The organism is Bradyrhizobium sp. 45 (assembly GCF_023073155.1).
Classification (GTDB): Bacteria; Pseudomonadota; Alphaproteobacteria; order Rhizobiales; family Xanthobacteraceae; genus Bradyrhizobium; species Bradyrhizobium canariense_D.
In genome coordinates, this window is the sequence record NZ_JADPIX010000012.1 from 1 (window position 1) to 57,671 (window position 57,671).

At 64.1% G+C, this 57,671-nt stretch carries 49 protein-coding genes and 2 pseudogenes (1 of these 51 running past the window's edge); 24 read left to right on the top strand and 27 right to left on the bottom strand.

Features of this window, described 5'->3' with window-relative positions:
* From IVB42_RS01965 to IVB42_RS01975, 3 genes are all read right to left on the bottom strand, one after another.
* Positions 1-1,164 (bottom strand): cbb3-type cytochrome c oxidase subunit I (locus IVB42_RS01965; protein ID WP_247469653.1); only part of this gene is annotated, 1,164 nt, incomplete at its 3' end.
* A 211-nt stretch (positions 1,165-1,375) separates the two neighbouring features.
* Positions 1,376-1,801 carry a CBS domain-containing protein gene (locus IVB42_RS01970; RefSeq protein WP_085362242.1) on the bottom strand — a complete coding sequence of 142 codons (426 nt, stop codon included), beginning with the start codon at positions 1,799-1,801 and terminating at the stop codon, positions 1,376-1,378.
* Positions 1,802-1,839: 38 nt separating this feature from the next.
* On the bottom strand, positions 1,840-2,673 hold the full coding sequence (locus IVB42_RS01975) for a universal stress protein (RefSeq protein WP_247394561.1): 834 nt from the start codon (positions 2,671-2,673) through the stop codon (positions 1,840-1,842).
* 205 nt (positions 2,674-2,878) lie between these two features.
* On the opposite strand from IVB42_RS01975, the gene fixL reads away from it, so the two are divergent.
* The 4 genes from fixL (at position 2,879) to IVB42_RS01995 (ending at position 6,302) form a co-directional block, all read left to right on the top strand.
* Positions 2,879-4,396: a sensor protein FixL gene (gene fixL / locus IVB42_RS01980; RefSeq protein ID WP_085362240.1), complete on the top strand. Its 1,518-nt coding sequence runs from the start codon at positions 2,879-2,881 to the stop codon at positions 4,394-4,396.
* Between the two features lie 3 nt (positions 4,397-4,399).
* Positions 4,400-5,017, top strand: a complete 618-nt coding sequence (gene fixJ / locus IVB42_RS01985; RefSeq protein ID WP_018457137.1) for a response regulator FixJ — start codon at positions 4,400-4,402, stop codon at positions 5,015-5,017.
* 59 nt (positions 5,018-5,076) lie between these two features.
* Positions 5,077-5,496 carry a response regulator gene (locus IVB42_RS01990; RefSeq protein ID WP_247394564.1) on the top strand — a complete coding sequence of 140 codons (420 nt, stop codon included), beginning with the start codon at positions 5,077-5,079 and terminating at the stop codon, positions 5,494-5,496.
* A gap of 107 nt (positions 5,497-5,603) precedes the next feature.
* Positions 5,604-6,302 carry a helix-turn-helix domain-containing protein gene (locus tag IVB42_RS01995; protein ID WP_026233309.1) on the top strand — a complete coding sequence of 233 codons (699 nt, stop codon included), beginning with the start codon at positions 5,604-5,606 and terminating at the stop codon, positions 6,300-6,302.
* A 38-nt stretch (positions 6,303-6,340) separates the two neighbouring features.
* Here IVB42_RS01995 and IVB42_RS02000 read toward each other — a convergent pair whose 3' ends face one another.
* Genes IVB42_RS02000 through IVB42_RS02015 form a run of 4 tightly spaced genes read right to left on the bottom strand, consistent with a single transcriptional unit; the run spans position 6,341 to position 12,246 of the window.
* Complete coding sequence (locus IVB42_RS02000; protein ID WP_166517750.1) at positions 6,341-7,654, bottom strand: MFS transporter; 1,314 nt, start codon at positions 7,652-7,654, stop codon at positions 6,341-6,343.
* Positions 7,655-7,677: 23 nt separating this feature from the next.
* On the bottom strand, positions 7,678-8,199 hold the full coding sequence (locus IVB42_RS02005) for a PRC-barrel domain-containing protein (protein WP_026233310.1): 522 nt from the start codon (positions 8,197-8,199) through the stop codon (positions 7,678-7,680).
* Positions 8,200-8,221: 22 nt separating this feature from the next.
* The gene (locus IVB42_RS02010; protein ID WP_247394579.1) at positions 8,222-10,426 is read right to left on the bottom strand and encodes an amylo-alpha-1,6-glucosidase; all 2,205 of its coding nucleotides are present in this window, start codon (positions 10,424-10,426) and stop codon (positions 8,222-8,224) included.
* A 56-nt stretch (positions 10,427-10,482) separates the two neighbouring features.
* The gene (locus tag IVB42_RS02015) at positions 10,483-12,246 is read right to left on the bottom strand and encodes an ABC transporter ATP-binding protein (RefSeq protein ID WP_026233312.1); all 1,764 of its coding nucleotides are present in this window, start codon (positions 12,244-12,246) and stop codon (positions 10,483-10,485) included.
* On the opposite strand from IVB42_RS02015, the gene IVB42_RS02020 reads away from it, so the two are divergent.
* Together IVB42_RS02020 and IVB42_RS02025 are read left to right on the top strand one after the other, a co-directional pair.
* A complete protein-coding gene (locus IVB42_RS02020) occupies positions 12,169-12,414 on the top strand; it encodes a hypothetical protein (RefSeq protein WP_018457144.1) in 246 nt (81 codons plus the stop codon). The genes IVB42_RS02015 and IVB42_RS02020 overlap by 78 nt on opposite strands.
* 110 nt (positions 12,415-12,524) lie before the next feature.
* Positions 12,525-13,595 carry a glycosyltransferase family 4 protein gene (locus tag IVB42_RS02025; protein ID WP_018457145.1) on the top strand — a complete coding sequence of 357 codons (1,071 nt, stop codon included), beginning with the start codon at positions 12,525-12,527 and terminating at the stop codon, positions 13,593-13,595.
* Positions 13,596-13,728: 133 nt separating this feature from the next.
* On the opposite strand, the gene IVB42_RS02030 is transcribed toward IVB42_RS02025, so the two are convergent.
* The 5 genes and pseudogenes from IVB42_RS02030 to IVB42_RS02050 all read right to left on the bottom strand — a co-directional run bounded on the left by IVB42_RS02030 (position 13,729) and on the right by IVB42_RS02050 (position 19,895).
* Positions 13,729-15,660 (bottom strand): alkyl sulfatase dimerization domain-containing protein, encoded by a 1,932-nt coding sequence (locus IVB42_RS02030; protein ID WP_247394681.1) that lies wholly within the window; start codon positions 15,658-15,660, stop codon positions 13,729-13,731.
* 124 nt (positions 15,661-15,784) lie between these two features.
* Positions 15,785-17,065, bottom strand: a complete 1,281-nt coding sequence (locus tag IVB42_RS42160) for a TRAP transporter large permease subunit (RefSeq protein ID WP_240543406.1) — start codon at positions 17,063-17,065, stop codon at positions 15,785-15,787.
* Between the two features lie 219 nt (positions 17,066-17,284).
* Positions 17,285-17,845, bottom strand: a pseudogene (locus tag IVB42_RS42165) (TRAP transporter small permease); the annotation flags it as partial.
* Between the two features lie 67 nt (positions 17,846-17,912).
* Positions 17,913-18,914: a DctP family TRAP transporter solute-binding subunit gene (locus tag IVB42_RS02045; RefSeq protein WP_018457148.1), complete on the bottom strand. Its 1,002-nt coding sequence runs from the start codon at positions 18,912-18,914 to the stop codon at positions 17,913-17,915.
* A gap of 210 nt (positions 18,915-19,124) precedes the next feature.
* Positions 19,125-19,895 carry a methyltransferase domain-containing protein gene (locus IVB42_RS02050; protein ID WP_247469654.1) on the bottom strand — a complete coding sequence of 257 codons (771 nt, stop codon included), beginning with the start codon at positions 19,893-19,895 and terminating at the stop codon, positions 19,125-19,127.
* A 163-nt stretch (positions 19,896-20,058) separates the two neighbouring features.
* On the opposite strand from IVB42_RS02050, the gene IVB42_RS02055 reads away from it, so the two are divergent.
* Positions 20,059-20,802 carry an SDR family oxidoreductase gene (locus IVB42_RS02055; protein WP_085352088.1) on the top strand — a complete coding sequence of 248 codons (744 nt, stop codon included), beginning with the start codon at positions 20,059-20,061 and terminating at the stop codon, positions 20,800-20,802.
* Between the two features lie 110 nt (positions 20,803-20,912).
* Here the strand turns inward: IVB42_RS02055 and IVB42_RS02060 are convergent, their stop codons facing one another.
* Together IVB42_RS02060 and IVB42_RS02065 are read right to left on the bottom strand one after the other, a co-directional pair.
* Positions 20,913-21,266, bottom strand: a complete 354-nt coding sequence (locus IVB42_RS02060) for a UBP-type zinc finger domain-containing protein (RefSeq protein ID WP_081747934.1) — start codon at positions 21,264-21,266, stop codon at positions 20,913-20,915.
* 237 nt (positions 21,267-21,503) lie between these two features.
* Positions 21,504-22,565, bottom strand: coding sequence for an isocitrate/isopropylmalate family dehydrogenase (locus IVB42_RS02065; RefSeq protein WP_204510560.1), 1,062 nt, complete (start codon positions 22,563-22,565; stop codon positions 21,504-21,506).
* Positions 22,566-22,734: 169 nt separating this feature from the next.
* Here IVB42_RS02065 and IVB42_RS02070 point away from each other — a divergent pair, with 169 nt between their 5' ends.
* A complete protein-coding gene (locus tag IVB42_RS02070) occupies positions 22,735-24,177 on the top strand; it encodes an MFS transporter (protein ID WP_247394581.1) in 1,443 nt (480 codons plus the stop codon).
* On the opposite strand, the gene IVB42_RS02075 is transcribed toward IVB42_RS02070, so the two are convergent.
* The gene (locus IVB42_RS02075) at positions 24,128-25,747 is read right to left on the bottom strand and encodes a B12-binding domain-containing radical SAM protein (RefSeq protein ID WP_247394583.1); all 1,620 of its coding nucleotides are present in this window, start codon (positions 25,745-25,747) and stop codon (positions 24,128-24,130) included. The genes IVB42_RS02070 and IVB42_RS02075 overlap by 50 nt on opposite strands.
* Before the next feature lie 257 nt (positions 25,748-26,004).
* On the opposite strand from IVB42_RS02075, the gene IVB42_RS02080 reads away from it, so the two are divergent.
* The 10 genes from IVB42_RS02080 (at position 26,005) to IVB42_RS02125 (ending at position 35,149) form a co-directional block, all read left to right on the top strand.
* Entirely contained in the window at positions 26,005-26,454 is a 450-nt protein-coding gene (locus tag IVB42_RS02080) for a (2Fe-2S)-binding protein (protein ID WP_007594050.1), read from the top strand.
* A gap of 11 nt (positions 26,455-26,465) precedes the next feature.
* Positions 26,466-28,652, top strand: coding sequence for a molybdopterin cofactor-binding domain-containing protein (locus IVB42_RS02085; protein ID WP_085352085.1), 2,187 nt, complete (start codon positions 26,466-26,468; stop codon positions 28,650-28,652).
* Between the two features lie 54 nt (positions 28,653-28,706).
* Positions 28,707-29,978: an NAD(P)/FAD-dependent oxidoreductase gene (locus IVB42_RS02090; protein ID WP_018457155.1), complete on the top strand. Its 1,272-nt coding sequence runs from the start codon at positions 28,707-28,709 to the stop codon at positions 29,976-29,978.
* Positions 29,971-30,423: a sulfur oxidation c-type cytochrome SoxX gene (gene soxX / locus IVB42_RS02095; protein WP_247394613.1), complete on the top strand. Its 453-nt coding sequence runs from the start codon at positions 29,971-29,973 to the stop codon at positions 30,421-30,423. Before IVB42_RS02090 ends, soxX begins: the two co-directional genes overlap by 8 nt.
* Before the next feature lie 8 nt (positions 30,424-30,431).
* Complete coding sequence (locus IVB42_RS02100; protein WP_026233314.1) at positions 30,432-30,899, top strand: SoxY-related AACIE arm protein; 468 nt, start codon at positions 30,432-30,434, stop codon at positions 30,897-30,899.
* On the top strand, positions 30,899-31,216 hold the full coding sequence (gene soxZ, locus IVB42_RS02105) for a thiosulfate oxidation carrier complex protein SoxZ (protein ID WP_018457158.1): 318 nt from the start codon (positions 30,899-30,901) through the stop codon (positions 31,214-31,216). The genes IVB42_RS02100 and soxZ overlap by 1 nt, the downstream gene beginning before the upstream one ends.
* Positions 31,213-31,992 (top strand): sulfur oxidation c-type cytochrome SoxA, encoded by a 780-nt coding sequence (gene soxA / locus IVB42_RS02110; protein ID WP_247394616.1) that lies wholly within the window; start codon positions 31,213-31,215, stop codon positions 31,990-31,992. The genes soxZ and soxA overlap by 4 nt, the downstream gene beginning before the upstream one ends.
* A 78-nt stretch (positions 31,993-32,070) precedes the next feature.
* Positions 32,071-33,393: a sugar ABC transporter substrate-binding protein gene (locus IVB42_RS02115; protein WP_204510553.1), complete on the top strand. Its 1,323-nt coding sequence runs from the start codon at positions 32,071-32,073 to the stop codon at positions 33,391-33,393.
* Complete coding sequence (locus IVB42_RS02120; protein WP_027516623.1) at positions 33,390-34,328, top strand: sugar ABC transporter permease; 939 nt, start codon at positions 33,390-33,392, stop codon at positions 34,326-34,328. Before IVB42_RS02115 ends, IVB42_RS02120 begins: the two co-directional genes overlap by 4 nt.
* Positions 34,325-35,149, top strand: a complete 825-nt coding sequence (locus IVB42_RS02125; RefSeq protein ID WP_204510551.1) for a carbohydrate ABC transporter permease — start codon at positions 34,325-34,327, stop codon at positions 35,147-35,149. Before IVB42_RS02120 ends, IVB42_RS02125 begins: the two co-directional genes overlap by 4 nt.
* Here the strand turns inward: IVB42_RS02125 and IVB42_RS02130 are convergent, their stop codons facing one another.
* The 3 genes from IVB42_RS02130 to IVB42_RS02140 all read right to left on the bottom strand — a co-directional run bounded on the left by IVB42_RS02130 (position 35,150) and on the right by IVB42_RS02140 (position 38,691).
* Positions 35,150-36,805, bottom strand: a complete 1,656-nt coding sequence (locus IVB42_RS02130) for a regulator (RefSeq protein WP_247394620.1) — start codon at positions 36,803-36,805, stop codon at positions 35,150-35,152. It abuts the gene before it with no gap.
* 10 nt (positions 36,806-36,815) lie between these two features.
* Positions 36,816-37,517, bottom strand: coding sequence for an isochorismatase family cysteine hydrolase (locus IVB42_RS02135; protein ID WP_018457164.1), 702 nt, complete (start codon positions 37,515-37,517; stop codon positions 36,816-36,818).
* A 205-nt stretch (positions 37,518-37,722) separates the two neighbouring features.
* A complete protein-coding gene (locus IVB42_RS02140) occupies positions 37,723-38,691 on the bottom strand; it encodes a hypothetical protein (RefSeq protein ID WP_026233316.1) in 969 nt (322 codons plus the stop codon).
* A gap of 176 nt (positions 38,692-38,867) precedes the next feature.
* Between IVB42_RS02140 and IVB42_RS02145 the strand changes: the two genes are divergently transcribed.
* Positions 38,868-42,344 carry an indolepyruvate ferredoxin oxidoreductase family protein gene (locus IVB42_RS02145; RefSeq protein ID WP_247363501.1) on the top strand — a complete coding sequence of 1,159 codons (3,477 nt, stop codon included), beginning with the start codon at positions 38,868-38,870 and terminating at the stop codon, positions 42,342-42,344.
* A gap of 205 nt (positions 42,345-42,549) precedes the next feature.
* Here the strand turns inward: IVB42_RS02145 and IVB42_RS02150 are convergent, their stop codons facing one another.
* The 4 genes and pseudogenes from IVB42_RS02150 to IVB42_RS42170 form a co-directional block, all read right to left on the bottom strand.
* A complete protein-coding gene (locus IVB42_RS02150) occupies positions 42,550-44,274 on the bottom strand; it encodes an FAD-dependent oxidoreductase (RefSeq protein ID WP_247394621.1) in 1,725 nt (574 codons plus the stop codon).
* 59 nt (positions 44,275-44,333) lie between these two features.
* Positions 44,334-45,353, bottom strand: coding sequence for a trypsin-like peptidase domain-containing protein (locus tag IVB42_RS02155; RefSeq protein WP_085352074.1), 1,020 nt, complete (start codon positions 45,351-45,353; stop codon positions 44,334-44,336).
* Positions 45,354-45,444: 91 nt separating this feature from the next.
* On the bottom strand, positions 45,445-45,894 hold the full coding sequence (locus tag IVB42_RS02160; protein WP_247469655.1) for a gluconate 2-dehydrogenase subunit 3 family protein: 450 nt from the start codon (positions 45,892-45,894) through the stop codon (positions 45,445-45,447).
* A 7-nt stretch (positions 45,895-45,901) separates the two neighbouring features.
* Positions 45,902-47,499 (bottom strand): annotated as a pseudogene (locus tag IVB42_RS42170) (GMC family oxidoreductase).
* A 196-nt stretch (positions 47,500-47,695) separates the two neighbouring features.
* On the opposite strand from IVB42_RS42170, the gene IVB42_RS02175 reads away from it, so the two are divergent.
* On the top strand, positions 47,696-48,484 hold the full coding sequence (locus IVB42_RS02175; protein WP_247394626.1) for a thermonuclease family protein: 789 nt from the start codon (positions 47,696-47,698) through the stop codon (positions 48,482-48,484).
* Between the two features lie 218 nt (positions 48,485-48,702).
* Here IVB42_RS02175 and cyoD read toward each other — a convergent pair whose 3' ends face one another.
* The 4 genes from cyoD to IVB42_RS02195 are packed head-to-tail and all read right to left on the bottom strand — an operon-like array spanning position 48,703 to position 52,553.
* Positions 48,703-49,092: a cytochrome o ubiquinol oxidase subunit IV gene (gene cyoD / locus IVB42_RS02180; protein ID WP_247394629.1), complete on the bottom strand. Its 390-nt coding sequence runs from the start codon at positions 49,090-49,092 to the stop codon at positions 48,703-48,705.
* Positions 49,089-49,730 (bottom strand): cytochrome (ubi)quinol oxidase subunit III, encoded by a 642-nt coding sequence (locus IVB42_RS02185; protein WP_018457173.1) that lies wholly within the window; start codon positions 49,728-49,730, stop codon positions 49,089-49,091. Before IVB42_RS02185 ends, cyoD begins: the two co-directional genes overlap by 4 nt.
* Positions 49,730-51,730: a cytochrome o ubiquinol oxidase subunit I gene (cyoB, locus tag IVB42_RS02190; RefSeq protein ID WP_247469658.1), complete on the bottom strand. Its 2,001-nt coding sequence runs from the start codon at positions 51,728-51,730 to the stop codon at positions 49,730-49,732. The genes IVB42_RS02185 and cyoB overlap by 1 nt, the downstream gene beginning before the upstream one ends.
* Positions 51,720-52,553: a cytochrome ubiquinol oxidase subunit II gene (locus IVB42_RS02195; RefSeq protein WP_247394631.1), complete on the bottom strand. Its 834-nt coding sequence runs from the start codon at positions 52,551-52,553 to the stop codon at positions 51,720-51,722. The genes cyoB and IVB42_RS02195 overlap by 11 nt, the downstream gene beginning before the upstream one ends.
* A 232-nt stretch (positions 52,554-52,785) precedes the next feature.
* On the opposite strand from IVB42_RS02195, the gene IVB42_RS02200 reads away from it, so the two are divergent.
* From IVB42_RS02200 to IVB42_RS02210, 3 genes are read left to right on the top strand one after another with little or no spacing between them, the layout of a single operon-like run.
* Positions 52,786-53,598, top strand: coding sequence for an SDR family oxidoreductase (locus tag IVB42_RS02200; protein ID WP_085352071.1), 813 nt, complete (start codon positions 52,786-52,788; stop codon positions 53,596-53,598).
* Positions 53,599-53,612: 14 nt separating this feature from the next.
* On the top strand, positions 53,613-54,167 hold the full coding sequence (locus IVB42_RS02205) for a carboxymuconolactone decarboxylase family protein (protein WP_247394633.1): 555 nt from the start codon (positions 53,613-53,615) through the stop codon (positions 54,165-54,167).
* Position 54,168: 1 nt separating this feature from the next.
* Entirely contained in the window at positions 54,169-54,969 is an 801-nt protein-coding gene (locus IVB42_RS02210) for an SDR family NAD(P)-dependent oxidoreductase (RefSeq protein ID WP_085352069.1), read from the top strand.
* Positions 54,970-55,137: 168 nt separating this feature from the next.
* Here IVB42_RS02210 and IVB42_RS02215 read toward each other — a convergent pair whose 3' ends face one another.
* On the bottom strand, positions 55,138-56,478 hold the full coding sequence (locus IVB42_RS02215) for a sorbosone dehydrogenase family protein (RefSeq protein ID WP_247296324.1): 1,341 nt from the start codon (positions 56,476-56,478) through the stop codon (positions 55,138-55,140).
* Between the two features lie 234 nt (positions 56,479-56,712).
* Between IVB42_RS02215 and IVB42_RS02220 the strand changes: the two genes are divergently transcribed.
* On the top strand, positions 56,713-57,671 hold the 5' portion of the coding sequence (locus tag IVB42_RS02220) for a urate hydroxylase PuuD (RefSeq protein ID WP_085362224.1). Its footprint extends 232 nt past the window's final position; only the first 959 of its 1,191 coding nucleotides appear in the window; the start codon lies at positions 56,713-56,715; its stop codon lies beyond the right edge, outside the window.

Below are 57,671 nucleotides of genomic sequence, written 5' to 3' on the forward strand. Positions count from 1 at the left end.
GGCGACGGAGACCACGAGCATGCGCAGCACGGGATCGGTGCGCAGCTTGTCCCAGGCGCCCGACAGCGTCATCAGGCCGTTGATCATGCCGCCCCAGGACGGCATCCACAGCATGATGGAGAAGGTCATGCCGAGCGTCTGGGTCCAGTCCGGCAGCGCCGTGTAGTGCAGATGGTGTGGGCCGGCCCAGATGTACAGGAAGATCAGCGCCCAGAAGTGGATGATCGAGAGACGGTAGGAATAGATCGGCCGCTCGGCCCGCTTCGGGATGAAGTAATACATGATGGCGAGGAAGCCGGCGGTCAGGAAGAAGCCGACCGCGTTGTGGCCGTACCACCACTGGAACATGGCATCCTGGATGCCGCCCCAGGCGATGTAGGATTTCGAGCCGAACACCGAGACCGGCAGCGCCGGGTTGTTGCCGAGATGCAAGACCGCGATCGTCACGATGAAGGCGAGATAGAACCAGTTCGCGACAAAGATGTGCGGCTCCTTGCGCTTGATGATCGTGGCAAGGAAGACCAGCAGATAGGTGACCCAGACGATGGTCAGCCACAGATCGGCGTACCATTCCGGCTCGGCATATTCCTTCGACTGGGTGACGCCGAGCAGATAGCCGGTGCCGGCGATCAGGATGAAGAAATTGTAGCCTACGACGACGAACCAGGGCGCGAGATCGCCTGCAAGGCGCACGCGGCAGCTCTTCTGGACGACGTAGAACGACGTCGCGATCAGGACGTTGCCGCCGAAGGCGAAGATCACTGCGGACGTGTGCAGCGGACGCAGGCGGCCGAAGCTGGTCCAGGGCAGATCGAAGTTCAGCGCCGGCCACGCCAGTTGCGAGGCGATGATGAGGCCGACGAGAAAGCCGGCAATGCCCCAGAACATCGCCATGACGGAGGAGAACTTGATCGGCCCCATGTTGTAGTTGGGCCGGCCGTTGATCTCCGCAGGCGGCAGCGCCGCCGGTCGGTCGAGGTAACGATTGATGATGCAGAAGACCGCGGCCAGGCTCGCCGCCGCGCTCAGCGCGGCATGGAAGGCGAAGGGCGCATCGAGCGCCTTGGCCGAGGCAATCACGCAGAGGAAGGCGGTGACCGCGAACACGACAGCCAGGCCGCTTTCACCTGACGTCATGGACTTGGAGATGGAGGGCTGGCTCATGCGGACTCTCTCTGAAAGAACACAGGGCCAGAAACCACATTCGCCCTCGCGGGGAATTGATTGAAATCAAGCTATGTGGATTTCTGTTAATGTGAGACCGATGTAGATCGCAGAGCGATATCAGTCGCTTGGGCACCGCAGAGCATAAACGGGCAGCCCACCGCCTGCGTGACATGGCGGAGTCGAGAATTGCGAATCTGCAGCCGCCTCCTCAGTCGCGTGCCGTCGCCTTGAGCGCCGCGATGACGTCCTCGCGCGCGACGATTCCGATCAGCTTCTGCGCGCCGTCGAGCACGATGATGCTCCTGATGCGGTGCTCGACCATGATCTGGAGCACGCGCGTCAGCCGCGTGTCGGGGCTGACATAGATAAAGTCGGGCGTCATGACGTCGCCGATTTTGCGGGTCATCAGGTCGTGGTAGCGCGGCAGCATCTGGCTCGGCGTGAAGGCGAAGCACTTCAGGATGTCGAACTTGGTGACGATACCGACGACCTGTCCGTCGTCCTCGACCGGATAGGAATTGAAATCATCGCGCTCGAACATCTCGCTCAGCGCGAGCAGGTCGAGGTCGCGCCTCACTGTCCTGACGTCCTGCGTCATGTAGCTTTCGACGGTCTGTTCAAGGAATCTGTACACGGCGCGTCCTCTTTGATTGGTCTTGTATCGCTCCAGCGTCAGTGCGACAGCAGCACGCAGCGGGCAGATTGAGTGACCAGATATTGGGTGACGCCGCCGAGGATCAGTTCGCGGAAGCGCGAATGACCGTAGGCACCGGCGACGATCATGCTGGCGCCGACGTCGCCGGCAATTTTCTCCAGTTGCCCGACGACGGTTTCGTTCCGGGCCGCTTCGGAAACGCGCGTGATCGCGGTCACGCCGTGGCGGGCAAGCCACGCCGTCACGTCGGTCGCGCCAGCGACCGCGGCAGTGCGGTCGTCGTCACCTTCGGGAATTGCGAGGACGGTGACATCCCTGGCCTTGCGCAGTAATGGCAGCGCATCGGCGAGCGCCCGCCGCGCTTCCGGCGTATCCTTCCACGTCACCAGGACGCTGCGCAGATCGAGCCAGTTGATCCCGTCAGGCACGACCAGGATCGGTCGGCCGGCTTGCATCACCAGATCCTTTGGGCTCGCGAGCGCGAAGGCGTCGGAGAAGGCCGGGCTCTGCCCGCCGGCGACGACGATGTCGGCGCAACGTGCCTGAGCGAACGTAAAGCGCGCCGGGAAATCCATGGCGCTGCGCCATTCCACATGCCCGCCGCGATTCCTGATCGCGGCGCGGAATTGCGCCTCAAGCCTGCTCAGGCGTCGCTTGACCGAGGCTTCTCCCTCATCGATCAGTCCCTGCGCTGCGGCGCCATCGCTGTAGTAGAGCGGCGGGGCGAACTGCGCAGCAGCAACGCCGATGATCGACGCCTCAAATCGTTCGGCAAGCTCGCCCGCGACCTGAAGCCGCGCCTCGTTGGGCTGATCGAGCGCCAGGCTGACCATCACGGTCGCGTATGTCATCGGAGTCTCCGGGGCAATGAGCTTTGATCCGATCGTAAGCCCACCGCCGCCGGGGCAGGATGAGATAGATCAAAACCTTGGATCACCGCGCCGGCCGGAAATCTGCCGATGGTATAAGACATCGGAACTTGCCTCTGGCCCCTCCTTGGGTACATTGCCAACGGTAACGCTGTGCGGTTCCCCGCATCAGAATGGGAGTGATCGTTTGGCGCCGACCCGCGTGATTCATCCGCAAGATGACGGCCGGGGCGAACATTTCCGCGTTCGAATCGAAGGATTTGGCGTCGGGACCTGGGACCTCGATCTCAAGACACTGGAGTTGGAGTGGTCGGAGACGGCCAGGATCCTGTTCGGAATCGAATCTGGCCAATCGGTGAGTTACGCGCTGTTCCTGTCCCGGCTGGAGCCGAACGACCGCGAGCGGATCGAGAGTGCGATCCGACACGTCTCCGAACGGGGCGGCAGCTTCGACGTGTCGTTCAGGGTCGCGGGGGCGTTGGGCAGAGCGCAGTGGATCCGTGCGCGCGCGGGGCTGATTCGGGACGACGCCGGCGCCGCCCGACATCTCAGCGGCATCTTTCTTGACGTCGATGAAGAGAAGCAGGTCGAGGAAACCCTGCGCACGCGCGAGAGTCACCTCCGCTCGATCCTCCAGACGATTCCAGACGCCATGATCGTCATCGACGGCCACGGCGTCATCCAGCTCTTCAGCGCGGCGGCCGAGCGCCTGTTCGGCTGGGTCGAGTCGGAGGCGATCGGCCAGAACGTCCGCATCCTGATGCCGGAGCCCGACAGCTCACGTCACGACGGCTACATCGCGCGCTACCGGACCACCAGCGACCCACACATCATCGGCATCGGCCGCATCGTGACCGGCAAGCGCCGCGACGGCACGACCTTTCCGATGCACCTGTCGATCGGCGAGATGCAGTCGGGCGGCGAGCCCTATTTCACCGGTTTCGTCCGCGATCTGACCGAGCATCAGAAAACCCAGGCGCGGCTCCAGGAACTGCAGTCCGAACTTGTCCACGTCTCGCGGCTGAGCGCGATGGGCGAAATGGCGTCCGCGCTCGCTCACGAGCTCAACCAGCCGCTGGCAGCGATCAGCAACTACATGAAGGGGTCGCGGCGGCTCCTCGCCGGAAGCCAGGATCCGAATACGCCGAAGATCGAGAGCGCGCTGGACCGCGCCGCCGAGCAGGCGCTGCGCGCCGGCCAGATCATCCGCCGCTTGCGCGACTTCGTCTCCCGCGGCGAATCGGAGAAAAGGGTCGAGAGCCTGTCCAAGCTGATCGAGGAGGCCGGCGCGCTCGGGCTCGCCGGCGCGCGCGAGCAGGACGTGCAGCTTCGGTTCAGCCTCAATCCAAATGCCGATCTCGTGCTCGCCGACCGGGTGCAAATCCAGCAGGTGCTGGTCAACCTCTTCCGCAACGCGCTGGAAGCGATGGCGAAGTCGCCACGGCGCGAGCTCGTCGTCACCAACACCCGCGCCGCCGACGACATGATCGAGATCGAGGTCTCCGACTCCGGCTCCGGCTTCCAGGACGACGTCATGCCAAACCTGTTTCAGACTTTCTTCACCACCAAAGACACCGGCATGGGCGTGGGACTGTCCATCAGCCGCTCGATCATCGAGGCTCACGGCGGCCGGATGTGGGCCGAGAGCAATGCATCGGGTGGGGCGACATTCCGCTTCACCTTGCCGGCAGCCGACGAGAACTGATCCATGACGACCAAGGGAACCATCTACGTCATTGACGACGACGAGGCGATGCGGGATTCGCTGAACTTCCTGCTGGATTCAGCCGGCTTCGGCGTCACACTGTTCGACAACGCGCAGAGTTTTCTCGATGCCCTGCCCGGCCTCGCCTTCGGCTGCGTCGTCTCCGACGTGCGGATGCCCGGCATCGATGGGATCGAGCTTCTGAAGCGCCTGAAGGCGCAGCGCAGCCGGTTTCCGATCCTGATCATGACCGGTCATGGCGACGTGCCGCTCGCGGTCGAGGCGATGAAGCTCGGTGCGATGGATTTCCTGGAAAAGCCGTTCGAGGATGACCGCCTCGTCGCCATGATCGAATCCGCGATCCGCGAGGGCGAGCCGGCCGCCAGGAACGAGGCCATGGGCCAGGACGTCGCCGCTCGCGTCGCGTCCCTGAGCCCCAGAGAACGACAGGTCATGGAGGGGCTGATCGCGGGCCTCTCCAACAAGCTGATCGCTCGCGAGTACGACATCAGCCCGCGCACCATCGAGGTCTACCGGGCCAACGTAATGACCAAGATGCAGGCCAACAGCCTGTCGGAGCTGGTCCGGCTAGCGATGCGCGCCGGAATGCTCAATGATTGAAGTCAACAGGAGTTGAGGCAAGTCAAAACCCTCCGCTCGCCCTGTGCTACCAGATCGGAATGATTGCGATCAGCTCCCATCCCGAGCGGCTCCAGATGTCGTCACCCGCAAAGCCAACTGTCTATGTGGTCGACGACGATGCCGCTGTGCTTGGCTCGCTGAGGTTTTTGCTGGAAACCGACGGTTTTGCCGTACGGACCTTCAGGAACGCCACGGCGCTGCTCAATGCGGCGCGCCCGTCCGGTGCAGACTGTTACGTGATCGACTACAAAATGCCTGACTTTAACGGCATCGAGCTGGCCGGGCGACTGCGCCAGTCCGAGGGCGATACCCCCGTGATCCTGATCACCGGCTATCCCGACTCGAATATCTCGGCCCGGGCGGCGGCCGCGGGCGTGAATGAAGTGATTCTGAAGCCGCTTCTGGACGAAAACCTGGTCAAACGCATTCGCCACGCCATCCAGAACCGGGGTCCATAGCTGACCTACGGGATTCTACGTAAGGCAATCTCCTTAAGATATCTCGCGAAATTTTCGAGGCACCCGATACCGCGTACCTAAGCGTCATCACAACGGAGATGGCGCAGATGCTGACCCAGACCTTCAACGCCCCGGCGATCAAGACCCAGATCGGCGGCAAGATCGCACCCGCCCATCCCGTCTCCGACCAGTTCGGTGCGATCGCCGGCCATGTCGGCCTCGTTGCCACCGAGTTCTCCTACCGCAAGGAAGAGGAAATCTATGGCGAGGACGAGTCGGCCGAGTATGTCTATCAGGTCGTCACCGGCGCCGTGCGCAGCTACAAGCTTCTCTCCGACGGCCGCCGCCAGATCGGCTCCTTCCACCTTCCCGGCGACGTGTTCGGGCTCGAATCCGGCACCACCCACCGCCTTGCTGCTGAAGCTATCATCGACACCACTGTGCGCCTCGTGAAGCGCGCGAGCCTCGAGAAGGCCGCAGCCACCGACGTCCAGGTCGCCCGCAAGCTTTGGGCGATGACCGCCGGTGAGCTTCGCCACGCCGAGGACCACATGCTGCTGCTGGGCCGCAAGACCGCGATGGAGCGCGTCGCAACCTTCCTGCTCGAAATGGACCGCCGCCTCGCGGTTGCAGGCATGATGGCGCTGCCGATGTGCCGCCGCGACATCGGCGACTATCTCGGTCTCACGCTCGAGACCGTCTCGCGCGCGCTGTCGCAGCTTCACGCCCAGGGCATTCTCGGCTTCTCCGGCGCCCGCCATATCGTGCTGCGCAACCGCGCACGCCTGCACAATCTCGACGCCTGATCTCCCCTCTCCCACCCCCTCATGGCCGGCTGATTGATTCAGCCGGCCATTTCTTTTGCTGCGATCATGCCCTTGCGCCGCGTCTCCGGCATGACAAGCAGAATAAGCAGAAGTCCCGTCGCCGCGACGCCGGACAGTCCGGTGAACGCCATGGCATTGCCGAATTTATCGCTGACATAGCCGCCAAGCGCGGTGCTCAGCGACGCGCCGATGCCCATTGCCGTGCCGACAATGCCCTGCGCGAGGTTGAAATGGCCGCTGCCGAAGGCGACGTCGGCCACGATCAGCGGGATCATCACCGCGAACACCGCCGCTGTGAGGCCGTCGAACACCTGCACCAGCACCAGCAGATACGGATCGCGCACTGTCGCGAACAGCAGACCGCGAATCGTCAGCGCCGCGAATCCGATCAGCAGCAGCGGCCTGCGGCCCCATACTTGCGCCTTGCGCCCGACGCTCGGCGACAGCAGCGCCACGATCGCCTGCGGCACGACAATGCAAAAAGCGACGAGCACCGTCGCCCACTCGCTCGATCGCGCTGTCACCGCGCTTGCCATCAGCGGCATCATCGAGGCGTTCGCGAGCTGCAACAAGAGCACGCTGAGCGCAAAGACAATGAGCGGCCGCTGCCGGATCAGATGCCAGATATTGGTGTCGCCGCGATCCTCCGCCTCGCGCGGCATCTCGCCGTGACAGCGCGCGATGTCGACCTCATGCTCGCGGATGCGAGAGAGCGCGATCAAGGTGGGGATTGCGAGCAGAAAGGTGACCAGGAATACCGAGCGGCTCGACAGCAGATAGCCGGCCGTTCCCATCACGGCGGCCGCAACGCCGTTGCCAAGCGAAGCAAAGCGCGCGTTGCGGCCGAGACGCTCGCCGATCGCGAGCGGGCCGACCAGACCGAGGCTGATCGCCGCGATCGCCGGTCCGAGCACGCAGCTCGCAGCCGCGTGCAGGGTGGCCGCAGCCACCACCACGGGGAAGACTGGCATCGCCGCATAGGCGAGCGCGCAGCAGCCGATGGTGGCGATGGCGAGGCCTGCGACCAGCCGTTCGGATTTGGCGGCATCGATGATGGCGCCGCCTGGCATCTGGCCGATCAGGGCAACGATGCCGCCGATCGACAGCACGAGGCCGATCTCGACCTGGGTCCATTTCTGGGTCGTCAGATAAACTGCGATGAACGGCCCGAATCCGGTCTGCACGTCGGCGAGGAAGAAGATGAACCAGTCGAGGCCACGCAGGCTTTGGCGCGACGGCGCCGGAATGCCGGCAGGCGACGGCGCCGAGAATTTATCCTGCTCAACGCGGCCCTCGCGGTCTGCATCATTCGGCTTCCTCGACAACAGCACCGGCGGCCATCCCTCCCCGCGCCTCACTGAACGGCTTGCAGCGGCTGCAGGCTGCCGGACGCGCCGAGTACCACCATCGGCGTGTCCTCCTTGTATTCCGGCGCGGCTGCGACCTGTGCCTTGGTCAATTCCAGCGTGATGCTGTCCTTCTTGTTGGTGATCTTGCCGAATCGGAGCGCGTTCCAGTCCACCACGATCTTGCGGCTGCCGACGCCGAGGAAGCCGCCGAAATCGATCACGGCGGCGCGCACGTGCCCGCTCCGATCGACGATGACGTCGACGATGCGGCCCATGTCTTCGTTCGCCGCGCTGAGCACGTCACGGCCAAGCACACCGTGCGCATCGCTCGCGCCGATGATCGTGACCGACGGCGGTGGCGCGGCATTCTTTGGCGTGACGGGGACCGATGACGCCGGCGGCTGCGCCGTCGGCGGTGCATTCGCTTCCGTCGAGGGTGCGGGCGACTCCTCCGCGGCGCGTGACACGGCGAGAGTCGTTCCGCAGACGATCACGACGCCCAGAGCCAACCATCCGGCGGTACGCATGCACCCTCCTTCCGGCGCGCCGCTAGCGCGCCAGCACGATCGAGACCTGAATCTGGCCACGCGTGCGCAACACCTCCAGCGCCACGTCGTCGCCATGGCGGCTGACGCGCAGGTCCACGCTGGACTCGCCCAGACGCAGATCGCGCAAGATCACCTCGTGCAGGAACGCCGGCAGATGCGGATTGCGCAGCCGGATCTCGCCGCGCGCCACGTCGAACTCGATGCCCAGCGCCGCCTCCAATAGCGTGAACGCCGTTGCGCTGGCCCAGGCCTGCGGCGCGCAGGCGACCGGATAGAGCGTCGGGCCGCGCCGCTTTTCGCGCCGGAAACCGCAGAACAATTCGGGCAACCGGCGCAGGTCCATGTAGGTCGCGGCGTCGAACAATCCCTTGAAGACATGCGCGACCGAATGCTTGAGCCCATAACGCGCGAGCCCGAGCGCGATCAGCGCATTGTCGTGCGGCCAGATCGACCCGTCATGATAGGACATCGGATTGTAACGCACCTCGCCTTGCGCGACGGTGCGGATGCCCCAGCCCGAGAAGAAATGCGGCCGCATCAAATCGGCGGCGACGAGGCGCGCGCGGTCCTCGCGGATCATGCCGCTGAACAGGACCTGGCCGGCGTTGGAGGTCCGCACCTTGCAGGGCCGCTTCTTGCCGTCGAGCGCAAGCGCATAGGTACCGAGCTCCTCGCACCAGAACGCGGCCTCGAAACGCTCGGCCAGCGTCTTGGCCTCGGCCTCGAGCTTCTTGGCGAGATCAGGCTTGCCCAGGCGGAGCGCGCAGCGCGCGGCGAGCCGCTTGGCCGCAAAGACGTAACCTTGAACCTCGGCCAGCGCGAGATTGCCTTCCGCGAGCTGGCCATCAGCATGGAAGATCGCGTCGTAGGAATCCTTCCAGCCCTGGTTGGCGAGGCCCTTTTCCGTGGCGCGCTGATATTCGACGAAGCCGTCCTTGTCGGGGTCCCCCGGACCGTCGATCCAGGCCAGCCCCGCCTCGATCGCCGGCCACAGCTCGGTCAACGTCGTCTGGTCGCCGGTGCGCTCGAAATAGCTTCCCGCCAGCAGGACGAACAAGGCCGTGGAATCGACGCTGCCGTAATATTGCGCGAACGGTACCTCCCGCAGCGCCGCCATCTCGCCGCCGCGCATCTCATGCAGGATCTTGCCTGGCGCGGCATCGGCGAGCGGATCGACCGCCTTGGCTTGGAAATGGGCGAGCCGCCGCAGCACGCCCTTGGCGATTCGCGGATCGACCCACAGCATCTGCAACGCGGTGATCAGCCCGTCACGGCCGAACGTCGTCGAGTACCAGGGAATTCCCGCATAGGGATAGCGGCCCTGCGGCGTCTCCGTCATCAGCATGTTGAGGTCGGCCATGGCCTGGCACAGCACCTCGTTGAAGATGTTGTTGGAGGTCTCGATGCTGGCCGCCCCCATCGTCGATTGCCGCATCTCGCGGCGATGGGCGAGCAGGCTTCTGAAAAAGCGCGCAGGCTTCTCCGCGACCGGCCGATTGCAGGACACGGCCACGAACAAGGATTTCGACTCATGCGGGTCGAGTTCGAGCTGCCAGGTCGCGGCATTCACCGACAACTTGGTTGGGCGCGGGTCGAAATGCAGGCCCGTGGTGCGCTCGGCGTCATCGAGACCGCGGTAGTCGAACAGCACGTCGGTCGGTCCCAACAGCCGGCTCGAGCCGATGCCGCGGCGCGGGCGCCGTTCGCCGCGGACCTCGAACAGATCGGCGAAATCGTTGTCGAACAGCAGCGTCAGCGCAAAGCCGGCCGGGCGGTCGCCGTGGTTCTGCACGCCGATGCGCTGATAGGCGGTGCCGCGCCATAGGAAGATCGTGCGCACGATGTGCAGCAGGTCCTTTTGCAGCACGAGGCTGCCCTGCCGGTAGATGTCCGGATTGGTGAGATCGACGGTCAGGGCTGAATTGTCGTCGCGCAGGTTCGAGCCCAGCAGCAACGGCTGGAGATCGTCGAGCACGAGCTCGAGCCTCGCAAGGTAGCGCGTGTCGTGATGAAACAGGCCATCGGGCCCGCCGGCCGAAGCGCCGATGTCGCCATGGCTGTCGAGCACGATAAAGGTGTCGTCGTGCTTGAGCGAACGCCGCGGCCGCGCTGACGGTCCCGTCATCGGAATATAGAAAGGCTGCTCCGCGACCTGGTCCACGGTCCGCGTCACGGAGACGAATTGGGTAACGGCTTCAACCGACATCAGCAGCTCCCCTGCGCTTGTTTCGACACGCAACCGACTCGAACGCGACTATTGGTTTACGCGGCGGCTTGGGCGAGCCGGCTCATTTCCTGCGTGACCAGCTCACGATAGGGCCCGTGGCCCTGCATCAGACGCTCGGGCGACCCGTCCTCGATGATCTTACCACCCCTCAACACGACCACGCGATCGAAATTGCGCAGGGTCGCGAGGCGATGCGCGATCGCGATGACCGTCCGGCCGCGCATCAGCCGCGACAACGCCTCGCGGATCGCCTCCTCGGATTCGCTGTCGAGCGCGGCGGTCGCCTCGTCCAGCAGCAGGATCGGCGCGTCCTTCAGGAAGGCGCGCGCGATTGCGATGCGCTGGCGCTGGCCGCCGGACATCTTGACGCCGCGGTCGCCGACCATGGTGTCGAGACCACCAGGCAGACTCTCGACGAAATCGCAGCGCGCCGCAATGGCCGCACGCAGCACCTCGTCGTCGGTCGCGTTCGGGCGACCATAGCGGATATTCTCGCGAATCGAGCGGTGGAACAAGGAAATGTCCTGCGGCACGACCGAGATGGCCTCGCGCAGGCTCAGCTGCGTCACCTTGGAAATGTCCTGGCCGTCGATGGTGATACTTCCCTCGTCGGTATCGTAGAAGCGCTGGAGCAGCGTGAACAGCGTCGACTTGCCGCCGCCGGACTGGCCGACCAGGCCGACGCGCTGGCCGGGTTGCAGCCGCAGGCTGAAGCGCTCGAAGATCTTTTCGCCGCCGGGATAGCCGAAGGTGACATTGTTGAACGCGATCGCGGCGCCGCTCTTCACCAGCGGCTCGGCCTCGGGGTGGTCGCGCAATTCATGCGGCACCAGCAGTGTGGCGATCGCCTCGGTCAGCCGCGCAACGTGCTGGGTGACGTCGACCAGCGCCACCGCGAGATCGCGCGTCGCGTTCAGTATGGAGAGACCGAGGGTGCAGACCAGCACGACGTCGCCGGTCGTTGCCCTGCCGTCCTGCCAGAGCATGATCGCCCAGGCCATCAGGGCGATCGTGAGCACGACTGTGACGCCGGCATGGATAAGCCGCAGCTTCTCCAGATAGCGCAGGCTGCGGCCGCGCGCGGTGAGCTCCCGGTTCACGGTCGCGTCGAACCGCTCATGCTCGTGCCCGATGCCGCAGAAGGCGCGCACCAGCGGCATGTTGCTGATGACGTCGATCATCTCGCCGTCGACGACGGCGGCTTTGTCGGCGAAGTCGTCATGCAGAGGTTTCCCTGCGGCCGCAAGGCGGAACATCGCAAGCACCATGCCGCCGGCAATCACCATCAGGCCGAGTGCCATGTAAGGGCTGACGGTTCCAATCAGCGCGATGGCCGCAACTGTTGCGATGCACGGCGGCAACACATTCCAGACGAACATGTTTTCGACCGTGAACACCGCATTGGACGTCGCCGTGATGCGGCTCGTCAGCATGCCAGGCATCCGGTCGGAGAAGTAGCTCGGCGCGTGGCCGGTCAGATGACGAAATATGTCACGGCGTAAATCACCCGTGACACGGACGAAGGTGAAGCTGGCGGTCCAGCTCGCGATCCGCCAAAGGAAATTATCGGCGGCGATCAACGTCATGAGGAAAATGAATGCCAGCCATACGCTCCCACCATGCGAAGCGCCGGCCGACAAGCTGTCGACCAGGGATTTGACGCCATACTGAGTGCCTACTGAGCAGGCAACGGCCGCCACCACAGCGGTCAGGATCACGAGATGCGACGCGAGCCGACGCCGAAGATAGCGCAAAACAAAGGCAAACGGCCGGTGCGCATACCCAGAAAGATGATCCATGTGACTATTGACCCCGTCGTGATGATTCAAACTTTTGTTGTTAGCCGACTGAACATCGACCACTTCGCCTCGGTTCCCGGGCAACGCCATCACGACATGCGGATGCGGGCGTTCTGCGAAGATGTGATGGCAGCATCGCGACAGGCGTCCGACGTGTCGAATAAGTAACGTTCGGAAGGAGGAACTTCGCAAGTGCGGGAACGTTCCCTTGTCTGGCGTGCCGGTGCTGAACAGGCGGGGGCTTTCTACAATCATGATCGCACAGAGGAGATGGTGAGATGCGCATCGCGCAGGTAGCTCCGTTGACGGAGGCTGTTCCACCCAAGCTGTATGGCGGCACCGAGCGGGTGGTGCATTGGTTGACGGAAGAGCTGGTGGCCCTTGGGCACGACGTAACGCTGTTCGCCAGCGGCGACTCGCAAACCTCGGCGAAGCTGGACGCGTTATGGCCCCGGGCGCTCCGCCTCGACGGTTCCGTGCGCGATCCCAATGCGCTGCACATGGTGATGCTGGAGCGGGTGCGGCAGAAATGTGACGACGAGGAGTTCGACTTCCTCCACTTCCATCTCGATTATTATCCGTGGTCGCTGTTCTACCGGCAGCCGACACCGTTCCTGACCACGCTGCACGGCCGGCTCGACCTGCCGGAGCATCAACCGGTCTTCAACACCTTCTCGAAGGTCCCCGTCATCTCGATCTCGAACGCGCAGCGCCGGCCGGTGCCGCAGGCGAACTGGGTGAGGACGATCCACCACGGCCTGCCGGAGAACCTGCTGACGCCGAAGCCGGCGAAACAGGAATACCTCGCCGTGCTTGGCCGCATCGCACCGGAAAAGGGCGTCGACCGCGCCATCAAGATCGCGACGCATTGTGGCATTCCGCTCAAGATCGCCGCCAAGGTTGATCGTGCCGACCAGGATTACTATGACGAGCTGATCCGGCCGATGATCGAGAACAATCCGCTGGTGGAATTCATCGGCGAGATCAGCGATCACGAGAAGTCGGACTTTTTGAGCGGCGCGCTGGGCTTATTGCTCCCGATCGACTGGCCGGAGCCGTTTGGCCTGGTGATGATCGAGGCCATGGCTTGCGGAACGCCGGTCATCGCCTTCAACCGCGGCTCAGTGCCGGAGATCATCGACGAGGGCCTCACCGGCTTCGTCGTCGAGGACGTCCTCAGCGCGGCCGGCGTCGTCGGCCGCCTGCAGCAACTCGACCGCTCCGTCATTCGCAAGCAGTTCGAGACGCGTTTCACGGCGCGTCGCATGGCGCTGGATTATCTCGCGGCCTATCGCAGCCTCGGCGAGGAACAGGCGCCGCGGATCAAGCTGGTGAGCAGCGCGGAGTAGCCACTGTCATGCCCCGCGTAGGCGGGGCATCCAGTACGCCGCGGCAGCAGTTTGCTCACGCAACTCCCGCCGCGGAGTACTGGATCGTCCCGTCAAGCCGGATGATGACAGTAGGAACGCGGTGACGGCTGCCCTACCTCACCACGGCCCGCTTCGGCTCGACGATCTCGAACATGCGCGGGAATTCGTCCATCAGGCCCATCAGCTCGGCGAGGCGCATCGGGTTGCCGGCGAATTTGACCTTGCCGGCGGCCACGGCCTCCGGGAAGCTGGTCAGTTTTGCGATCACCTCGTCGAGCGTCGACCGCGCCAGCGTGAAGCTGGCATCGGCATTGTGCGCCTGCATGCCCTCTGTGTAAGTCAGCGCGCAGTTCTCCAGATTGAGCACGAAGGTCTCGCCGGTGTCGGAGAAGCTCCAGTTCAGCACGATGTGCTTTCCTTCCGCCTTTGGTCCGTTCAGGCGGATGCCGAGCACGTCCCAGAGCTGTGAGGTGCGCAGCGCCGCCAGCGTCTCGCGCGGCATCGGCGGGCGCGCCGGCACCTTCGGCATGCCCTGGCGCAATTCCTGCGCGCCGAACAGATAGGCATTGCGCCAGGTCGCGCTTTCACCAGCGTAGCCGAGCTGCTCCAGCGTATCCGCAAGCAATGCACGCGCCGCCGCGTTGTCCGGCTGGGCAAAGACGAGATGGCCGAGCGCCTGCGCCACGAAGCGGAATTCGCCCTTGTCGAAATCGACACGCGCCCGCGCGAGGATGGCGTCGGCGCCGCCCATGTACTCGACGTATTTCTTGCCCGACTCAACCGGGGGCAAAGGATCGAGATTGACCGGATTGGCGTCGTACCAGCCCAGATATTTTTGATAGATCGCCTTCACATTGTGCCGGATGTGGCCGTAATAGCCGCGGCCGTGCCAGGCGCCCTCCAGGCTCTTGGGCAGCTGGATCGTTTCAGCGATCTCGGCCGCGGTGAGGCCGTGGTTCATCAGGCGGATGGTCTGGTCATGCGCGAATTTGTAGAGGTCGCGCTGCTGCCGGATCATCGTGCCGATGCGTTCGTGTCCCCACACCGGCCAGTGATGCTGGCCGCACATCGCCTCCGCCTTGCCATCCCAGAGCTGCAAGGCCTCGCCCAGATATTTCGACCAGGCCAGCGCGTCGCGCACGTCGGCGCCGCGGAACGGCAGCAGATTGTGGAAATTGTGGGTGCAGTTCTCGGCGAGGTTCAACAGCTTGTAGCGCGGGATGAAGAAATGCATCTCCGCCGGCGCTTCGCTGTTCGGCGCCATCTGGAATTCGAATTCAACGCCGTCGATCACGCGCCGGTCGCCGGTCGCCGTGATCAGGTCGGTCGGCCGCAGCAGCGCCACCGAACCTGCCGCCATCGACTTGCCGAGGCCGCAATCGACCTGCCCGCGCGCGCCCTTGGCGAGGAGAGGCCCGAACTGGTACTGCGCCCGGCGCAGCATCGCAGGTCCCGCGATGATGTTCTCGGAGACGGCATGCTCCATGAACAAGTTCGGCGCGATGATCGGCACGCGGCCGCTCGCGAGTGCATCCTCCTCCAGCACGCCGCGCGCACCACCCCAATGGTCGGTGTGGGTATGGGTGAAGATCACGGCCGCGACCGGCCGCTGGCCACGATGCCTGTAGTAGAGATCGAGCGCGGCGCGCGCGCCCTCGATCGAGGTCAGGGTGTCGACGACGATGACGCCGCTGTCGCCTTCGATCAGCGTCATGTTGGCAATGTCGAGCCCCCGCACCTGGTACACGCCGGGCACGACCTCGAAAAGGCCGTGCTGCATGTTGAGCCGCGACTGCCGCCACAGGCTCGGATTGACCGTGGTCGGCGCCTGCTCGGCGGCAAGAAAGGCGTACGGCTCGAGGCTCCAGACCGTCCGCCCTTGCGGATTGGTGATCTCCGCATTCTCGATCGTGCCGAGGAAGCCGCGCGCGGCGTCGTCGAAATCGCGCGTGTCGGAAAACGGCAGTGCATTCAGCATCGCCGTTTGCTGCGCGATGACGGACGGCGTTGCGCCCTTCGGCTCGTTGCTGGACGTGTCCGTCATCTCGATCTCCTCCCCGCCTGTTGCGCGGCATCTAACCGCATCCCGCGGCCGATTGCCATGACGGGAGGGCGCAGCAATGCGTAGCCCCGCGCCCACAGGTGGAGAGAAGCAGCGTGTTCGCGGGCTACATGCCCAACAGCCTCGGCAGCCACAGCGACAGGCCGGGCCAATAGGTCACGACCACCAGGAATCCCAACATCGTCAGCAGCCATGGCCACACCGCGACCGTGAGCTCGGTGATACCCATCTTGGCGATGCCTGAGGCCACGTAGAGATTGAGGCCGACCGGCGGATGGCACAGCCCGACCTCCATGTTGACCGTCATCAGGATGCCGAAATGGATCGGATCGATGCCGAGCTTGATCGCAACCGGAAACAGGATCGGCGCCATGATCAGGATGATCGAGGATGGCTCCATCACGTTGCCGGCTAATAGCAGCAGGAGATTGACGACGAGGAGGAAGCCGATCCAGCCGAGGCCCTGGTCGATCATCCATTGCGCGAGCGCTTGCGGCACGTTCTCGTAAGTCATCAGGAAAGAGAACAAGACGGCGTTGGTGATGATGTAGAGCAGCATCGCTGAAAGATTTGCCGACGACAGCAGCACCCGCGGCACGTCTCGCAGCTTCAGATCCTTGTAGATGAACACTGCGACGATGAAGGCGTACACCGCGCTGACGGCGGCAGCTTCGGTCGGTGTGAACAGGCCGCTGTAGATGCCACCGATCACGATCACGATCAGCAGGATACCCCAGATCGACTTGCGGAACGCATCGAAGCGTTCGTAGAGGGTTGCTTTCGGCATCCTCGGATAGTCGTTACGCCAGGCCCGGTAGAACGTCGTGGCGCCAAGCAGCATGGCGAGCACCATTCCCGGCACGATGCCGGCGATGAACAGCTTGCCGACGGAGGTGTTGGTGGAGACGGCAAACAGCACCATTGGAATCGACGGTGGAATGAGAATTCCCAGCGAGCCGGAGGTCGTGATCACGCCCGCCCCGAACTTCTTGGGAAATCCCTGCGCGACCATCGCGGGCAGGATCACCGATCCGATCGCCACCACGGTGGCCGGCGACGAGCCGGAAATCGCGGCGAACAGCGCGCAGGCGACCACGCCCGAGAGCGCAAGGCCTCCGTACCAATGGCCGACCAGCGAAGTCGCGAACGTGATCATCCGGCGCGCCACGCCGCCATGGGTCAGGAAGTTGCCGGCAAGGATGAAGAACGGGATCGCCATGATCTCGAAGCTCTCGATGCCGGTAAACAGCTTCAGCGCCACCGATTCCGTCCGTACGTCGGTCAACGTGAACATGAAGCTGAGCACGGTCAGGCCGAGCGCGATGGAGATCGGCATGCCCGTGAGCATCAACGACAGCAGAAGGCCGAAAACCACGGCGACACGCAAGCCCTGCGGCATCGTGATCACGTGCGCCGAATGGGCGAAGCACACGGCGACGATCAGGACCGGCAACAACATCAGGACCCAGCCGAGCGGGCTGCGTTCGTCGCGGACGACCTGACTGCGCGTGACCGGGGCCGGATGGACCGGGTCTATTTCGACGCCCTCGACGCCTGCCATGTCGTGATGCGGCAGTTCGCCGGTGCGATAGAACGACCAGGCGACCTGCAGGAAGCGGAAGCACATCAGCCCGGAGCCGAGCGGGATGGTGAGATACACCAGCCACATCGGTGCTTCCAAGTCGTTGGATTGCTGGCCGGTCTGCCACATCTGGCCGACGAACGCGGCCCCGAAATAGCACACGATGGCAGTGAAAAGGGCGCCGCACATCAGGCCGAACGTGATGACGCGGCGGCGCGATCCGCCGGGAAGGACATTGACCAGGACGTCGACGCCTACATGGATGCCGGTGCGCACCCCGTAGGCCGCACCGAACTTCGCCATCCAGATGAACATGTAGATGCAGAGTTCCTGCGCCCAGGACAAGTCGAGAGCGGCAAGCCAGACGAACGCCGCTCGCGCGGGCGCGGCCAGCAAGGACAGGTTGCGCGCCTCCGCCCATTTGGCGATGTCGATCGACAGCCCGGCGCCATATCGGTGCAGCACGGCAACGAAGATGAGCAATGTCGCGGCCGCGATCATCGTCGCGATCAGCCATTCCTCGAGATGATCGAGCACACGATTCAATGCACGCAGCAACTTGGTCCCCTCAGCTTGGCTCATCATTCAAGAGCAACGGCCGGGAGTGCGATCACCCCCGACCGTTCATGGTTGTTCTTCCAGCGCGCCGGCGTCAGTTCATCTTGACGTCGAGTTCCTTGGCGAGGAGATCGAGCACCTCCTGCCCGACCCGCCCCTTTGCCCATTTGTAGGTCGGCTGCATCGCCTCCTGCCACGCCTTGCGATCGGCGTCAGTCAGATAATGCAGCGTGGTCTTGCCCGTCTTCTTGATCTCGGCCAGCGCATCCTCGTTTTCCTGACGCGCGATCGAATTGGTGTAGTCGGTCGCCTCGTTCATCGCCTTCTCGAGCTGGGCGCGGATATCGGGCGGCAGGCCGGACCAGAATTTCGAATTGACGATGACGGCATATTGCAGGTGCGCGTGATAGGACACCGTGATGTCCTTCTGCACCTCGTAGAACTTCTGAGTCAGGTAATTGGACGCGGTATTCTCGCAGCCGTCGACCACGCCCGTCTGCAAAGCCTGGTAGACTTCGGAAAACGCCATTATCTGAGGGATCGAACCCATGATACGGAGATATTGGTCGGCGACCTTCGATCCGGAGATGCGGAATTTGAGACCCTGGAAATCGGTCGGCTTTATCAGGGCACGGTTGGCGGAGAGCATGTGGAAGCCGTTGTCCCAATAAGCGAGCCCGGTGATGCCCTTGGTCTCGAGCTTATCGAACAGCCACTTGCCGATCGTGCCCTTCATCGCGTTGGAATAGGTTTGATCGTCCTTGAACAACCAGGGCAGGTCGAGCGCCTCGAACTCCTTGATACCGAGCGGTGCGAACTTCGCGGTCGAGGGGGCGAGCATGTGCACCGAGCCGAGCTGCAGCGCCTCGATCTCCTCCTTGTCCTTGTACAGCGTGGAGTTCGGGTAGATTTCGACCTTGACCTTGCCGTCGGTGTACTTCTCCGCAAGTTCCTTGAACTTCAGGGCGCCCTTGCCCTTGGGAGTATCGTTGGCGACGACGTGGCTGAATTTGATGACGATCGGGCTCTGGGCCTCGGCAACGGCGGGCCCCACGAGAACAGCTGCGGCGGCGACCGCAAGAAGCAGCTTGCGCATGAACGAACCTCCCAACAACCTCTAAAACCGGGTCTTTTTTGTTTTCCGATTTCAGTACTGACAGCAATCCGCCACCCGAACAACTAGACCTAAGCCCAATTTGCCGCAGCCAAGCAACCTTCAAGCTATCTTGGCCGCTGCTGAATGCGCAACCCGGCACCTGCTGCCGCTCCCGGAAACGAGCGCTTATGTCGCATTGCGGCAGTGCGATCAGCCGTTGCGCTGGGCGACCATGAACAGACGCCGGAACGGAAACAGCGTCTGTCCCGCGGCGTTCTTCGGATAGGCTTTCGCGACCCGCATCCCATAGGCGGCTTCGAACGCGGCCTTCTCGTCGCCCTGCAAGATGTCGAGATAGCGCGTCAGCCAGGTCCCCTTGGTCCACTCCTTCACGGGATTCTCGCCTTCCAGCACCTGCAGATATTCGGTCTCCCAGATGTCGATATTGGCCGACATCGGAGCAAGAAGACCGTGATAATAGGCCGGCGCTTCGACCGGCGGCGGCGTGACGAGATGCTCGACCTTGGACCGCCAGGGACCGTTCAGCGCGGTCTCGCCGATCAGCACATGCGAGGGCGCCAGAAAGTTGCGCGGCATCTGCACAGCGAGCATTCCGCCGGGCGTCACCTTCTCCATGATCGACGGAAACAGGGCCGCATGATTGGGCAGCCAGTGCAGCGCGGCATTGGAGTAGACGACGTCATATTGCTTCGTCGGACGCCAGTGGCCGAGATCCTCGTGTGACCATTCCACGTCCGGCGCCGCCTTGCGGCCGGCGGCGACCATCTCGGCCGAACCCTCGACACCGGTCACCGTCGCGTCCGGCCAACGCTCCTTGATCAGCTTGGTGACGTTGCCGGCGCCGGCGCCGAGATCGGCAATCGCACGCGGACCAGAATCCGGGATCCGCATCAAGATGTCGACGGCGGGCCGGAGCCGGTGGCCGGAGAATTTCAGATATTGCTGCGGATCCCAGACCATCGCTCGGCGCCTTTTCTTTTTCGTGTTCCCTTCAACGCGGCTCTTGGTTACCACTGCTCCTCCCGGTCGGGCAAATCAGGCTGACGGGGACAGGGCAGGAAAACGAACAGAAGAACGAACAGCCCAGCGACAAGCAGAAAAGCGAACAAGAGGGCGTGTCACCATGGATCTCGGGCTCAAATCGAAAACCGCCGTCGTCACCGGAGCGAGCGTCGGCATCGGCCGTGCCATCGCCAAGGGCTTGGCTGCCGAAGGCGTGCGCGTCGTCGGCGTGGCACGGCGCACCGACCTGCTCGCCGAGCTGGTAACGGAAGTCGGCTCCGGTCTGATCACGCCATTCGAGCAGGACGTGATGGCCAAGGACGCGGCCGAGAAGATTTCGGCGTTCGCGCTCAAAGAGCTCGGCCATGTCGACATCCTGATCAACAATGCCGGCGGAAGCCGCCCCCTCCCCGTCGATGCGCCTGACAGCCAATGGGACGAGGCGATCGCGCTGAATTTCACCAGCTACCGCCGCATCGCGCATGCGCTGCTGCCGCAGATGATCGAGCGCAAATGGGGCCGCATCGTCAACATCACCGGCAAGTCCGAGCCGGAAGGCCTCAACGCCGCGTTTGCCGCCAAAGCCGCCGTGCACGCCTGGGCCAAAGGCCTGTCGCGCGAGATCGGCGAGCACGGCATCACCATCAACTGCATCCCGCCCGGCCGCATCATGAGCGAACAGATCCGCCGCAACTACGCGCCTGATTATCGCGAGCGCTTCGCGGAAGAAGAGATCCCGGTCGGCTATTGGGGCGAGCCGGAAGACCTCGCCGCGCTCGCGGTGTTCCTGGCATCACCCGTGGCGCGCTACATCACGGGCACGGTGATCCCGGTGGATGGGGGGTTGCGGAGGTATCAGTTCTAGAACCGATTGGACTTCGTAGGATGGGTAGAGCGCAGCGAAACCCATCGACAGCATACGACGTGAACCTGATGGGTTTCGCAAGTGCTCTACCCATCCTACGGCCTACCGCCTTACTCATGCAGCAGCGTTTGCCAGTCCGGAGGCACCGCGCCGTCCGGTCCGGGCACCGGCTGATCCAACGGATGCGCGTGAGGACCTTGAAGCTTCGGGCCGGCGAAAGCCTCTCCCGTGCGATAGTCGTAAAACCATCGTTCGCCCGGCTCGAAGCTCGTGATGATCGGATGACCTGTCGCCGCGCTGTGTTTCGTTGCGTGCTGATTTGGTGACGCATCACAGCAGCCGATGTGACCGCATTCGACACATCTGCGAAGGTGAAACCACCACCCGCCCGCAGCCGAGCATTCCACGCACCCCGTTCCGCTTGGTTTGGCCGCGAGATTGATGCCACCCCTCTCAGACTTCATAGGTCAGCTCACTGAAATTGCCCGCAGCCACCACCGATGCATTCACGCCGCGATCTCCGCCACGATCGCATTTTGCCAGTGTTTTGCCCGACGGGTCAACGTCATGGCAGCGGCGAATGCCGCCGCTGCGCGGTTCGGAAATCCCTTATTAATCAAGGGGCCTTCTACTGTGCATGGGGTTGTTTTCGCGCTTTTTTGTTTTGAGCCCTTAAAAAAAACAAGGCCCCGCATAACCACTCACCCGGCCTGCAGGATTTCCGCAATCGCCGCCCCCGCGGCGATCGTGCCGAGCTTTCCGCCGACATCGCGCGTTGCCCTGCCCTCGCCGATCGCTTTTGCCACCGCCGCCTCGATCGCACGTGCGGCTTCCTCGTAGCGCACCGCGCCGCTATTCTCGCCGTGCCATCCGAGCAGCAGGGCCGTGGACAGGATCAGCGAGACTGGATTGGCAACATCCTGTCCGGCTATGTCAGGCGCCGAGCCATGCGCGGCCTGCGCCATGGCGAAGCTGTCGCCGACATTGAGCGAGCCGCCGAGACCGAGGCTGCCGGAGAGTTCGGCGGTGAGATCGGACAGGATGTCGCCAAACATGTTGGTGGCGACGATGACGTCGAAGCGGTCGGGGTTGCGCACCACATGCGCCATCATGGCGTCGATGAGGATGTCGTCGATCCCAAGGCCGGGATAGGCCTTCGCCGTCTCGCGGCAGATCTCGAGGAACATGCCGTCACCGAGCTTGAGCACATTGGCCTTGTGCACGATGGTGAGATGCTTGCGCCGCTTCATCGCCAGCCGGCACGCCGCGTGCGCGATGCGCTCGCAGCACAGGCGCGTGATCCGGCGCAGCGAGATCACGACGTCAGGCGTGACCAGCATCTCGCCATTGCCCTGCTCCATGTTGCGGTCGGCGTAAAACCCTTCTGTGTTCTCGCGCACCACGACGAGGTCGAAATCGCCCACCCGGCCGGACCGCCCCGCATAGGTGCGTGCGGGCCTGACATTGGCGTAGAGGTCGAGGTTCTTGCGAAAATATCGCGACGGGTTGATCTCGCCATGGGCCTCGTCCTTGAAGTCGAAGGTCGCGGTCGGCCCGAGGATCAGGCCGTCGGCGGCGCGGACGATGTCGAGCAGCTCGGGGCGCACCGTCGTGCCAAATTGTTTGAGGCTCGCATGCCCGACCGCGTGCTCCTCCAGCTGCAGATTGAGCTGGAAGCGTTCGGAGGCCGCGCGCAACACGCCTGATGTCGCGGCCGTGATCTCGGGCCCGATGCCGTCACCGGGCAAAACGACGATGTGCATGGCGGTCCCCTGACATTGCAGCAGTTCGCGCGATCATACGCCGGCGCGCAGGTTCATCGCCCAGCCTTCGCGCATACACAGCATGCAAGCATATGCCTGTGGAAGGCGGCCGCGCCGTAGTACATGCCGAGTCCCCTGGAGCCGGCCGCCGGAGCAACGCGCTAACGCAATGACAATCACGTTACCCGCCGGCGCGCGCGAGCCCGACCACACCATTTCCGACGGCCTTCCAGCCGCACAGCGGCGCTGGGCCATTGCCGCGATCTTCACCGCGCTGGCGATGGCGTCGCTCGACACCGCGATCGCCAACATCGCGCTGCCCGCCATTGCCGGCGACCTGCATGTGAGCCCGGAGCAATCGGTCTGGGTGGTCAACGTCTACCAGATCGCGCTGGTGGCGACGTTGCTGCCGTTGGGAGCACTCGGCGAGATCGTCGGGCACCAGCGCATCTATCTCGGCGGCCTGATCCTGTTCACCATCGCCTCGCTGTTCTGCGCGGTGGCCTGGTCGCTGGAGAGCCTGCTGGTTGCGCGCACGCTGCAAGGGTTAGGTGCGAGCGGCATCATGAGCGTCAACACGGCGCTGGTGCGCTTCGTCTATCCCGGCCGGATGCTCGGCCGCGGCTTCGGCCACAACGCGCTGGTGGTCGCGACCGCCTTCACCTTTGGTCCCTCGATCGCTTCCGCTATCCTCGCGCTCGGCCCGTGGCCATGGCTGTTCGCCGTCAACATCCCGTTCGGCCTCGTCGCGATCGGCATCGGATTTGCGATGCTGCCGAAGACGCCGCGCGCCGATCACGGCTTTGACTTTCTCGGCGCGGCCTTGGCGTCGGCCTGTCTCGGGCTGTTCATCACGGGCATCGGCAGTGCCGCGCACAATCTCTCACCGGTTGTCGTGGGCATCGAGCTGGTCACGGCCCTGGTGCTCGGCTTCATCCTGACGCGCCGCCATGCCGACCATCCGGCGCCGATGCTGCCGATCGACCTGTTCAGCCGGCCAATGTTCGCGCTGTCGGCCGCGACGGCCGTGTGCTCGTTCGCGGTGCAGGGCCTCGCCTTCGTCTCGCTGCCGTTCTATTTCGAAGACGTGCTGGGGCGTTCGCAGGTCGAGACCGGCTTCTTCATGACGCCATGGCCGCTGGTGGTCGGCATCATGGCGCCGATCGCCGGGCGCCTCTCCGACCGGCACGCGGTCGGATTGCTCGGCGGCATCGGGCTCGTGCTGCTCGGCCTCGGCATGGCGCTGCTGGCGATGCTGCCGGCCAATCCTGCGATTCCCGACATTATCTGGCGGATGGTGATCTGCGGCATGGGATTCGGCTTCTTCCAGGCGCCGAACATGAAAGCGGTGATGTCGAGCGCGCCGCCGCATCGCAGCGGCAGCGCCTCCGGCATCGTCGCCACCGCGCGCCTGACGGGGCAGACGACAGGGGCGGCGCTGGCCGCGCTCTGCTTCTCGCTGGCCGGTCACGACGGCGCAGTCGTGGCATTGGCACTCGGCGCCGGCTTCGCCGTACTCGGCAGCGTGATGAGCTTTTTGCGGCTGGCGGTGGAGCAGACGGTCAAGCCAGATGTCGGGCCGCCGTCACCTCGACTGTCGCGGCCGGAATGACAGTCTCCTCGTCGAGCGCAGCGAGGCGCTCATCGATGGCAGCGATGACCTTGCGCGAGAACGGCCCGAGATGCGCATAGGCAGCGATCATCTGCACGGCGATCCGCGCCGATGTTGTGTCGCGCTTGGCGCAGTTCATGAAGGTCTGCCACAGCGGCCCGCGCGCCTCGGGAAGGGCTGTGACCACCTTGTGCACCGTTTCCATCGCGCCGATCCGGGCACGGATATCGCCTTCCGCGAGCTCCTGGCGCTGGCGAGAGCGGTCGAGCAGCGTCATCAGTCGGTCGATACGCCTTGCATAGGCGGCCGGGCTGTAGATGTGCTCCAGCACGCGCTTGTAGTCCGTCAGAATGTCGCGCAATGGACGCACCGGATCGAAGTTGATCCCGGCGGTGCACTGATCCGCGCCGATGGTCGGCGCCAGGTCGTGGCCCGGATGCAACCGCCCTTCGCGCTCCAGGCGGCGCGTCAGCTGCGTGTTCGGCAAGGCATAGAGCAGGCCGACCATGCTGACCGGGATCGCCGCCTCTTCGATGAAGTCGATCATGGCATCCGCCATCGAGAGCTTCTCATTGTCGAAGCCGACGATGAAACCCGCGGTGACGAGCATGCCCGCGGCGTAGATCTTGTGGATGCTCTCGGCGATGTTGCGCCGCGTGTTCTGCTTCTTCCGCATGGCGACCAGCGTCGCCGGATCCGGACTTTCGATACCGACGAAGATGGCGAAGAAATTCGCCTGGCCCATCAGGTTCAGGAGCTCGGGATCGTCGGCCAGATTGACCGAGGCCTCAGTCGACAATTCAAAGGGATAGCCGTGAGCACGTTGCCATTCGGCCAGCTGGGGCAGGAACAGCCGCAACGACTTCTTGTTGCCGATGAAATTGTCGTCGACGAAGTCGAGATGGCCGCGGTAGCCCATGGCATAGAGCCTGTCGAGCTCGACCAGCATTTGCTCGTTCGTCTTGGTTCGCGGCACCCGGCCATAGAGCTCGATGATATCGCAGAACTCGCAGGTGAACGGGCAGCCGCGGGAATACTGCACACCGAGATAAAGGTAGTCCTCGAACTTCAGCAGATCGAAGCGCGGAACCGGCGTCTTGGTGACGTCGGCCTGGAATTTCGGCGCAATGAAGACGCCGGAGCGTGCGCCACTGTCCCAGGCCGCGACGAATTCGTGGAGAACGCTTTCGGCCTCTCCGAGCACCTGGAAGTCGGCCCTCTCATAGATATGGGGGCTCGAGGTGGGATCGGGACCGCCCACGACCACCGGCTTGCCCGCGGCACGGCAAATTTCGATCAGGCGCAGCGTGTCGGCCTGCTGCGGCATCATTCCGCCGGTGAAGACGACGTCGGCCCAGGAAAGATCCTCGTCGCTGAAGGATTCCGTGTTGCAATCGATCAGCCGGACCGTCCAGCTCTCGGGCAGCATCGCGGCAACGGTGATCAGCCCCAAAGGGGCCGCGGGCCGCTTCACACCCAACACTTTGCAGGATTCGCCAAAGCTCCAGAAGGACTCTGCCGAGAACAGCGGATAGAGCATCAGGACGTTGCAAGGCTGCGGTACGTTCATGGAACCCCTTTTTGGCTGATTCCACTGTAGCAGAGCATTCTCGACTTGCACCCTGCCAAAAGGGACAAACTGTCGCTCTCGGTTCCGGGGGCGTCGGCGCGGAAGCCAGTAGACGTCGCTCCAAGCCGTGCCGCGGGCGCCCGGGGAAGGAATCCCCGCCGGTTACCCCTCGGACTATTGATTTGAACGTTTCCAATTTGCCGGACACATTGCGCCGCTGAGTCCAGTCGGTGGATTGGGCCAATCAGGGGACTGCGATGGCAAACCTAACAATCAACGGAAAAACCTTCACGCTCGACGTCGAGCCGGATACGCCCCTGCTCTGGGCGATCCGCGAGAATGCCGGCCTCACCGGCACCAAATATGGCTGCGGCATTGCACAATGCGGCGCCTGCACCGTTCACATCGACGGCGTCGCCACCCGCTCCTGCGGGGTTTCGGTCGGCGAAGCCGCAGGCAAGAAGATCACGACCATCGAAGGGCTCGCCTCCGGCAACGCGCTGCACAAGGTGCAGGAAGCCTGGATTGCCCAGGACGTTCCGCAATGCGGCTATTGCCAGAGCGGCATGATCATGGCGGTGGCGGCGCTGCTGAGCGAGAAGCCGAAGCCGACCGACGCCGACATCGACGAGGCCATCACCAATATCTGCCGCTGCGGCACCTTCCAGCAGGTGCGCGAAGCGATCCACACGATCGCAAGCGCGTAAGGAGCCGCCACATGAACAAGCATGTCTCTCCCAGGATGAACCGCCGCGCCTTCGTCATCGGCACCGCCGCGGTCGGCGCAGGTCTCGCAATCGGCCTCGATATCCCCTTCGGCGGTCCCGCCGTGGTCCGCGCGGCCGACGGCTCCCCGGAGATCGGCGCCTGGGTCGTGGTCAGGCCCGACGACACCGTCGTCATCCGCATCGCCCGCTCCGAAATGGGCCAGGGCTCCCTCACCGGCCTTGCCCAGCTCGTCGCCGAGGAACTCGAATGCGACTGGTCGAAGGTCTCGACCGAATATCCGACACCGGGCCAGAGCGTCGCCCGCAAGCGCGTCTGGGGCGATTTCTCGACCGGCGGCAGCCGCGGCATCCGCTCTTCGCAAGACTATGTCCGCAAGGGCGGTGCCACCGCACGCGTGATGCTGATCCAGGCCGCCGCCGAGGCGTGGAAAGTGCCGGCGTCCGAATGCACGGCCGCCAACAGCGTCATTACCCACACGCCGTCCGGCAAGACCACGACCTACGGCAAGGTCGCCGAGGCCGCGGCCAAGCTGACGCCGCCGGCCGAGGTCAAGCTGAAGGACCCCAAGGACTGGAAGCTGATCGGCAAGGGCGTGAAGCGGCTGGACACCGCCGAGAAGACCACCGGCACCATGGTCTACGGCATCGATGTCAAGCTGCCGGGCATGCTGAACGCCGCGATCAAGGATTGCCCGGTGTTCGGCGGCAAGCTGAAAAGCTATGACGAAGCCAAGATCACCGGCATGAAAGGCGTCAAGAAGGTCGTCAAGGTCGGCGACACCGCGGTCGCCGTCGTTGCCGACACCTGGTGGCACGCCAAGACCGCACTGGAGGCGCTGCCGATCGTCTGGGACGAGGGCGACAACGCCAAGGTCTCGAGCGAGTCGATCGCGAAATGGCTGACCGAGGGCCTCGATAACGGGCAGCCGGCCTATGTCGGCAACAAGAACGGCGACGCGAAGGCGGCGATTGCCGGTGCCGCCAAAAAAATCGAGGCCGTCTACAGCTATCCCTACCAGAACCACGCCACCATGGAGCCAATGAACGCCACGGCGCTCTACACGGCGGACAAATGCGAGGTCTGGTGCGGCACGCAGAATGGCGAGGCAGCCTTCGCGGCCACGTTGGAAGCGTCGGGCCTGCCGGCGGAGAAGTGCGACGTGCACAAGGTGATGCCGGGCGGCGGCTTCGGCCGGCGCGGCCAGACCGACTATGTCCGCCAGGCCGTCTTGATCGCCAAGGAGATGCCGGGCACGCCGATCAAGCTGTTGTGGTCGCGCGAAGAGGACATGGCGCACGGCAGATATCACCCGATCACCCAGTGCAAGATGACCGGCGCGTTCGATGCCGACAACAATCTGGTCGCGCTGCACTACCGCCTGTCCGGGCAATCGATCCTGTTCTCGCTCCGCCCCGAAGCGCTGCAGAACGGCATGGATCCGGCCGCATTCCAGGGCGTCGCCCAGTCCGGCGAAGCCGCGTTCGGTTACTCCGTGCCGAACCTCCTGGTCGAGCATGCGATGCGCAACCCGCACGTTCCGCCGGGCTTCTGGCGCGGCGTCAACGTCAATCACAACGCGATCTACATGGAATGCTTCATGGACGAGCTGGCCCAGGCCGCAGGCCAGGACCCGCTCGAATTCCGCCGCAAGCTGATGGGCAATCACCCCAAGCATCTGGCGGTGCTCAATGCCGTAGCCGAGAAGATCGGCTGGAGCACTCCGGCGCCACAGGGCATCTATCGCGGCATCGCGCAGGTGATGGGCTATGGCAGCTATGTCGCCGGCGCTGCCGAAATCTCGGTGACCGACGGCAACAAGATCAAGGTGCATCGCATCGTCGCCTCCACCGATCCCGGCTACGTCGTCAATCCGGCCCAGGTGGAGCGGCAGATCGCGGGGTCCTTCGTCTATGGCCTCTCCGCGCTGTTCTACGGCGGCTGCACCGTCAAGGACGGCAAGATCGAGCAGACCAACTTCGACACCTACAATTCGATGCGCATCAACGAGATGCCGAAGGTGGAGTCGGTGATGGTGCCGAGCGGCGGGTTCTGGGGCGGTGTCGGCGAGCCGACCATCGGCGTCGCGGCGCCGGCGGTGCTCAATGCGTACTTCGCGGCGACGGGCAAACGCATCCGTTCGGTGCCGCTGCGCGACCAGAACATCACCTTCGCCTGAGAAACGCCGCGGCGGCCGCAATCGCCGCCGCGGCACACTTTCCGGACAAGACTCATGAATGCGCCGGTGACACGGCGGGATGCCGTCCTCGGCATCGCCGCTGCGGCCACATCATTCGCCGCCCCTACGATCCTGCGCGCGCAATCGGCGGGCCGCGTCGTCGTGGTCGGCGGCGGCTTCGGTGGTGCGGCGTGCGCCCGCGCGCTGAAGCGCGCGCAGGCAAACTTGCAAGTCATCCTGATCGAACCCAGTACCGTCTTCACTTCCTGCCCGTTCAGCAACGAGGTGATCGCGGGTCTGCGCGAGATCGACGTGCAGCAGTTTGGCTATGACAAGGTCGCCGCCGAAGGCGTCACGGTGATCAGCCAAGCCGTAACCACAATCGAGCCGCAGCTGCGCAGCGTCGTGACGGCCGATGGCGTTGCGCTGCCCTATGATCGTCTCGTCCTCTCTCCCGGCATCGACTTCCATTTCGAGGCTCTGCCCGGCTACGACGACGCCACATCAGAAAAGATGCCGCATGCCTGGAAGGCCGGTGCGCAGACGCTATTGCTGCGTGGGCAGCTGGAGGCCATGCCGGACGGCGGCACTGTCGCCATTGCCATCCCCGCCAATCCCTCGCGCTGTCCGCCGGCGCCTTACGAGCGAGCCAGCCTGATCGCGCATTACCTGAAAACGACGAAGCCGCGCTCAAAGGTCTTGATTCTCGATGCCAAGGACACTTTCTCCCAGCAGCGGCTGTTCGAGAAGGCGTGGAAGGAGCTTTACGGGGACATGATCGAACGCATCGCTCTGTCGCAAGGCGGCCGCGTGACCTCGGTCGATCCTGCGACCAGGACCATCGTCACCGAATTCGGCAATTACACCCCCGACGTCGCCAACGTCATCCCGCCGCAGCGTGCCGGACGCATCGCTGAGGTCGCGGGCGCGGCGGATGCCACCGGCTGGTGCCCGATCGATCCCGTTACCTTCGAATCGAAACTTGTCCCGAACATCCACGTCATCGGCGATGCCTGCCTCGGCGGGGGCATTCCCAAATCGGCATCCGCGGCAAGCGCACAGGGCAAGGCCTGCGCTTCCGCGATCGTGAACCTCCTTGCCGGCCGCGCACCAGAAACGCCGCGACTGACAGGCGTGTGCTACAACATTGTCGCACCCGGCTACGGCTTTTCACTCGCGGGCAATTACCAGCCCAGGGGCGACATCTTCGCCGAGGTCGAGGGCGGAGCGACCAGCCCGGCCGATGCGCCGCGCGAATTGCGCGCCCGCGAGGCGACTGAAGCCGAGCGCTGGTTTCGAGCCATCACGGCGGACACCTTTGGCTAGAACATCGGTCCATATCGCAGCGCTGATCGCCGCCAGTTGCGCCTTCGCCTGCCATGCAGGGGCCGAGGAGCTCCGGCACTACAACGTCGCCGGCGACGGCATCGCGGAATCGCTCACCGGCGCGCCCGGCGATGCCGCGCGCGGGCGCGCGCTGGTGCTCGCGCGCACGACGACCTGCATCCTGTGCCATTCCGGCCCCTTCCCGGAGACCCGGTTCCAGGGCGACCTCGCGCCTGACCTCTCGGGTGCGGGGAACCGCTGGACGGTGAGCCAGTTGCGGCTTCGACTGGTCGATGCGGCGCGCTTCAACCCGAAGACCATCATGCCGTCCTATTATCGCACCGATCACCTCGTGCGGGTCGGGCGAAACTTCGTCAGCAAACCGATCTTGTCCGCCGCCGAGATCGAGGACATCGTGGCTTTCCTTGCAACGCTTCGGGACTAGGACTGTTCATGCCGACCACGCGACGACAATTCCTGAACCTTGCTGGAAGCGTGACGGTCGCCGGGACGCTCCCGATCGTCACGCTGCGGCCGCTCGAGGCGACACCGGCGATGCTCACCGCCGCGATCCGCAACGTCGTCGGCGAAGCACCTGTACGCTCCGGCAAGGTGAAGCTCGACATTCCGCCGCTGGTCGAGAACGGCAACACGGTGCCGCTGACCGTGAGCGTCGCGAGCCCGATGACGGCGGACGACTACGTCAAGAGCATCCACGTCTTCAACGAGAAGAACCCGCAGCCGAACATCGGCAACTTCCATCTCGGCCCCTCCTCCGGCCGCGCCCAGATCTCGACCCGGATTCGGCTCGCGGATACCCAGAAGGTGGTGGCGATCGCGCGTCTTTCCGACGACACGTTCTGGCAGGTCACGACGGAAATCGTCGTGACGCTGGCCGCCTGCACCGAGGAGATGAACTGATGGCCGCGCTCATCAACGTTCCCGCGAAAGCCAGACGCGGCGAAATCGTCGAGATCCGCACGTTGACCTCGCACATCATGGAAACCGGCTTCCGCCATACGGCGGACGGCGCGCTGGTGCCGCGCGACATCATCACGAGCTTCACGTGCCGCTACAACGGTACCGAGATTTTTCGCGCCGATCTCTTCCCCGCGATCGCGGCCAATCCCTATCTGTCGTTCTTCACGGTCGCGAAGGAGAGCGGCAAGTTCGAGTTCGAATGGATCGGCGACAACGGCTATTTGTCCAGCGCATCGGCGTCGATCACGGTCGAATGAGTTTTTGGCGCGCGATATCGGCCGCGGCGTTCCTCGCCACGGCCCCTGCCCTGCTCGCCGGCGAGATTCCGCCGGACGCGCGCCGCTCCGGCTATTCGTTCATGGGGCCCGACACGCGCGCGATGCAGGATGACGACACCTCAAATCCCGGCATGCTGTTCGTGCTCGACGGCGAGGCGTTATGGACGAAGAGGACCGGCAGCGCCGACAAGGCCTGCGTGGATTGCCATGGCGATGCACGCGGCAGCATGAAAGGCGTCGCGGCGCGCTATCCGGCCTTCGACAAGGCGCTGGCGCGCCCCGTCACGCTCGACCAGCGCATCAATCTGTGCCGCAGCAATCATCAGCAGGCGAGGCCGCTCCCCTACGAGAGCCGCGATTTGCTGGCCCTGTCCGCCTTCGTCGCGCACCAATCGCGCGGCACCGCGATCACCGCGGGCGACGATCCGCAACTGAAGCCATTCGTCAAACAGGGCCGCGCCCTCTTCATGCAGCGCGAAGGCCAGCTCAATCTTGCCTGCACCAATTGCCACGACGACAATTTCAACAAGCGGCTTGCCGGCGCGCCGGTCACGCAAGGACAGCCGACCGGCTATCCGCTTTATCGCCTGGAATGGCAGACGCTGGGATCGCTGGAGCGGCGGCTACGCAGTTGCATGACGGGTGTCCGCGCCCAGGCCTATGATTTCGGCGCGCCCGAGTTGGTCGCGCTCGAACTCTATCTGATGTCGCGAGCGCATGGCTTGCCGATGGAGACGCCGGCCGTGCGGCCCTGAATTCCGCAGATTAGGACTAGGCAGAAGCAGAACGGCCGCTAGTATCCGCCCAAATTGAGTCACAGGGAGGGACCTCAAGTGGTCAACCACAAAATCTCGCGTCGTACGCTCTTGACGGGCACTGCCGCAGCTGGCGCGCTCAGCCTGACGGGATTGCCGGCGCGTGCCGAGGTGAACTGGAAGAAATACGCGGGGACCAAGCTCGAGGTGATCCTCGCCAAGGGGCCCCGCGGCGACAACCTGCAAAAATACGTGAAGGAGTTCACCGAACTCACCGGCATCCAGGTCGAAGCGGAGCAGATTCCCGAGCAGCAGCAGCGCCAAAAGGTGGTGATCGAGTTCACCTCGGGACGGCCGAGCTTCGACGTCGTCCATCTCAGCTACCATGTGCAGAAGCGGCAATTCGAGAAGGCCGGCTGGCTCGCCGACTTGACGCCCTTCATGAAGGACCCGGCGCTCACCGCGGCCGATCTCGTCGAGGGCGACTTCTCGGCAGCCGGCCTGCAATACGCCAGGAACGACAAGGGCCAGATGCTGTCGCTGCCGTGGTCGGTCGATTATTTCATCCTCTACTACAACAAGGAGCTGTTCGAGAAGAAGGGCGTCACCGTTCCCAAGACCCTCGACGAGATGGCTGCGGCGGCCGAGAAGCTCACCGATACCAAGGAAGGGATCTACGGCTTTGTCGGGCGCGGCTTACGCAACGCCAACATGGCGATGTGGAGCAACTTCTTCCTCAACTATGGCGGGGAATTCCTCGACGCCAAGGGCAACATCCTGACGGACGGTCCGGAAGCCATTGCGGCGACCAAGCTCTATCAGACGCTCCTGACGAAATCGGCACCTCCAGGCGTCGCCGGCTTCAACTGGATGGAGTCGATGGCCTCGTTCACGCAAGGCCGATCCGCGATGTGGATCGACGGCGTCGGCTGGGCGCCGCCGTTGGAAGACCCGGCCGCCTCGCGCGTCGTCGGCAAGGTCGGCTACACCGTCGTGCCCGCCGGCCCCAAGGGCCAATATTCCTCGACCTATGGCGACGGCATCGGCGTTGCCGCTGCGAGCAAGAACAAGGAAGCCGCCTATCTGCTCTGCCAATGGGTGGTCTCGAAAACCCAGGGCGCGCGGCTGCTGCAGGCCGGCGGCGGCGTGCCGTTCCGCAACTCCATCCTTGGCGATCCCGAGGTCCAGAAGGGCGTCAAGACCAAGGAATGGCTGCAATCGGTGATCGATTCCGGCAAGATCAGCAAGCTGGGCCTGCCCGTCGTTATTCCCGTCGCCGAATTCCGCGATATCGTCGGCGCCGCGGTCACTGCGACCTTGTCCGGCGCCGATCCTGCCGCCGAGCTGAAGAAGGCCAACGATCAGTACCGGCCGATCCTGGAGCGTAGCGAGAAGGCGTGAGTGCGTTGACACAATCGACTCCGGGCGCGGCACAGTCTGATGCCGCGCCGGAGAAGGAGTTGCGGCCGCCGTCCTACTGGCCGTTCGTGGTCCCGGCGCTGGTCGTCGTGATCGCGATCATCATCTTTCCGTGGGTCTTCACGATCTGGATGAGCCTGAACGAGTGGAAGGTCGGCTCCTCGACCACCTTCGTTGGCTTGTCCAATTATCTGCGGCTGACGAGCGATCCCCGCTTCATCGAGGCCGTCGGGCACACACTGGTCTACACCATACTGTCCGTGCTGCTGCCGCTCGTGCTCGGCACGTTTGCGGCCGTAGTGTTTCACCAGAAATTCCCTGGCCGCGGCTTTCTGCGCGGCGTCTTCATCATGCCGATGATGGCGACGCCGGTGGCGATCGCGCTGGTCTGGACCATGATGTTCCACCCGCAGCTCGGCGTACTGAACTATCTGCTGTCACTGGTCGGAATCCCCGCGCAGCTCTGGGTATTCCATCCCGCGACCGTCATTCCCTCGCTGGTGCTGGTCGAGACCTGGCAATGGACGCCGCTGGTCATGCTGATCGTACTCGGCGGCCTGGCAGCGATCCCGACCGAGCCTTACGAAAGTGCACAGATCGACGGCGCCAGCATCTGGCAGGTGTTCCGCTTCATCACCCTGCCGCTGATCATGCCGTTCCTGTTCATCGCCGGCATGATCCGCATGATCGATGCCGTGAAGAGCTTCGACATCATTTTCGCGATCACGCAGGGCGGTCCGGGATCGGCGTCGGAGACGATCAACATCTATCTCTACAGCGTCGCCTTCTCCTATTACGACCTCGGCTACGGCTCGGCGATCGCGGTCGTGTTCTTCCTGCTGATCGTTCTGCTCGCGGCGGTGATGCTTTATGCACGCCAACGCATGCTGTGGACCGAGATCGCGAGCGGCACATGAGTCCAAGGCAAATCATCGGCAAGATCGGCCTGTGGTTCTCGGTGTTCCTCATCGTGTCGCCGGCGATCCTGTTCTTTCTCTGGATGCTGTCGCTGTCGCTCAAATTCGAGATCGACAACGCCGCATACCCGCCGGTGTTCTTTCCCGAGCATGTCGCCTGGAAAAACTATGCCGACGTGCTCGCCTCCAACCGCTTTCTGACCTATTTCATCAACAGCCTGATCGTCACCGGCAGTGCGACGCTGCTTGCCCTGCTCGTCGGCGTTCCCGCCGGCTACGGCATCGCACGCATGGCCGCGCATAAATCCGCGATCGTGATCCTGATCGCCCGCATCACGCCGGGCCTGTCCTATCTGATCCCGCTGTTTCTCATGTTCCAGTGGCTGGGACTGCTCGGCACGCTGGTGCCGCAGATCATCATCCACCTCGTGGTCACGGTGCCGATCGTGATCTGGATTATGATCGGCTATTTCGAGACGACGCCAATGGAGCTGGAAGAAGCAGCCCTCATCGACGGCGCCACGCGCTGGCAGGTCTTCCGCCATGTCGCGCTGCCGATCGCCAAGCCTGGCATCGCGGTCGCTTTCATTCTCGCCGTGATCTTCTCCTGGAACAACTTTGTCTTTGGCATCGTGCTGGCCGGACGCGAGACACGCACCTTGCCAGTCGCGGTCTACAACATGATCTCGTTCGACCAATTGAGCTGGGGGCCGCTCGCGGCCGCCGCGCTGATCGTCACCCTTCCGGTGCTGCTGCTCACGGTGTTCGCCCAGCGACAGATCGTCGCCGGGCTCACCGCGGGTGCCGTCAAGGGCGGGTAGCTACTCCGCCGGTGCCGCGTGCATGTCCGCGTGCGGCATGTAGGACTCGCTCGCGCCGAGCCGGCTGGCCGCGAACAAACCGGCGGCCATCACGGCATAGGCGAACGCGACCGCGGGCGTGACGCCAAAGCCGCCGCCGATGCCGACGGCTTCGCCGTGCATGAAGCCGAAGTAGGTCAGGATCGCACCAACCAGCGCAAACGCCGAGGCCTTCTCGAAGTCGCGCTCGATGATGAAGACACCGATCGCACCCAGGATCAGGCCGCCGAGGATGGAGCCGCCGCCCATCACTTCGAGTCCGTGATAGAACACGCCCTGCTGAGGCAGTGCTGCGATCGCCGCAGCCTTGACCGCGTCGGCCTTGTCGGCGGCCATTCCGCCGACGGTCGCAGCCGCGTTCATGGTCGAGCCCAGCATGGTGTCGATCTGGAGCTTGGCCCAGGCGGCCAGATGCGGCGTCAGCGCCAGCACGATCGCGGGCGCGTGCTTGACCGGCGTGGTCTGGAACGCCTGCGCGCCGATCAGCATGCCGATATAGAGCAGGATGGGCGAGATCGCGACGACCGGGACCAGCGCCAGCAGCACCGAGATGATGCCGAACCAAGCCAGCACCACCACCATGATGCCGGTCGCAGCCGAGTAACCAATGCGGCCGCCCATCGCCTTCCAGCCGGGATGGCCGATATAGACGGCGTTGATGAAGGGATTGCCCATCAGGCAGCCAATCAGGCTGACGATTCCGTCGGCGGTGAGCACGCGCGTGGTCGGATATTCGTCGCCGGCGGCCTCCGCGCTCTCGACATTGTCCATGGCCTCGACGAGATCATAGATGCCGAACGGAATGGCGGTAACCAGAATGATTCCGAGGAATTCGAAACCGGAGAAGACGTAGCCTACCGCCGGGATCGGCACCGAGAAGCCGAAATTGGCAAAGGCATCACCGACGCCTTTGACGCTCAGTCCACCGAGACCGAGGCCGAACAGGTTCGAACCCCATGCGATGACCATGCCCACCGCGATCGCGACGAGACCGGCGGGAATGCCGCGCCAATATTTCACGCCACCGAACCAGCTCACCAGAATGATGGCGAAGCAGACCAGGCCGATCTGCGGCGTCATGTACATTTCGAGCGCCGGCCGCATCGAGATGAAGGTGACGGATACGCCGGCGAGCGTACCGAGCAGCGCCGCGCGCGGCGTGATTTTTCGAATGAACGGCGCGATGAAGCCGCCGATCATCAGGATGAAGCTCTGGAAGAACACCCAGACCAGGCCCGCCGACCAGCCCTTGAGCGGATCGCCGGTCTTTATCGTGATCGGCAGCATGATCACGAAGGTGACGATGAACATGTGCGGTACGCTGACGCCTGACGGTAACGCACAGACGTCGTTGCGGCCGGTCTTCTGTGCCAGACGATAGGCGAGGAACGCGTAGTAGAAGGTGGAAAGGCACATCATCAACCCGAGTGCGGGAAGGATGCGGCCGAACACCAGTGAGTCGGGCATCTTCAGCACGAAGCGCAAGAGGCCTGTGAGCACCAGCATGTTGACGAGGATGTTGGTGCCGAAGCCGAAAAACGCGTTCCAGTCGCCCGGTGTCCATAGTGCTGGCTTGAACTCGGAGGTGCCGGCCGTCCCTGTCGTGCCTGTGCTCATCGTGATGCCCCTACGCTGATGTGGAAATCTTCATCGCCTCCAGAACCGCGGCTGAGCTTGCAACCCAGCCGAAGATGCCGCCCTGGGCCTTGATCATCTTCAAGCCCATCTCGTGAAATTCGGGGAAGTAGGATGCGCAGCCGTCCGAGATGACGATGCAGCGATAGCCGCGGTCATTGGCCTCGCGCACGGTGGTGTTGACGCACACCTCGGTGGTGACGCCGCACACCAGCAGATTCTCGATGCCGTATTTCTCCAGCACGTCGGTGAGCTCGGTGGCGTAGAACGCGCCCTTGCCGGGCTTGTCGATCACGATCTCGCTGTCGAGCGGATAGAGCTCCGGGATGATGTCGTGGCCCGCCTCGCCGCGAATGAGAATGCGGCCCATAGGACCGGGGTCCCCGATGCGAAGCGATGGCGCGCCGCGCTCGACTTTCGCCGGCGGCGCGTCGGAGAGATCGGGCAGATGGCCCTCGCGCGTGTGGATCACCAGCATGCCGGTCTCCCGCGCGGCCTTCAGCACCGCACCGATCGGCTTCACCGCGCGCGCGAGCTGGCTGACGTCGTTGCCGAGCGTCTCGCCGAAGCCGCCAGGCTCCATGAAGTCGCGCTGCATGTCGATGATGAGGAGCGCGGTAGCCGACCAGTCGAGCTTGACCGGCTCCGGTTCGGCGATGATGACACCCAATGTCGGCTTGGTTGAGTTCAACATGACTCAAGGCCCCCGCGAGAACTCTCGTTGCCCGGAGTTCTGCAAGCGCCGTGCCATTGTGTACAATGGCAATCGGGCGGACAGCGCGGGAAAATTTCCTGCGCCGTCAGAATGTTATGAGGAAAGCCGGGGTCTGCTTATTCGCTGTGCGGCGGCTTTTGCGACGTGCATTTGCCCAAAGGATGAGCGACAACGAAGCTCGCTTCTACCGGGCAGTATCTCCGTACAGCCGTCGATATTCTTCCTCATACGGCGCGTAAGAATCCTTCAGCGTCGCCATGTTCAGCAGCATGGTCGCCACCACCGAATTCGTCTTGTCGAACACGCGCGTCTTCACCCAGGCGCTCTCGGTGCGTCGGCTGCCGGAGAGCGCGACGACCTCGCGCTCGACTTCGTAGTCCTCGTCCACAAACAGCGGGCCCTTCACCAGCCTGATCTCCTGGTCGGCGAACAGGCCGACGGCCGGGCCCTTGGCCGGGAGAGGATCGTCCTTGGAGCGGTACTGGAACAGCACGCTCAGCATCTCCATCGGGATGATCGCCCTGCCCCACGGATTCGCAGAAGGATTGCCGGCGCCTGAATAATACGGCGAGGTCTCGGTGATGACGGCGAGCTTCTGCCGCAGCGAGAACGGATAGAGCTCGCCCATGATCTGGTCGAACGCCATCCGCACCGCCTGGCGCCGGCTCGTCTGCGCCACCTTCACGTCGCGCAGGATCACGGGATCAGTGAGCGGGTTGAGTTCGCCAAGACGCGCCTCCAGCGCGGTTGCGGCCTGCGGTTCTCCGACCGAGGCCGTGCCACGCAGCACCTCGGTGCCGTCACGTTTGACCATCTGGATCTGGCACTGGCTGGTGCCGGGCAGCGGCTTCGACAGGATCGCCTGCACCTCCTCGCCTTCGTAACAGACGCTGCGGTAATGCGCGGAGAGACAGCCGCTCTCGAACCAGACCTGTCCCCACAAACGCGCGCCGAGCGGAGCAAACTGGCTGAAATGGGTCGGGCCCTCGATGGTGCCGCCCTTGAAGCCGAGCTTCTGCGCGGTGGCGTCGTCGTGGATCGAGGCGTGCGCGTCGTAGGTTTGGGATTGCAGCATCTGACGCGGCTGACGCCACGGCCCGATCAGAGCGCCGTCGGTCTCCGTGATCTCGGTATCGAACACTTGTGCCGTCATGGTGTCCTCCGCAAGCAAGCCATGACTAGCAGGAGCGCCACGGATGCGGCCAGCGATATTGACTTCGCCTGTGCATGCCCTTGACTGTCACAATTCGCGTCGCGCAGCCGCTCCTCCCTCCCGCAGCGCAAACCCCAAGTCGAATAAGAGCCGACCAAGAGACGAGGACTTCCGAAATGACGCTGATGCAGGTCGAGCTGGACGACAAATACCGGCTCGAATCGAAGCGGATCTTCCTGTCCGGCACGCAGGCGCTGGTCCGGTTGCCCATGTTGCAGCGCGAACGCGATCGACTTCAGGGCCTCAACACCGGCGGCTTCATCTCGGGCTATCGGGGCTCCCCGCTCGGCATGTACGACCACGCGCTGTGGCGCGCGAAGTCATACCTCCAGCAGCACGACATTGCCTTCGTCCCCGGCCTTAATGAGGACCTAGCGGCGACCGCCGTCTGGGGCAGCCAGCAGGTCGGCCTGTTTCCCGGCGCCAAGGTCGATGGCGTGTTCGGCATCTGGTACGGCAAGGGGCCCGGCGTCGATCGCTCGGTTGACGCGCTCAAGCATGCGAATGCCGCCGGCACCTCGCTGAATGGCGGCGTACTCGCGCTTGCCGGCGACGACCATGGCTGCCAATCCTCGACACTGGCACACCAGAGCGAGCAGGTCTTCGCAGCGGCGCTGATCCCCGTGATCAACCCGGCGACGCTGCAGGATTATCTCGACCTCGGCCTTTACGGTTTTGCGCTGTCGCGCTTCTCCGGCTGCTGGGTCGGCTTCAAGGCGATCAGCGAAACCGTGGAGAGTTCGGCGTCGATCTACAGTGATCCCGAACGCATCCAGATTAAGCTCCCCGACGATTTCGAGATGCCGCCCGGCGGCCTCAACATCCGCTGGCCCGATCCGCCGCTGGACGCAGAGAGGCGCCTGTTCGGCCCGAAGATGGCGGCGGTGCAGGCCTTTGCGCGCGCCAACCAGCTCGACCGCATCGTGCTCGACTCCAGGCCGGCACGGCTCGGCATCGTCGCGACCGGTAAGGCTTATCTTGATCTGCGGCAGGCGCTGGCCGATCTGGGCATTTCCGACAAGGACGCGGAGGACCTTGGCCTGCGCATCTACAAGGTCGCGATGACCTGGCCGCTGGAAGAAAGCGGGGCCAAGCGCTTCGCCGAAGGGCTTCAGGACGTGCTGGTGGTCGAGGAGAAGCGCGGTTTCATCGAAGACCAGCTGATGCGCATCCTCTACAATATCGATGCGTCCAGGCGCCCAACCGTTACCGGGAAGCGCGACGAACGCGGCGCGCCGCTATTGCCGAGCGAGGGCGAGCTGACGCCGACCATCGTTGCATCCGCACTGGTGGCGCGGCTGCGCAAGCTCGGCCACCACAGCCCAGTGCTGGAGCAGCGCCTCGCCCGGCTCGAGGCCTTCGACACTCCTGTTCCGGCCTCCGGGCAAATCAAGCTCGCGCGCACGCCGTTCTTCTGCTCGGGTTGCCCGCACAACACCTCCACGCGCGTGCCCGAGGGAAGCCGAGCCATGGCCGGCATCGGTTGCCACGGCATGGCTCTGAGCATGCCGACGCGCCGCACCGATCTGATCTCGCATATGGGCGCCGAGGGCGTGAACTGGATAGGACAAGCGCCCTTCACGACCGAGCAGCACATTTTCCAGAATCTCGGCGACGGCACCTACACCCATTCCGGGCTGCTCGCCCTTCGCGCGGCATCGGCCGCCGGCATCAGCATCACCTACAAGATCCTCTACAACGACGCCGTCGCGATGACCGGCGGCCAGCCGGCCGAGGGCGGCTTCAACGTCGCCCAGATCGCGCATCAGGTCTGGGCCGAGGGCGTCAAGCGGCTCGCGATCGTCTCGGACGATCCGACCAAATACCCTGACACCAACTACTTCCCGCAAGGCGCGACCGTCCATCATCGCCGCGAGCTCGACGCCGTGCAGCGCGAGCTGCGCGACATCCAGGGTCTTACGGTCGTGATCTACGACCAGACCTGCGCCGCGGAAAAGCGCCGCCGCCGCAAGCGCGGGCTCTATCCGGATCCCGCCAAGCGCGCTTTCATCAACGAGCTCGTCTGCGAAGGTTGCGGCGATTGCTCGCAAGCGTCGAACTGCGTCTCGGTGCAGCCGCTGGAGACCGAGTTCGGCCGCAAGCGCCAGATCGACCAGTCGAACTGCAACAAGGACTTCTCCTGCGTCGAGGGTTTTTGCCCGAGCTTCGTCACCGTGCACGGCGGCACGCTCAAGCGGATCAAGACCTCGGCGGTGGATTCAGGCCAGTTGTTTGCCGACCTGCCGCTGCCACCCGCGCGTGAGCTGGACGCATCCTACAACATCCTCGTCACCGGCATCGGCGGCACCGGCGTCATCACCATCGGCGCGCTGCTCGGCATGGCCGCCCATGTCGACGGCCGCGGCTGCTCGGCGCTGGACTTCACCGGCCTGTCGCAGAAGAACGGCGCGGTGATGAGCCATGTGCGCATCGCCGCGAAGCCGGAAGACATCTCCGCGGTCCGGATCACGACGGGCGGCGCCGACGTCATCCTCGGCTGCGACATGATCGTCTCGGCCGGTCCCTCCGCGCTCAGTCGCGCCGAGCGCGGAACGACGAAAGCGTATATCAACGCCGACCTGCAGCCGACCGCGAGCTTCGTGCAAAACCCCGACCTCGATTTCGAGATGGGGACGATGCAGACCGTGCTGCGCGACGCCGTCGGCGACAAGAACCTCGACATCATCGATGCCACCGGCATTGCCTCGGCACTGATGGGCGATTCGATCGCGACAAATCCCTTCATGCTCGGCTTCGCCTTCCAGAAGGGCGCAATCCCGCTGTCGCTGGAAGCGCTGCTTCGCGCCATCGAGATCAACGGCGCCGCGATCGAAATGAACAAGCTCGCCTTCACCTGGGGACGCCTCGCCGCCCACGACATGTCGCGGGTGCGGAGCGTGCTGCAATTCAGGAGCCGAACCTCCGCGCCGACAAAGTCGCTCGACGACATCATCGCAACGCGCGCGGAGTTTTTGACCGGCTATCAGGACAGGGCCTACGCCGATCGCTACCTCGCCGCCGTCGCCAAGGTGCGCAAGGCGGAAGCAGCAACCTCGCCTGCTAGCACGGAGCTGACCGAGGCTGTCGCGAAAAACCTGTTCAAGCTGATGTCCTATAAGGACGAATACGAAGTCGCGCGGCTTTACACCGATGGCAGCTTCTCCAAGAAAGTCTCGGAGAAATTCGACGGCGACTTCAAGCTGAAGTTCTATCTGGCCCCGCCGATCTTCGCGCAGCGCGACAAGACGACGGGACACCTCCAGAAGAAGGAATTCGGCGGCTGGATGATTCACGCCTTCCGCCTCCTCGCCGGGCTGAAGTTCCTGCGTGGCGGCGCGTTCGACCCGTTCGGCCGCACCGAGGAGCGCCGCACCGAGCGGAAGCTGGTCGCGGATTATTTCGACATGATCGATCAGCGCATCGCCGGGCTGAAAGCGGAGCAGATCCCGCTGCTGACGAGGCTCGCGCGGCTGCCGGAGACGATCCGCGGCTTCGGGCATGTCAAGGAAGCCAACATCAAACTGGCGGCGGCGGAGAAGGCGCGGCTGGAAGCAGAACTGGAGAACAGCCGCTTTGCTGCGGCTGCGGAGTAGCGGAAGACTGGCGCTACATTCTCGGTGTCATCGCCCGCAAAGGCGGGCGATCCAGTACTCCGAGGCGGTTGTGATTAGTCCGATGGGCTGCGGCGTACTGGATGTCCCGCCTGCCGCCTACGCTAAAGCTTCGGCGCGCCCAGACTTCGACCTCGGCGAAGCCTTGGCGTAGCCGGGTCGCGGGGCATGACAGCGGTGGAAATGGCTAGACCAACGCTGTGGCCGCACTCGCCCCGGCCACACTCCCCTCCGCCAGATGCCTTCCTGCGATGTACCCGAACGTCAGTGCCGGTCCCAACGCGATCCCCGGCCCGGGACAATTGCCGTTCATGATCGAGCCCATGTCGTTGCCGCAGGCGTAGAGGCCCGCAACCGGCGTGCCGTCCTCGCGCAATACGCGCGCCTGGGCATCCACCTTCATGCCGATCGCCGTGCCGAGATCGGCCGGATAAATCCGCATCGCAAAGAACGGCGCGTAGAGGATGGGCGCGACGCAAGGGTTCGGCTTGTGGCTGATATCACCAAGGTGTCGCTGAGAGATGGTGCTGCCGCGACCGAACTCGGGATCGCGGCCGTCCTTCGCATCGGAATTGTAGTTTGCGATCGTCGCCGCGAGTATCGACGGCTTGATGCCGATCTTCGCTGCGACCTGCGCGATATCAGCGGCCTCGACCAACTCGCCGCTCGCCACATAGCGTCTGATATTGCGGGTGAACGGCATGATGCGGCCTAGGCCGTAACTCCACAGGAACGGACGGTCGCAGATCAGATAGAACGGCCGGTCCGATTCGCCGTCACCGTCACGCAGCATCGCGAGCACGAACTCGTGGTAGGACAGCGCCTCGTTGGCGAAGCGCCGGCCGGCCGCATTGACCGCGATCACGCCGGGCTTGGCGCGGTCGGTCGCTGTATGCGGGAAAACACCACGGCTTCCATCGGCACGCCGGAACAGCGAGGCCGGCACCCAATAGGCCGGGCTCGTCGCATCCGTGTTGAGCGCTGCGCCGGTTACAGTCGCGAGGCGGAGCCCGTCACCCGTGGCGGACGGGTGGGTCGCCGAGATGAATCCGGCAGCGGGTGGGAAGAAGCGCTTGCGCAAGGTTGCGTCGTGCGAAAAGCCGCCGGTCGCCAGCACCACACCGCGCCGCGCGGCGATCAGGCGATCGCGCGAGCCATGACGGATAATTACCCCGCCGACCCGCTCGCCCTGCGTGGACAGGCCTTCGACGTCCGCACTGAAGAGGATCTCGACCTGCCGGGCCAGCAGCGAGGCATACAGCCGTGCGGCGAGTGCGTTGCCAAGCTGCAGCGTCGTGCCGCGCGGGCCGCGCAGCCGCTGCCACGCATGCTCCGAAACCAGCCGCGCCGCGCGAAGAGTCGAGCGCAGCGATCTTCCGGCCCGGTGCAAATGCGGGATGTCGAGGCGGTTGACCATCATCCCGCCGAACAGCGTGAACTCCGGCACCGGCGCGCGCAGCCGCGCGAATGCGGCCCCCAGCCGCGTGCCGTCGAAGACGACCGGCTCGAGCACGCGCCCGCCCGGCGTCGCGCCCAATCGCTCCGGATAATAGTCCGGACACGCTTCCACCGGCTGGAGCCGCACTTGCGTGTTGGCTTCGAGATAGGTGACCGCCTCCGGTCCGCGCGCGAGGAAAGCGGCGCGGAGGCCCGCATTGGCGGGCTCCGGCACTGTGCTCGACAAATATTGCACGGCGTCCGTTACGCTATCGGAGAGCCCCGCCTCTTCCATCTTGGCATTGGCGGGAATCCAGACCGTGCCATCGGACCACGCGGTGGTGCCGCCGACGAAAGCGGTCTTCTCGATCACCAACACGCGCAGGCCTTCGGCGGCGGCGACGGCCGCGGCCGTCATGCCACCGGCACCGGCGCCGACGACGATGACATCGTAGGTCTCATGCGCCGGCATCATGCGGCGGGGTTCCCGAAGCGAGGCATGACACCGTCATACCCCGCTTAGGCGCCCACACGCTAGCGGGCCGGCTTGCGCTCGACCGGGTCGATATCGATCGCTCGCAGACGGCCGAGCCGCAGGACGTCCATGGCGAGCCGCCGGCCGATCCGGTCGCGGTCGAGCACACGGATCAGATCGTCGACGCCGTTGATCTCGACGCCGTCGAGGCCGATGACGACATCGCCGGACAACAGGCCCGCCTTCGCCGCCGGCCCGTCCGGCTCGATCTGCGCCAGCAGCGCGCCCATCTTGTTCTCGACACCCGCCAGCAACGCGTGCCGCCGCGGGATCGGCGCGGTCTGGCCGGCCACGCCGATATAGGCGCGACGGACATAGCCGTGGCGGATGATCTCCGACAGCACGAATTGCGCGGTGTTGCTGGCGACCGCGAAGCAGATGCCTTGCGCGCCGTTAATGATGGCGGTGTTGATGCCGATCACCTCGGCATTCGACGATACCAGCGGGCCACCGGAATTGCCGGGGTTGAGCGCAGCGTCGGTCTGGATCACGTCCTCGATGGTGCGGCCACTGACCGAGCGGATCGAACGCCCGAGCGCCGAGACCACGCCGGCGGTGACGGTCGATTCAAAGCCGAGCGGATTGCCGATCGCGATCACGAGCTGGCCCCGCCGCAAGGTCTTGGAGTTGCCGAGCGCCGCATAGGGCAAGTTCCTCACGCCATTGGCGCGAAGCAGCGCAAGATCAGTGTCGGGATCGACGCCGAGCACCCGGGCGTCGCCGACATGGCCCTCGACGTCGCGCAGCCGGATCTCCTTCGACGAGCCGACCACGTGGCTATTGGTGAGAACGAGCCCGTCCGGCGAGATCACGATGCCCGAGCCGAGCCCGCCGCGCTCGCGGCCGTTCGGCACCTTTGGCCCGGTCTCGACGCGCACGACGGCGGGACCAACGCGGTCGGTCACGTCGATCACGGCATTGGAATAGGCGTCCAGCAGGGCCCGGTCGTTGCCCGGGACAGCCGCTGTCGCTCGCGATGACGATCCGTCATCGGCGATATCTGAGGTAAAATCCAACATGGCAACAGTCCTTGGGGCTCACACAGATGGTGGCCTGCTCCGTGAGGCGCAAGGGACCCGTCCAAGGCGCAAGGCTGGACTGCCCAGGTGGCTAGGGCGCCCGTCGCAGCGTGCCGGCCCTTGCCTTGACCGGGTCGAGCAGCGACCAGTCGCCATCCGGCAGCACATGGCCCTTGGGAAAAGGTGCGCGCGGCTCGATCCCGAGCGAGCCCAGCACACGGTCGTCGCGGTAGTAGCATTGCAGCACCACACGGACGAGCGTCGCGGCAGCCGGGCCGCCATGCCTGCGAAACTCCTGCGCCACCGCATCGCGCCTGGCAGCATCGAGCTCGGCCAACGGTTGGCCAGCAAGCCGCGCCAGATGGTCGAGCGCCGCCACCACCAGTTTGCTGTCCCGTCCCAACGTCGCCAGCATGTCAGCCTGGATCGCGGGATCGTCGGCGCCGGGCACCTTGTACTCTTCGCTGGCGGGAACGATCATCGCGGCGATGGCTCGGAGGTCGTTGCGCTGGGCGCGTGTCAGTTGGTTGTCTGCGGACATGATGGCCTCAGTCGAAGAGATTGGCGAGGCGCTGCTTCATCTGGTCGGCGATGTAGAGCGCGAGGGCCTGGATGGTGGACGTTGGGTTCACGCCTCCTGAGGTGACGAAGATGCTGCCGTCAACGATGAAGAGGTTCTTCACATCGTGCGAGCGGCCCCATTCGTTGACGACGGAGCGTTCGGGGTCGGTGCCCATGCGTGCCGAGCCGAGCAGGTGCCAGCCGCCCCACGGGATCGGCGAGTTGACGCAGATGTCGCTCGCCCCCGCGGTTTCGAGAATCTCCCGCCCGCGCGCCAGCGCATGCTCCATCATCTTCCGGCTGTTCTCGCTGATCGTGTAGTCGATCTTCGGCGCGGGAATGCCGTGGCTGTCCTTCAAGACCGGATCGAGCGTGACCTGGTTATGCTCCTCCGGCAGGTCCTCGCAGATCGCGGAAAACCCGATCCGGTGGCCGTTGAGCTTGCGGAAGACGCGGTGATGATCGGCGCCCCACGGCAGAATGCCCTTCTGCTCGCTCACGATAGCCTCGAACACCGGCCCCGCGCCGCGCACGAACTGAACGCCATAGCCGCGCACGAAGCCGCGCGACAGGTCCGTGTCATACCATTCCTTGCTCCACAGGCAGGTCGGCGGCGCGCGGTTGCTATCGGTCGGCTCCTTCACATAGCCGTAGATCTGCGCATAGGGATGGAACATCAGGTTCTTGCCGACGGGCCGGACGAATTGGCAAGCCCGTTCGGAAAGCGGTTCGATGCCGAATTCAGCAGCAGCCGCGGCGTGCCGACTCCGTTGCAGGCGACGATAACGACATGCGCCGGCTGAAACTGCTCGACGCCGTCCTTGTCGTAATAGACCACGCCGGTGGCCATGCCGCTCTCGTCGGTGGTAATCTCGCGCACACGGCAGTGCGTACGCAGCTCGACACCGGCGCGGACCGCATGCGGCCAATAGGTGATGTCGGTCGAGGATTTGGCGCCTTGCGCGCAGGCCGGCGTGCAATGGCCGAGATTGATGCAGCGCGCGCGGCCCTCGTAGTCCATGGTCGCGACCGTCGTATCCGACGGCCACCAGTGCCAGCCAAGCTTGTTCATGGTCTTGCCGATGATCGCACCCGACAATCCCATCGGCTGTGGCGGCATCGGCGGATGCGTCAGCGGCGAGAGCGGGTCGCCCGACAGGCCAGACGTGCCCATCATCCGGTCGTTCTCTTCGAAGAACGGGGTCAGCGCGTCGTAATCGATCGGCCAGTCGTCGGCGACGCCGTCGAGCGTCCTCACCATGAAATCGGAGGGATGCAGCCGCGGCCAGTGCGCGGTGTACATCACCGTCGAGCCACCGACCGCATTGTAGTTGACGACCTTGATCGGCGAATTGTCGTCGTTGATCGGATAGTCCTCGGGCCGGCCGCGGACGTTGGGGCTTGACGACCACTCGCCGTAGAATTTGGCCTCCCAGTCCCGGCCCGTGCTGGGATATTCCGCCGGGTTCATCCAGCCGCCCTGCTCCAGGCAGAGAATATGCATCTTGGTCTCGGCCAGCGACCATGCCACCGCCGCGCCTGAAGCGCCGGCGCCGATGATCAGGACGTCCACAGGGTCATTCATCACAAATTTTTCCTCCCTTCGCCGCTTCCCGGGCGATTCGGCCTCCGCTCCACGAGGCCGGCGAACGATAGGATCAGAGCTGCGGCCGAGTAAAGCCACGAGGCCCCAATGTCGCACTTCGCGGGGCGCAGACCATTGGTATCGCCACATCCGGATGCTAGGAACAAGGCGCACGAGCCATCGATAGCGAGACCTTATGTCCTTCCGAAAATCCTTTGCCAACGCCCGCGCTTTTGCGTTCGTTTGCTTTCTCGCCCTGTCCGGATTTCTGGGCACCTCCGGCCCCGCCTCGGCGCTGACCGCCGCCGCGACGGTCCGCGACGGCAACGCCATCCAGCTCGGCGACGTCACCTACCGACTCGACGGCGTCGACGCACCCGAGCTGGACCAGGTCTGCATCGACGACCACGCCGATCCCTGGACCTGCGGGGTCGAGGCCCGCGACCAGCTCGCCAAGCTGATTGGCAAGCGATCGGTGCGTTGCGACGATGTCGGACCGGAAAAGAGTTTTGGCAAGCGGCACCGCGCGATCTGCACGGCCGAAGGCGACAAGACCAGCTTGAACGAGCAGCTCGTCAAGCTGGGCTATGCCATCGCCCGCGAGCCGGTCAAGGCGAACGTCAAGTCGGCCGCGGCCGATGCGAAATCAACCTCGGCCGGAATTTGGAAGGGCTGCTTTGTTGCACCGCAAGAATTCCGCACCGGCAAGAAGGACGGCGCGCTCCTGGGCGCCGCCTGCCGCGCCGACCGCGACAAGGAGATTCGCGCGGTGTTGTTTCCCGAGGATCTGACGATGCCGCCGAGCTGTGGCATCAAGGGCAAGCTTGCGGTGCGCGCGCGCGTGACCGGCAATATCGGCATCTACCATTTACGGGGCTGCCCGAGCTACCCCGCGACCACCAAGCCGGACCGCTGGTTCTGCTCGGAGGACGACGCCCAGGCTGCGGGCTTCCGCAAGGCCTACAATTGCCGGCGGCCAAAATAGCGAAGCTCATCACGCAGCCGTGAGCGGCAGCCGAAGACAGTATTCATCCGGAATTGAACTCTATCGGGAGTTGCTGCATTTGTAAGCGTACGCGAGCGCTTTGCGCGAGCGTTTCTTTAGCGGCAATCCGGCTCCGGCCCGATTGCTTTGCTCGGGCGTTTCCTCCCTAGCTTGGGCCGCTTGTCACAACAAGCGGCTCTTCTTTTTTGCACAATGCGCTAGCGGCGCATCGGCATGATCTGATCCATGGCCGGCATGTTCGCGTTCAGATGCGCCATGATCCAGACGGTGCCACCGACCACCAGGAACACCACCAGCAGCCCGAAGGCGAGCGCCAGCACGTTGTTGGTATTATCGGGGCCGGTGGTGATGTGCAGGAAGAACACGAGATGCACGCCCATTTGCGCGATCGCCAGCACGATCAGCGCGACGGGAATCGAAGGCTGCCAGACCAGATCCGTGCCCGCGATTAAGAACGACGTCGCCGTCAGCAGCAACGCGAGAACAAGACCGACCACGTAGCCGAGGATGCGCGTCCCGACACTGTGTTGCTCCTCATCGCCCGGCGCAAGATCATGGCCGGCCGGCATATGCGTCTGATCGCTCATACGCCACTCCCAAGCAAATAGACGACGGAGAAAACTCCGACCCAGACGATGTCGAGCGCGTGCCAGAACAGCGCAAAGCACATCATCCGGCGCAGCACGTCGGCACGAAAACCTTTTGCGAAGACCTGGGCCATCATGGTGAGCAGCCACAATATGCCGGCGGAGACGTGGAGGCCATGGCAGCCGACGAGGGAGAAGAACGAGGTCAGGAAAGCGCTGCGCGATGGGCCATAGCCGCGGGCAACGAGATCAGCGAATTCGCGAAACTCAATGACCAGAAAGATGAGGCCGAGCAAACACGTCACGGCCATCCCGAGATAGAACCACAGCCGGTTGCGCACATCGGCCGCGATGCTCGCCATGCCACACGTGAAGCTTGACAGCAGCAGGCAGACCGTCTCGATCGCGACGTTTCGCGGCTCGAATATCTCCGAACCCTTCGGGCCGCCGGCGGTCTGGTCGGCCAGCACCGCGTAGGCCGCAAAGAAGCAGGAGAACATCACGATGTCGGAGAGCAGGAAGATCCAGAAGCCATAGGCGGTCACGATGCGCTTCGGCGCCGGCCCGGGATGCTCGATAACGAGGCCGATGTGATGGGGATCGGCGTGCGCTCGGCCGGCGGTCGCGGTCATTGACATCAGACTGTCCCCGCCATGCTGACGAGGCTGCGCCGCTCCTCGAGGTTGACGCGGTCTATCGCCGCGACCTCCTCGGCCGGAATGACGTATTCGTCATGGTCGCGCCAGGCGAACACGACGAATGTCGCGAACGCACCGATACCGCCCAAAATCACCATCCACCAGATGTGCCAGATCAGCGCAAAGCCCATGACGGTGGCGAAGAACGCGCAGACGAACCCGGTCGGCGAGTTCCTGGGCATCTCGATGTCATGATACTCGGGCGCATCATGATCGAGCGATTGCTGCTTGGCATGAGCCTTCATGTCCCAATAGGCATCCTCGCCGCGCACATCGGGATTGAAAGCGAAGTTGAAAACGGGTGGCGGCGACGACGTCGCCCATTCCAGCGAGCGGCCGTCCCAGGGATCGCCAGTGCGGTCGCGCAGGGCCTCGCGGTTGCGGATGCTGACCACGAGCTGCACGATCTGGCAGATCACGCCGATCGTCAGCACGGCCATGCCGACCGCTGCAACCAGCATCCATGGCCGCCACGCCGCGACGTCATAGTGCTGCATGCGCCGCGTCATGCCCAGCATGCCGGCGACGTAGAGCGGGATGAAGGTGACGTAGAAGCCGAGGAAAGTGAACCAGAATGCGAGCTTGCCCCAGCGGTCGTTGAGGCGAAAGCCGAACGCCTTCGGGAACCAGTACTCGAAGCCGGCGAAGGCGCCGAACAGCACGCCGCCGATGATGACGTTGTGGAAGTGCGCGACCAGAAACATGCTGTTGTGGAGAATGAAATCGGCCGGCGGCACCGCGACCAGCACGCCCGTCAATCCGCCGATGATGAAGGTGACCATGAAGCCTATCGACCACAGCATCGGCGTCTCGAGGCGGATGCGTCCGCCATACATCGTGAACAGCCAGTTGTAGATCTTCACTCCCGTCGGTATCGCGATGATCATGCTGGCAATGCCGAAGATAGCGTTGACGTCGGGACCCGCTCCCATCGTGAAGAAGTGATGCAGCCAGACCATGAAGGAGATGACGCAGATCGCCATGGTCGCCAGCACCATCGAGCGATAGCCAAACAGCGCCTTGCCGGAGAAGGTCGAGACCACCTCGGAGAAGATGCCGAAGGCCGGCAGAACTAGGATGTAGACCTCGGGATGCCCCCAGGCCCAGATCAGGTTCATGAACATCATGACATTCCCGCCGGCCTCATTGGTAAAGAAGTGGAAGCCGAGATAGCGGTCGAGCAGCAGCATCGCGAGGGTGGCGGTCAAAATCGGGAAAGCCGCGACGATCAGGAGGTTCGAGGCCAGTGTGGTCCAGCAGAACATCGGCATGCGCAGATAGTTCATGCCTTTGGTGCGCAGCTTCAGCACCGTCGTCACGAGATTGATGCCGGCCACCAACGTGCCGACGCCGGAGATCTGCAGCGACCATGCGTAATAATCGACGCCGACGCCCGGCGAGTAGGACAGTTCCGACAGCGGCGGAAAGGCGAGCCAGCCGGTGCGGGCGAACTCGCCGATCACGAGCGAGAGATTGACCAGCAGCGCACCGGTCGCGGTCAGCCAGAAGCCGACCGAATTGAGCGTCGGGAAAGCGACATCTCGTACGCCAAGCTGGAGCGGCACGATGAGATTCATCAGTCCGATCACGAACGGCATCGCCACGAAAAAGATCATGATGGTGCCGTGCGCGGAGAATATCTGGTTGTAGTGCTCCGGCGGCAGATAGCCTTGCGACTGGTAGGCGACCGCCTGCTGAATCCGCATCATGATGGCGTCGCTGCCGCCGCGCAGCAGCATCACCGAGGCCAGCAGGATGTACATCACGCCGATCCGCTTGTGGTCGACGCTGGTGATCCACTCGTGCCAGAGATAGGGCAGATGCCCCTTCACCACGACCCAGGCCAGCACGCCGAGAATCCCGACCAACACCACGGCGCCTGCGATCAGCGGTATCGGCTGATCGAACGGAATGGCCGACCAATCGAGCTTACCGAGCATCATCGCCTCCACTGTGCGACCGGCCTGCTTCGGATGCGAGCTCCGGACCGGGTCCTGGCGGAATGTGCTGGGTCGCGATCAGGTCGAACAGTCGGGGATCGTCGAGCCTGTAGCTTGGCCTGCCTTTTTCGATGCCCTGCTGCATCAACTTCTTGTAGCTGTCCTCATTGAGGACGGCATCGCTCTTCGCCGTGGTCGCGACCCAGTCCGGAAAGGCGAGCGGCGAGACCACGTTGACGTCGAACATCATGTCCGGAAATCCGTCGCCGGAAAAATGCGCCGACAGTCCCTGCAGCTTGCCTTCGTTGTCGGCGCGTAGGTTCAGCTTCGTCACCATGCCGTTCATGGTGTAGATCATGCTGCCGAGCTGCGGGATGAAGAAGGTGTTCATCACGCTCGAGGACGTCAGCTGGAAATTCAGCTCGGCGCCTGCCGGCACCGTCAGCGTATTGACGGTGGCGATGCGCTGGTCCGGATAGATGAAGAGCCATTTCCAATCGAGCGAGACGGCCTGGATGCGAACCGGGCTGCCGGTGCCGGGCACGGGTGCCGCGGGATCGAGCTGGTGCGAGCCGATCCAGGCGACGCCGCCGAGCAGGATCACGGTGAGCGCGGGGATCGCCCACACCACCATCTCGACGCGCCCGGAATAGACGAAGTCGGGCTGAAACTTTGCTTTGGGATTCGAGGCGCGAAACCAGAACGCAAAGGCCAAAATCGCGAAAATGGTCGGCACCACGATCGCGAGCATGATGAAGACGGAATCGACCAGGATGGTGCTGTTGGCCGCAGCCACAGGCCCTTGTGGATCGAGCAGATTCATCGGCAAGCCACTGGCGTTTGGGAAGCCCCGGGACAGAGCCTAGCGCGGGAAAGGCTCCGCAACAAACGCGATTGCGTGAGGTCGGTTCCTAACGGCGCGGGTCGATCGTTCGCCCTTCTCGCGCGGCGGCATGCAATTCCATGCGATGTCAATGACATGAAAGCGGGAGCCGGCCCTTCTCGCCGCTCCGCGCGATTGCTAGACTGCACGAAAATATTTGGGATGAAACGACATGCAGGGGCCCGAGGACGATCCCGGTCTCGCCGGCAAGGTGGCGCTGGTCAGCGGCGGGGGCGCTGCGGGCGACGGCATAGGCAACGGCCGCGCCGCCGCAATTCTACTGGCTCGCGCCGGCGCCAAAGTGCTGGTGGCCGATCGCGATCTCAAGCTCGCCGAACGCACCGTGGAGATGATCGCAGCCGAAGGCGGCACGGCCGCGGCGCATGGCGGTGACGTCACCAGGGAGAGCGATTGCAAGACACTGGTCGAAGCCGCGCTCGACCGCTGGGGCCGGCTCGATTTCCTCGACAACAATGTCGGCATCGGGAGCCGCGGCAGCGTGGTCGACGAAGCGCCCGAGCAATATCGCCGCGTCATGCAGGTCAATGTCGAGAGCATGTTCCTGCTCTCCAAGCACGCGATCCCTGCGATGATCCGGACCGCGCAGGGCGGTGCGATCGTCAACATCTCCTCGATCTCGGCGCTGCGGCCACGCGGGCTCACGAGCTATACGACCTCGAAGGCCGCCATCATCGGTCTCACCCGCGCGATGGCGGTCGATCACGGCCGCGAGAACATCCGCGTCAACTGCATCTGTCCCGGGCCGATGTACACGCCGATGGTCTATGCCCGCGGCATGAGTGAGCAGGCTCGCGTCCAGCGGGAAAAGGCATCCTTGCTGAAAACGGAAGGCACCGGCTGGGACGTCGGCCATGCCGTCAAATTCCTGCTCAGCAATTTTGCGCGCTACATCACCGGCCAGGTGCTGGTGGTCGACGGCGGCGTGACGCTACAAGCCCCCGAACGTGAATCACAAGAACACTGAAAGGAACATCAGGGATGGCTCGCCTGCCCTATCTCGAGGCCGACCAGGTCGCGCCCGAATATCGCGACATGCTCAAGCACAACACCAATCTGCACAAGCTGCTGATCAATTCGCCGGATATGGCGCGCGCCTTCAACGGCATCGGCGGCTACATCCGCTTCAAGAGCAAGCTCGATCCGCGCCTGCGGGAGCTTGCGATCCTCCAGGTCGGCTGGATGGAGAAGTCGGAATACGAGTTCACTCATCACGTGAAGATCGGCAGGGAGTTCGGCGTCACCGATGATGACATCGCCGGCCTGATGGCTGAGACCGAGAGCAAGCCCTCGACGCTCGAGCCACAGGCCAAGGCGATCCTGAAAGGTGCCCGCGAGATGGTACGCGAACTCGCGATCTCGGACGGGACCTTTGCAGAGATCAAGCAGCACCTCTCGGACGAACATATGGTCGACCTCGTGCTGACCATCGCCTTCTATTGCGGCGTGGTGCGTGTGCTCGCCACCATGAAGATCGACAACGAGCCATATTACAAAGAGGTACTCCAGCAGTACCCGATTCCGGGAGTGAACTAACATGCGCTTGAAGGACAAGGTTGCGGTCGTTGTGGGCGCCGGGCAGAGCCCGGGCGAAGGCATGGGCAACGGCCGCGCCACGGCGCTGACCTTCGCGCGCGAGGGCGCCAAGGTGTTGTGCGTCGATCATCATCTGGAATCAGCGCAGGAAACCGCCGCCATGATCGCCGCGCAGCATGGCACGGCAGCGGCGTTCAGGGCCGACGTCACAAAGTCTGCCGACATCAAGGCAATGGTCGCGGAGGCACAGGCGCGCTGGGGCCGGATCGACGTGCTGCACAACAATGTGGGCGTCAGCCTGTCCGGCGGCGACGCCGAGCTGCTGCAAATCACCGAGGAGGCGTTCGACCGCGTCGTCGCGATCAATCTGAAGAGCTGCATTCTGGCGGCGAAAGAGGTGATCCCGATCATGCGCGCGCAAGGAAGCGGCGTGATCATCAACATCTCCTCGATGGCGGCGATCACCACCTACCCTTACGTCGCCTACAAGGCGACGAAATCGGCGATGATCGCCTTCACCGAACAGCTCGCCTACCAGAATGCGGAATACGGCATCCGCGCCAACGTCATCCTGCCGGGCCTGATGAACACGCCGATGGCCGTCGACACCCGGGCCCGCGAATGGCACAAGACCCGCGCCGAAGTCGAAGCCGAGCGCGACAGCAAGGTGCCGCTGCGCAAGAAGATGGGCACGGGGTGGGACGTCGCGAATGCCGCGCTGTTCCTGGCCTCGGACGAGGCGAATTTCATCACCGGTGTGACGTTGCCGGTGGATGGCGGAGCGAGTGTGAGACGGGGGTAGACATCCTAAGCACGCTGCTCTTCCTTCTCCCCTTGCGGGAGAAGGTGGCGCGAAGCGCCGGATGAGGGGTTTCTCTCCGCACACGCAGAGGAGTTCGCCGATAGAACCTCACTCGTCCCGCCGCTGCGCGGCGAGCCACCCTCTCCCGCAAGGGGCGAGGGTACACCTTCATCGCGGCACGCTTGTCACCCGCCAGATCGTCCCGTTGCCGTCCTCCGACACCAGCAGCGATCCGTCCTTCGCCACGGCAACTCCGACCGGCCGCCCCCACACCTCGGTATCGCTCACCACAAACCCCGTGACGAAATCTTCGTACTCGCCGGTCGGCTTGCCGTCCTTCATCCGGATGCGGATCACCTTGTAGCCGGTGCGCTTCGACCGGTTCCAGGAGCCGTGCTCGGCCGCGAAAGCATCGCCCTGGTATTCGGACGGAAACTGCGCGCCCTGATAGAAGGTCATGCCGAGCGAGGCCGAGTGCGGCTGCACCAGCACATCGGGTACCGTCACCTTGTCCTTGAGGTCCGGCCGCGCTCCGGCGTGACGCGGGTCTTCGTTGCCGCCGATATAGAACCACGGCCAGCCGTAGAACGCGCCCTCCTTCACGCTCGTCACATAGTCAGGCACGAGATCGTCGCCAAGCCCGTCGCGCTCGTTGGTCGAGCACCAGGGCAGCCCGGTCTGCGGCTGGATCGCAAGACCGACACAGTTGCGGATGCCGGTGGCGTAGATCTTCCGCTCCTTGCCCTCGGGGGTAAAGGCGAGCACGGTCGCGCGCTCGGTTTCGCTCGCCCAGGCTGCGCCGAGCGGTTGCGCCTTCGACCAGGCTTCCAGGCCACCTGGCGGCGTGCCCATGCCCTCGGCGACGTTGCTGAGCGAGCCGACCGACACCAGCATGCGCTTGTTGTCGGGCGTAAAGACGATGTCGCGGGTGGAATGACCGCCGTCATGGGGCAGGCTTGCCACGATCGTCTCCGCCTTGCCGCGCGCCTTGAGATCGCCGGCCTGATAGGGAAAGCGGACGACGCTGTCGGTGTTGGCGACGTAGACCCATTGCGGATTGTCGCCGTTCGGGAAGAAGGCGATGCCGAACGGCTGCCTCATTCCGGCAGCGAAGACCTCGTTGGTCGCGGCCTTGCCGCCATCGCCGGCGCGCAACACGCGGATGTTGCCCGCGCGCGTCTCGGCGACGAAGACATCGCCGTTCGGCGCCACGCGCACGATGCGCGGGGCGCGCAGGCCCTCGGCGAACAGCTCGATCTTGAAGCCGGCCGGTACCTGAAGCGCCCCCTCCGACGGGCGCGGCACCACGCGCGACGAACTCGCAACCGACCGCGTGGCGCCGGGCCTGACCAGATCCTGCGGCCGGATCAACCTGACCGTGCCGGGCTTGTCGGCCTGCCAATCGCCGTAGGCGTCCTTGCCTTGCAGCACCGCCTCAGCCTGTGCGCAGGTCGCGACCGCGGCCAGCCATCCCGCGGACATCGCCGCGAATGAAATCCTGTTCTTCAAATCGTTTCCTCCCGGCCTTCACGTATTGCGCATCAACGCCGATCGACGCGCAAACGTTCTGCGACAGGTCAAATGCCTGCCGAATCCCACGTCAGCTCATGCCCGCACGATGTGCATCAGCCGCAGCCCATCGTACTGGAAAATGCGGCTGATCGGTGCGACACATTGTAAGGGCGGCACCGCCGGTAGCGGTCATGAAGCTGCGGCATTGGAGTCGCATCCGTTGGGGTGATCATGTGGGGATCCATCATATCGGAATGGGCGAGCCTGCTGCTCCGCTGGCTGCACGTGGTCGCCGCGATTGCCTGGATCGGCAGTTCCTTCTATTTCATCGCCCTCGACCTCAGCCTCAGGCCTGACAGCAAGCTGCCGGAGGGCGTCCAGGGCGAGGCCTGGCAGGTCCATGGCGGCGGCTTCTACCGGATCATGAAATATCTGGTCGCGCCCGCGCAGATGCCGGACGAGCTGACCTGGTTCAAATGGGAGGCCTACACCACTTGGCTGTCCGGCTTCGCGCTGATGGTGGTGGTGTATTATCTCGAGGCCGATTTGTTCCTGGTCGACAAGTCGATCCTCGATCTCACGCCATTCCAGGCCGGCCTGTTCAGCCTCTGCAGCCTCGCGCTGGCGTGGCTGCTCTATGAAGGCGCCTGCCGTACCGGGCTGGCGCAGCGCGAGCTGCCCTTCGCGATCGGCGGCTATCTGTTCCTGGTCGCGTTGACCTATGCTTTCACCCACGTGCTGAGCGGGCGCGGTGCCTTCAACCAGATCGGGGCGATCATCGGCACCATCATGGTTGCCAACGTCTTCGCGCTGATCATCCCGAACCAGAAGAAGATCGTAGCCGCCCTTCTCGCAGGGCAGGCGCCCGATCCGAAGCTCGGCAAGACCAGCAAGGAGCGCTCGGTCCACAACAACTATCTGACGCTGCCTGTCGTCGTGTTGATGATCAGCAACCACTATCCCCTGCTCTATGCCACCCGCTTCAACTGGATCATCGTCGCAATCATCCTGGCGCTCGGCCCCGTGATCCGCCATTTCTTCAACGAGCGGCACGCCGGGCGCAAATCGCCGTGGTGGGTGTGGGGCGTCGCAGCGGTCGGCGTGATCGCGATCCTGTTCCTCTCGGCGGCCGGCCCGCGCGAGGTCAAGACAAGCGCGCTGTCGGCGCAGCCGACGCTTGCCAATGTCGA

Coding starts and splice junctions, on each gene's coding strand:
- IVB42_RS01975 (WP_247394561.1), bottom strand. CDS start 2,673: ATGACATACGCGACCGTGATGGTCAGCCTGGCGCTCGATCAGCCCAAC.
- fixJ (WP_018457137.1), top strand. CDS start 4,400: ATGACGACCAAGGGAACCATCTACGTCATTGACGACGACGAGGCGATG.
- IVB42_RS01990 (WP_247394564.1), top strand. CDS start 5,077: ATGATTGCGATCAGCTCCCATCCCGAGCGGCTCCAGATGTCGTCACCC.
- IVB42_RS01995 (WP_026233309.1), top strand. CDS start 5,604: ATGCTGACCCAGACCTTCAACGCCCCGGCGATCAAGACCCAGATCGGC.
- IVB42_RS02005 (WP_026233310.1), bottom strand. CDS start 8,199: ATGCGTACCGCCGGATGGTTGGCTCTGGGCGTCGTGATCGTCTGCGGA.
- IVB42_RS02010 (WP_247394579.1), bottom strand. CDS start 10,426: ATGTCGGTTGAAGCCGTTACCCAATTCGTCTCCGTGACGCGGACCGTG.
- IVB42_RS02020 (WP_018457144.1), top strand. CDS start 12,169: ATGCGACGCGAGCCGACGCCGAAGATAGCGCAAAACAAAGGCAAACGG.
- IVB42_RS02015 (WP_026233312.1), bottom strand. CDS start 12,246: ATGGATCATCTTTCTGGGTATGCGCACCGGCCGTTTGCCTTTGTTTTG.
- IVB42_RS02025 (WP_018457145.1), top strand. CDS start 12,525: ATGCGCATCGCGCAGGTAGCTCCGTTGACGGAGGCTGTTCCACCCAAG.
- IVB42_RS02030 (WP_247394681.1), bottom strand. CDS start 15,660: ATGACGGACACGTCCAGCAACGAGCCGAAGGGCGCAACGCCGTCCGTC.
- IVB42_RS02045 (WP_018457148.1), bottom strand. CDS start 18,914: ATGCGCAAGCTGCTTCTTGCGGTCGCCGCCGCAGCTGTTCTCGTGGGG.
- IVB42_RS02050 (WP_247469654.1), bottom strand. CDS start 19,895: ATGGTCTGGGATCCGCAGCAATATCTGAAATTCTCCGGCCACCGGCTC.
- IVB42_RS02055 (WP_085352088.1), top strand. CDS start 20,059: ATGGATCTCGGGCTCAAATCGAAAACCGCCGTCGTCACCGGAGCGAGC.
- IVB42_RS02060 (WP_081747934.1), bottom strand. CDS start 21,266: ATGAAGTCTGAGAGGGGTGGCATCAATCTCGCGGCCAAACCAAGCGGA.
- IVB42_RS02065 (WP_204510560.1), bottom strand. CDS start 22,565: ATGCACATCGTCGTTTTGCCCGGTGACGGCATCGGGCCCGAGATCACG.
- IVB42_RS02070 (WP_247394581.1), top strand. CDS start 22,735: ATGACAATCACGTTACCCGCCGGCGCGCGCGAGCCCGACCACACCATT.
- IVB42_RS02075 (WP_247394583.1), bottom strand. CDS start 25,747: ATGAACGTACCGCAGCCTTGCAACGTCCTGATGCTCTATCCGCTGTTC.
- IVB42_RS02080 (WP_007594050.1), top strand. CDS start 26,005: ATGGCAAACCTAACAATCAACGGAAAAACCTTCACGCTCGACGTCGAG.
- IVB42_RS02085 (WP_085352085.1), top strand. CDS start 26,466: ATGAACAAGCATGTCTCTCCCAGGATGAACCGCCGCGCCTTCGTCATC.
- IVB42_RS02090 (WP_018457155.1), top strand. CDS start 28,707: ATGAATGCGCCGGTGACACGGCGGGATGCCGTCCTCGGCATCGCCGCT.
- IVB42_RS02100 (WP_026233314.1), top strand. CDS start 30,432: ATGCCGACCACGCGACGACAATTCCTGAACCTTGCTGGAAGCGTGACG.
- soxZ (WP_018457158.1), top strand. CDS start 30,899: ATGGCCGCGCTCATCAACGTTCCCGCGAAAGCCAGACGCGGCGAAATC.
- soxA (WP_247394616.1), top strand. CDS start 31,213: ATGAGTTTTTGGCGCGCGATATCGGCCGCGGCGTTCCTCGCCACGGCC.
- IVB42_RS02125 (WP_204510551.1), top strand. CDS start 34,325: ATGAGTCCAAGGCAAATCATCGGCAAGATCGGCCTGTGGTTCTCGGTG.
- IVB42_RS02130 (WP_247394620.1), bottom strand. CDS start 36,805: ATGAGCACAGGCACGACAGGGACGGCCGGCACCTCCGAGTTCAAGCCA.
- IVB42_RS02135 (WP_018457164.1), bottom strand. CDS start 37,517: ATGTTGAACTCAACCAAGCCGACATTGGGTGTCATCATCGCCGAACCG.
- IVB42_RS02140 (WP_026233316.1), bottom strand. CDS start 38,691: ATGACGGCACAAGTGTTCGATACCGAGATCACGGAGACCGACGGCGCT.
- IVB42_RS02145 (WP_247363501.1), top strand. CDS start 38,868: ATGACGCTGATGCAGGTCGAGCTGGACGACAAATACCGGCTCGAATCG.
- IVB42_RS02150 (WP_247394621.1), bottom strand. CDS start 44,274: ATGATGCCGGCGCATGAGACCTACGATGTCATCGTCGTCGGCGCCGGT.
- IVB42_RS02155 (WP_085352074.1), bottom strand. CDS start 45,353: ATGTTGGATTTTACCTCAGATATCGCCGATGACGGATCGTCATCGCGA.
- IVB42_RS02160 (WP_247469655.1), bottom strand. CDS start 45,894: ATGTCCGCAGACAACCAACTGACACGCGCCCAGCGCAACGACCTCCGA.
- IVB42_RS02175 (WP_247394626.1), top strand. CDS start 47,696: ATGTCCTTCCGAAAATCCTTTGCCAACGCCCGCGCTTTTGCGTTCGTT.
- cyoD (WP_247394629.1), bottom strand. CDS start 49,092: ATGAGCGATCAGACGCATATGCCGGCCGGCCATGATCTTGCGCCGGGC.
- IVB42_RS02185 (WP_018457173.1), bottom strand. CDS start 49,730: ATGTCAATGACCGCGACCGCCGGCCGAGCGCACGCCGATCCCCATCAC.
- cyoB (WP_247469658.1), bottom strand. CDS start 51,730: ATGCTCGGTAAGCTCGATTGGTCGGCCATTCCGTTCGATCAGCCGATA.
- IVB42_RS02195 (WP_247394631.1), bottom strand. CDS start 52,553: ATGAATCTGCTCGATCCACAAGGGCCTGTGGCTGCGGCCAACAGCACC.
- IVB42_RS02200 (WP_085352071.1), top strand. CDS start 52,786: ATGCAGGGGCCCGAGGACGATCCCGGTCTCGCCGGCAAGGTGGCGCTG.
- IVB42_RS02205 (WP_247394633.1), top strand. CDS start 53,613: ATGGCTCGCCTGCCCTATCTCGAGGCCGACCAGGTCGCGCCCGAATAT.
- IVB42_RS02210 (WP_085352069.1), top strand. CDS start 54,169: ATGCGCTTGAAGGACAAGGTTGCGGTCGTTGTGGGCGCCGGGCAGAGC.